Annotated in this window: 41 protein-coding genes; 30 read left to right on the top strand and 11 right to left on the bottom strand. The window is 33.8% G+C overall.

Going from position 1 to position 40538, the window contains the following annotated elements; translation table 11 throughout:
- The first annotated feature begins 198 nt into the window (after positions 1–198).
- From mraZ to NH288_RS06645, 15 genes are all read left to right on the top strand, one after another.
- Entirely contained in the window at positions 199–612 is a 414-nt protein-coding gene (gene mraZ / locus NH288_RS06715; protein ID WP_106460640.1) for a division/cell wall cluster transcriptional repressor MraZ, read from the top strand.
- A 1-nt stretch (position 613) separates the two neighbouring features.
- A complete protein-coding gene (gene rsmH, locus NH288_RS06710; RefSeq protein WP_265214121.1) occupies positions 614–1537 on the top strand; it encodes a 16S rRNA (cytosine(1402)-N(4))-methyltransferase RsmH in 924 nt (307 codons plus the stop codon).
- A gap of 1 nt (position 1538) precedes the next feature.
- Positions 1539–1910: a hypothetical protein gene (locus NH288_RS06705; RefSeq protein ID WP_265214120.1), complete on the top strand. Its 372-nt coding sequence runs from the start codon at positions 1539–1541 to the stop codon at positions 1908–1910.
- Positions 1911–1928: 18 nt separating this feature from the next.
- Positions 1929–2876 (top strand): phospho-N-acetylmuramoyl-pentapeptide-transferase, encoded by a 948-nt coding sequence (gene mraY, locus NH288_RS06700; protein ID WP_106460638.1) that lies wholly within the window; start codon positions 1929–1931, stop codon positions 2874–2876.
- Positions 2873–4189: a UDP-N-acetylmuramoyl-L-alanine--D-glutamate ligase gene (gene murD / locus NH288_RS06695; protein ID WP_265214119.1), complete on the top strand. Its 1317-nt coding sequence runs from the start codon at positions 2873–2875 to the stop codon at positions 4187–4189. Before mraY ends, murD begins: the two co-directional genes overlap by 4 nt.
- Before the next feature lie 2 nt (positions 4190–4191).
- Positions 4192–5277, top strand: a complete 1086-nt coding sequence (gene murG / locus NH288_RS06690) for an undecaprenyldiphospho-muramoylpentapeptide beta-N-acetylglucosaminyltransferase (protein ID WP_265214118.1) — start codon at positions 4192–4194, stop codon at positions 5275–5277.
- Positions 5277–6068 carry a cell division protein FtsQ/DivIB gene (locus NH288_RS06685; RefSeq protein WP_265214117.1) on the top strand — a complete coding sequence of 264 codons (792 nt, stop codon included), beginning with the start codon at positions 5277–5279 and terminating at the stop codon, positions 6066–6068. The genes murG and NH288_RS06685 overlap by 1 nt, the downstream gene beginning before the upstream one ends.
- Positions 6069–6110: 42 nt before the next feature.
- Positions 6111–7214, top strand: a complete 1104-nt coding sequence (ftsZ, locus tag NH288_RS06680; RefSeq protein ID WP_265214116.1) for a cell division protein FtsZ — start codon at positions 6111–6113, stop codon at positions 7212–7214.
- A gap of 1 nt (position 7215) precedes the next feature.
- The gene (gene nrdR / locus NH288_RS06675) at positions 7216–7689 is read left to right on the top strand and encodes a transcriptional regulator NrdR (RefSeq protein ID WP_265214114.1); all 474 of its coding nucleotides are present in this window, start codon (positions 7216–7218) and stop codon (positions 7687–7689) included.
- Positions 7690–7839: 150 nt separating this feature from the next.
- Positions 7840–9159: a replication-associated recombination protein A gene (locus NH288_RS06670; protein WP_265214113.1), complete on the top strand. Its 1320-nt coding sequence runs from the start codon at positions 7840–7842 to the stop codon at positions 9157–9159.
- Positions 9149–10537, top strand: coding sequence for an asparagine--tRNA ligase (asnS, locus tag NH288_RS06665; RefSeq protein ID WP_265214111.1), 1389 nt, complete (start codon positions 9149–9151; stop codon positions 10535–10537). The genes NH288_RS06670 and asnS overlap by 11 nt, the downstream gene beginning before the upstream one ends.
- A gap of 8 nt (positions 10538–10545) precedes the next feature.
- Positions 10546–12948: a leucine--tRNA ligase gene (gene leuS / locus NH288_RS06660; protein ID WP_265214109.1), complete on the top strand. Its 2403-nt coding sequence runs from the start codon at positions 10546–10548 to the stop codon at positions 12946–12948.
- A 191-nt stretch (positions 12949–13139) separates the two neighbouring features.
- Positions 13140–13733, top strand: a complete 594-nt coding sequence (locus NH288_RS06655; RefSeq protein ID WP_106460629.1) for a TVP38/TMEM64 family protein — start codon at positions 13140–13142, stop codon at positions 13731–13733.
- An 8-nt stretch (positions 13734–13741) separates the two neighbouring features.
- Positions 13742–14080 carry an SdpI family protein gene (locus NH288_RS06650; RefSeq protein ID WP_106460628.1) on the top strand — a complete coding sequence of 113 codons (339 nt, stop codon included), beginning with the start codon at positions 13742–13744 and terminating at the stop codon, positions 14078–14080.
- 76 nt (positions 14081–14156) lie between these two features.
- Positions 14157–14468, top strand: coding sequence for a glutaredoxin family protein (locus NH288_RS06645; protein WP_265214104.1), 312 nt, complete (start codon positions 14157–14159; stop codon positions 14466–14468).
- A gap of 79 nt (positions 14469–14547) precedes the next feature.
- On the opposite strand, the gene NH288_RS06640 is transcribed toward NH288_RS06645, so the two are convergent.
- The 5 genes from NH288_RS06640 to NH288_RS06620 form a co-directional block, all read right to left on the bottom strand.
- Entirely contained in the window at positions 14548–16170 is a 1623-nt protein-coding gene (locus NH288_RS06640; RefSeq protein ID WP_265214102.1) for a DEAD/DEAH box helicase, read from the bottom strand.
- A gap of 170 nt (positions 16171–16340) precedes the next feature.
- Complete coding sequence (locus NH288_RS06635) at positions 16341–16754, bottom strand: DUF2871 domain-containing protein (protein ID WP_265214100.1); 414 nt, start codon at positions 16752–16754, stop codon at positions 16341–16343.
- Positions 16747–17412, bottom strand: coding sequence for a hypothetical protein (locus NH288_RS06630; RefSeq protein ID WP_265214098.1), 666 nt, complete (start codon positions 17410–17412; stop codon positions 16747–16749). Before NH288_RS06630 ends, NH288_RS06635 begins: the two co-directional genes overlap by 8 nt.
- A gap of 66 nt (positions 17413–17478) precedes the next feature.
- Positions 17479–18027, bottom strand: a complete 549-nt coding sequence (locus tag NH288_RS06625) for a TetR/AcrR family transcriptional regulator (RefSeq protein ID WP_265214096.1) — start codon at positions 18025–18027, stop codon at positions 17479–17481.
- Between the two features lie 40 nt (positions 18028–18067).
- On the bottom strand, positions 18068–18388 hold the full coding sequence (locus NH288_RS06620; RefSeq protein ID WP_265214094.1) for a DUF4491 family protein: 321 nt from the start codon (positions 18386–18388) through the stop codon (positions 18068–18070).
- A gap of 159 nt (positions 18389–18547) precedes the next feature.
- Here NH288_RS06620 and NH288_RS06615 point away from each other — a divergent pair, with 159 nt between their 5' ends.
- Positions 18548–18952, top strand: coding sequence for a helix-turn-helix domain-containing protein (locus tag NH288_RS06615; protein WP_265214093.1), 405 nt, complete (start codon positions 18548–18550; stop codon positions 18950–18952).
- A 9-nt stretch (positions 18953–18961) separates the two neighbouring features.
- Positions 18962–19309: a hypothetical protein gene (locus NH288_RS06610; RefSeq protein WP_265214092.1), complete on the top strand. Its 348-nt coding sequence runs from the start codon at positions 18962–18964 to the stop codon at positions 19307–19309.
- A gap of 40 nt (positions 19310–19349) precedes the next feature.
- On the opposite strand, the gene NH288_RS06605 is transcribed toward NH288_RS06610, so the two are convergent.
- From NH288_RS06605 to NH288_RS06595, 3 genes are all read right to left on the bottom strand, one after another.
- On the bottom strand, positions 19350–21110 hold the full coding sequence (locus NH288_RS06605; protein WP_265214090.1) for an ABC transporter ATP-binding protein: 1761 nt from the start codon (positions 21108–21110) through the stop codon (positions 19350–19352).
- Positions 21107–22846 (bottom strand): ABC transporter ATP-binding protein, encoded by a 1740-nt coding sequence (locus tag NH288_RS06600; protein ID WP_265214088.1) that lies wholly within the window; start codon positions 22844–22846, stop codon positions 21107–21109. Before NH288_RS06600 ends, NH288_RS06605 begins: the two co-directional genes overlap by 4 nt.
- 167 nt (positions 22847–23013) lie before the next feature.
- Complete coding sequence (locus tag NH288_RS06595; RefSeq protein ID WP_265214086.1) at positions 23014–23625, bottom strand: hypothetical protein; 612 nt, start codon at positions 23623–23625, stop codon at positions 23014–23016.
- 52 nt (positions 23626–23677) lie between these two features.
- Here NH288_RS06595 and NH288_RS06590 point away from each other — a divergent pair, with 52 nt between their 5' ends.
- The gene (locus tag NH288_RS06590) at positions 23678–25870 is read left to right on the top strand and encodes a DNA internalization-related competence protein ComEC/Rec2 (RefSeq protein ID WP_265214085.1); all 2193 of its coding nucleotides are present in this window, start codon (positions 23678–23680) and stop codon (positions 25868–25870) included.
- On the top strand, positions 25867–26925 hold the full coding sequence (gene holA, locus NH288_RS06585) for a DNA polymerase III subunit delta (protein ID WP_265214083.1): 1059 nt from the start codon (positions 25867–25869) through the stop codon (positions 26923–26925). The genes NH288_RS06590 and holA overlap by 4 nt, the downstream gene beginning before the upstream one ends.
- Before the next feature lie 607 nt (positions 26926–27532).
- Here the strand turns inward: holA and rpsT are convergent.
- Positions 27533–27799 (bottom strand): 30S ribosomal protein S20, encoded by a 267-nt coding sequence (gene rpsT / locus NH288_RS06580; RefSeq protein WP_106460615.1) that lies wholly within the window; start codon positions 27797–27799, stop codon positions 27533–27535.
- A 145-nt stretch (positions 27800–27944) separates the two neighbouring features.
- On the opposite strand from rpsT, the gene lepB reads away from it, so the two are divergent.
- Both lepB and lepA read left to right on the top strand, forming a co-directional pair.
- Entirely contained in the window at positions 27945–28505 is a 561-nt protein-coding gene (lepB, locus tag NH288_RS06575) for a signal peptidase I (RefSeq protein WP_265214082.1), read from the top strand.
- 16 nt (positions 28506–28521) lie between these two features.
- Positions 28522–30333, top strand: coding sequence for a translation elongation factor 4 (gene lepA, locus NH288_RS06570; protein WP_265214080.1), 1812 nt, complete (start codon positions 28522–28524; stop codon positions 30331–30333).
- A 21-nt stretch (positions 30334–30354) separates the two neighbouring features.
- On the opposite strand, the gene NH288_RS06565 is transcribed toward lepA, so the two are convergent.
- Together NH288_RS06565 and NH288_RS06560 are read right to left on the bottom strand one after the other, a co-directional pair.
- Positions 30355–31200, bottom strand: coding sequence for a zf-HC2 domain-containing protein (locus NH288_RS06565; protein WP_265214078.1), 846 nt, complete (start codon positions 31198–31200; stop codon positions 30355–30357).
- The gene (locus NH288_RS06560) at positions 31193–31675 is read right to left on the bottom strand and encodes an RNA polymerase sigma factor (RefSeq protein ID WP_265214077.1); all 483 of its coding nucleotides are present in this window, start codon (positions 31673–31675) and stop codon (positions 31193–31195) included. The genes NH288_RS06565 and NH288_RS06560 overlap by 8 nt, the downstream gene beginning before the upstream one ends.
- A 104-nt stretch (positions 31676–31779) precedes the next feature.
- On the opposite strand from NH288_RS06560, the gene NH288_RS06555 reads away from it, so the two are divergent.
- The 9 genes from NH288_RS06555 (at position 31780) to rpsU (ending at position 40354) form a co-directional block, all read left to right on the top strand.
- Positions 31780–32640: a GNAT family N-acetyltransferase gene (locus tag NH288_RS06555; RefSeq protein WP_265214074.1), complete on the top strand. Its 861-nt coding sequence runs from the start codon at positions 31780–31782 to the stop codon at positions 32638–32640.
- On the top strand, positions 32633–33754 hold the full coding sequence (hemW, locus tag NH288_RS06550; RefSeq protein ID WP_265214072.1) for a radical SAM family heme chaperone HemW: 1122 nt from the start codon (positions 32633–32635) through the stop codon (positions 33752–33754). The genes NH288_RS06555 and hemW overlap by 8 nt, the downstream gene beginning before the upstream one ends.
- Before the next feature lie 70 nt (positions 33755–33824).
- On the top strand, positions 33825–34841 hold the full coding sequence (gene hrcA / locus NH288_RS06545; RefSeq protein ID WP_321161879.1) for a heat-inducible transcriptional repressor HrcA: 1017 nt from the start codon (positions 33825–33827) through the stop codon (positions 34839–34841).
- An 18-nt stretch (positions 34842–34859) separates the two neighbouring features.
- The gene (grpE, locus tag NH288_RS06540) at positions 34860–35393 is read left to right on the top strand and encodes a nucleotide exchange factor GrpE (RefSeq protein ID WP_265214068.1); all 534 of its coding nucleotides are present in this window, start codon (positions 34860–34862) and stop codon (positions 35391–35393) included.
- A 12-nt stretch (positions 35394–35405) separates the two neighbouring features.
- Positions 35406–37220 carry a molecular chaperone DnaK gene (gene dnaK / locus NH288_RS06535; protein WP_265214066.1) on the top strand — a complete coding sequence of 605 codons (1815 nt, stop codon included), beginning with the start codon at positions 35406–35408 and terminating at the stop codon, positions 37218–37220.
- Between the two features lie 95 nt (positions 37221–37315).
- Positions 37316–38437 (top strand): molecular chaperone DnaJ, encoded by a 1122-nt coding sequence (gene dnaJ, locus NH288_RS06530; protein WP_265214064.1) that lies wholly within the window; start codon positions 37316–37318, stop codon positions 38435–38437.
- The gene (mtaB, locus tag NH288_RS06525) at positions 38434–39735 is read left to right on the top strand and encodes a tRNA (N(6)-L-threonylcarbamoyladenosine(37)-C(2))-methylthiotransferase MtaB (protein ID WP_265214062.1); all 1302 of its coding nucleotides are present in this window, start codon (positions 38434–38436) and stop codon (positions 39733–39735) included. The genes dnaJ and mtaB overlap by 4 nt, the downstream gene beginning before the upstream one ends.
- 55 nt (positions 39736–39790) lie before the next feature.
- Complete coding sequence (locus tag NH288_RS06520; RefSeq protein ID WP_265214061.1) at positions 39791–40132, top strand: histidine triad nucleotide-binding protein; 342 nt, start codon at positions 39791–39793, stop codon at positions 40130–40132.
- Between the two features lie 39 nt (positions 40133–40171).
- Positions 40172–40354, top strand: coding sequence for a 30S ribosomal protein S21 (gene rpsU, locus NH288_RS06515; RefSeq protein WP_015778089.1), 183 nt, complete (start codon positions 40172–40174; stop codon positions 40352–40354).
- Positions 40355–40538 lie beyond the last annotated feature (184 nt).

The raw sequence follows: 40538 nt of genomic DNA, 5'->3' as shown, positions 1-40538 counted from the left end.
TAGTGTAAGATTAGTTAATGATGATGTATTACTATTTTGTTTCATAAATACATTGTATCAGAAAAAGACGAGGATGTTTAATTTCCTCGTCTTTTTCTATGTTAGGACTTTTGCAACAGCCCCTTTTTTCTTGCTTTTTTCCCTGATATAGGATAAAATGATAGTGAAGTGGAAGATAGTGGTAAAAGGTGGTAAGAAATGTTCCTAGGTGAATATATCCATAAGATGGATTCAAAAAATAGAATAATGATGCCTAGTGAATTTAGACCTTCTCTTGGAGAAGAATTCTATCTTACCAAGGGACCTGAGAACTCCTTAGTAATTTATACAGAAGAAGAATTTCAAAAAAGGTCTCAAAACCTTGACCAGTTAATCTATGAAAATAAGAAAAATCGTGCTATTAAGAGGCTATTTTTCTCTTCCACTGTCAAGATGAACCTTGATAAACAAGGAAGGATCTTGATAAATAAGAATCTTAAGGACTATGCTAAAATCTCAGATGAGGCCATAATAATTGGCAATAACAATACCATAGAAATATGGGATAGAAAAGTTTGGGATGAATATATAAACGAAGTCGAGGTGAATTTATCCGACATTATGGATGAATGATATGAAATTTGAACATATACCAGTTCTTGCAAAAGAAACTATAGAAAATTTAAATATTAAACCAGACGGAATTTATGCTGACCTAACCCTAGGAAAGGGAGGTCATTCTAAGATGATCCTTGAAAGACTATCTGAAAAGGGACTTCTTATAGGCATAGACCAAGATGAAACTGCCATTAAAGCTGCCAAAGAAAATTTAAAAGACTACAAAAATACTGTATTTTTTAATACTAACTTTGAAAATATTAAAGAAGTCTTGACTGAGGCGGGTTTTAATAAAATCGATGGTGCTCTGATGGACATTGGCGTCAGCTCGTATCAAATCGACAATCCAGAGCGTGGTTTTTCTTATATGAAAGATGGACCACTTGATATGAGAATGGATAGACAAAATGAGTTAACAGCAGAAAAGATTGTCAATGAATACTCTCAGGATGAACTTACAAAGATATTTTTTGATTATGGTGAGGAAAGATTCTCTAAATCCATAGCCAGAAATATAGTAAAGTATCGCGCAAATGAAAGAATTAATACCACTTTCAAACTCCGAAATATTGTTATGAAATCTGCGAACTTCAAGAATGAAGTTCATCCTGAAAAGAGGGTATTTCAAGCCTTAAGGATTGCAGTCAATAGAGAGTTAGACGTATTAGAAAATACCATTGATGATATTATAGATTTTATAAATAAAGATGGCAGACTAGCTATAATTACTTTCCATTCTTTAGAAGACAGGATAGTTAAAAATAAATTTAAAGACTTGGCGACAGATTGTATCTGTCCGCCAGAGATTCCAGTTTGCGTATGTGATCATAGGGCTAAGGTAAAATTGATAACCAAAAAGCCAATCACAGCAAGCAAGGAAGAGTTAGAAGCTAATTCTAGGAGTAAACCTGCTAAACTTAGAGTATGTCAAAGGATATGATATGGCTGAGCGTATAGAATATAAGATAATAAAAAATAATAATAAAGGAAGAGTTAGACTGAAGGTAAAAGAAAAACCAAAAAGATCTAAGTCTTACAATATCGATTTGCTAAGAAAGAGAGATAGGATGATGAAATTCTGGATAAGTCTCTTTGTTTTTTCTATGCTAATGGCTATGACTACTTTTTTGATAAATAAAAGAATAAATTTGTCAAATGAGAGATTTGAGTATAATAGACTACAGGCAGATATAGTAAGTTATGAGCTTCAAAGAGATAGGCTTAAAACTAGCCTTGATGAAGCCGTTGACTTAAATAGAATTCAAAGATATGCCATAGAAGATTTAGATATGGTATATCAGGATAATAATTAGCTGCTGATAGGAAGTAATATGAATAAGTATTTATTAATTTTATTGGGAATATTTTTAAGTTTGGGCTTGTCATTTTTTATAATTCCAATTCTTAAAAGCAAAAAAATCGGTCAAAATATTAGGGCAGTTGGTCCAAAAAGCCATCTAGCTAAGGCAGGCACACCAACCATGGGTGGAATAATCTTTATAATTTCTGCCTTCATCTTAAGTCTATTTTTCTTAGATAAAAGCATGGAAACTCTAATACTTTTAGTATCCATGGTGGGTTTTGGAGCAGTAGGCTTTATCGATGATTTCAAAAAACTAGTATTAAAACAATCTGAAGGTCTTAAACCAAAAGAAAAATTAGTCCTCCAATTTGGGCTAGCAATCTTGGTAAGTATTTTAGCCTTCATAAATGACAAGGAATCTATAACAAGATTACTCATACCATTTACTAATTTTTACCTACCAGTATCAATAATAGGAATTCCTATTATGGTATTTATAATAGTAGGTACTACAAATGCTACAAACCTAACAGATGGTCTTGATGGCCTCTTGGTAAGTGTATCAATCCCAGTATTTATTGCTCTAAGCATAATTGGAAAGACAACCAATAATGAAACTTTTGCACTAATTATGCTTGGAAGTCTCCTAGGATTTTTGGTATTCAACTTTAATCCTGCAAGTGTATTTATGGGAGATACTGGATCTATGGCAATAGGCGGAGCAATCGTAGCCCTTGCAATAAATCTTAAAATTCCAATTTATTTAGTAATATTTGGTGGAGTTTATATGATGGAAACCCTATCAGTAATAATTCAGGTTTTATCATATAGACACAGGAATAAAAAAAGAGTCTTTCTTATGACTCCTATTCATCATCATTTTGAATTAAAAGGTTACAAAGAATCAAAGATAGTAGCAGCCTTCGCTGTTGTATCTATCGTATTATCATTAATAAGTTTGGTGGCATTAGTATGAGTAAGGTATTAGTATATGGACTAGGTGTAACAGGAATATCATCTGTAAAATGTTTGGATAAAAAAGGATATGAGGTTTACACCTTCGATAAAAATAAAGAAAAAATAGAAGAACTCAAGGGCTATAACTATAGCCCTATTTCTTGCGCTAATTTAGAAGATTATAAGTTTGAATTTGTACTTAAATCACCTGGAATAAAGCCAAATGATGAATATGTAGAGCTTTTAGAAAAGAGAAACGAAATCATCTCAGATATAGAAGCATCACAAAGGTTATTTCCTGAAAAAGAAAAAATTGCAATCACTGGTACAAATGGTAAAACTTCCACCACATCGATGGTAAACCATATTTTAAATCAGTCAGATCATAAGGCCTATGCGGTAGGAAATATAGGAGAAGGCATCTTGTGGCAAATGTATAATAATGAGGGAGTCTTTGTTGAAGAACTATCATCATTTCAACTTCATGATAGCAAGTTATATCATCCAAAATTTGCCGCAATCCTAAATATCAATGAAGATCATATAGATTGGCATGGTAGTTTTGATGATTATATAAATTCAAAGCTAAAAATATCATCAAATCAAGATCAGTCAGATGTTTTAGTGATAAACAAAGACGATAGGATTTTACAAGACAATAAGTTAAGCTTTAAGGCAAAAGTTTATGAATTTTCAAGCAGACAAAGGGTGGAAAGAGGTCTTTATCTAAAAGAAAATACAATCTACCTCATAGATGAAAATCATGATGATGAAGGCATTTTAGATGTTAGAGATCTATCTGTAATAGGTAGGCATAATTATGAAAATGCCATGGCAGCTATCCTTTTAACTTATCTATATGGGATAAAGCTTGATGATATTATAAAGTCAATTAATACCTTCAAATCAATTGCTCACAGACTTGAGTTTGTAAAAACAATTGACGGAGTAGATTATTACAATGACTCCAAGGGGACAAATGTCGATAGCTCTGTAAAGGCTATTGAGTCTTTTGATAGACCTATTATTATAATTGCAGGCGGCTATGATAAGCACATCGACTACACTGATTATGTCAAAGCTTTCAAGAAAAATGGCAAACTTATGATAATAATGGGCCAGACAAAGCAAAAGCTAGAAAATATCTGCAAGGACCTAGGAGTTTCTTATATAATGGTAGAAAATATGAAAGAAGCCTTAGATGAAGCTTATAAAGAAGCCAAAAGCGGTGATGTAGTTTTACTATCTCCAGCCTCTGCTTCATGGGATATGTACAAGTCCTATGAACAAAGGGGAGATGACTTTAAAGACCTTGTAAAAAAGTTAGGATAAATATGAAAAGAGCAATAATAACTGGTGGTGGGACAGGTGGTCACATCTATCCTGCCATAGCAATAGGTGATAAGATAAAAGAAGAAAATCCAGGAGTAGAAATACTTTATGTTGGAATAAAAGGCGGCCCAGAAGAAAGGATAGCCAAGAAAAACGGATATAAATTTCATTCTATAGAAGCAATGGGCATACCTAGAAAGATTAATAAAAGATTATTTAAATCACTTTTAGCAAATATTAAAGGATTTGGCCAAGCTAAAAAAATTATAAAGGATTTCAAACCAGAATTAGTTGTAGGAACTGGTGGCTATGTATGTGCACCTATTCTTTACCAGGCTGCAAGAGCTCATATTCCATCAATTGTTCATGAATCAAATTCTTATCCAGGTATGGCAAGTAAATTCCTATCTCAAAGGGTTGATAAGGTATTAATTTCCTACGAGGAAGCAAAAAAGCATTTTAAATATCAAAAAAATATTGTAGTAACAGGCAATCCTGTTAGAAATGATTTCAATCTTACTTATACTGAAGAGGATTTAAAAAGTCTTGGAATAGATGAAGATAAGCCTATTGTATTTTCTTTTGGGGGATCAAATGGATCTTATGCATTAAATCAAGCAGTTTTAGAACTAAGCAAAAAGCTTGATGGAAAATATTACCTCCTCCATCAAACTGGAAATAGGTATTATGATGATTTTGTAAAGAAAGCATCACCAAGCAAATACCTAAAAGTTTTTGAATATATAGATAATATTGATCTTTTTTATGGCCTAGCAGATTTAATAATAGCTTCATCAGGAGCGATGAGTCTTGCAGAAATTTCATCAGTTGGCAAGGCTTCGATATTAATACCTAAGGCATACACTACAGAAAATCATCAAGAGTATAATGCAAGAACTTATATGGACCATGGAGCAAGCCTTATGATTTTAGAAAAAGATTTAAAAGCTGACCTATTAAATGAATCTATATTGAGTATAATAAAAGATAAAGATACTATGCAAAAAATGGGGGAAGAAGCTTATAAACTTGCTGATATGTCCGCAACTGACAAAATTTATAGCGAGATTACTAAGTTAATTGATTAATGACTAATAAAAACGATGATAGAATTATAAAAAAGGGATCAAAAATTTTTAGTAAAAAATATATAGCTAGAAGACCAGGTAAGGAAGAAATTGAAAAGCCTAAAAGTAAGATTTTCTTCTTCCTTATTTTATTGGCATTTTTACTTGGTATATTTGTAAATCTTTACACGCATCCCTTTATGAAAATACAGGATATATACATAAAAGGTAATGTTATAACTGATGATACAGAGGTAATAAAGAAGCTTAGGTCACCAGTTGGTAAAAATATACTATTATATGATTATAAAAGAAGCGAAAAGGAACTTAAAAAATTAAACTTTGTAAAGACAGCAAGAGTTAGGAAGGTTTTTCCTAAGATTTTATCAGTAGAAATTGGAGAAGACTTCCCACTTTATAAGATAAAAAATAAGGATGTTTACGTATCAAATAATGGACTTATAACAGCTGATGTGGATAAGATAAATACCGAAAGGCTTATCGAAATAGATATAAATTCTTATAATAAAGAATTGGGTGAAAATTTTACCTCTTCTGAAACTACAATGAATTTTATTAAGGCTATAAGCGCATCTCCTATTATAGGTAGGGTAAGTAAGTTAAATTTGGAAAATAAGCTTGATATTGGTATAATGGTAGAAGATATTGAAGTTAAGTTTGGTGATTTAAATAATGTTGATTACAAGATTAAATTACTAAATAAAGTTTTAGCCGATATAAAAAACAAGGGCAAAAAAGTAGAAAGTATTAACTTAAACAACGGCGATAAGCCAGAAGTTGTGGTAGATTAATCTTTTAGCTAAATCTAAAAATAGAAAACGACGGGGGAATTTATGGCAAACATTAATTATGATATGGAAAACAATTCTTTAGCTAAGATAAAAGTTATTGGTGTTGGTGGTGGTGGAAATAACGCCATCAGCAGGATGAGAGATAACGGCCTATCTGGTGTAGAGTTTATGGCACTTAATACTGACCTTCAAGCTCTACAAGGTTCAAACGCTGATATTAGACTTCAAATAGGTGAAAAGCTTACAAGAGGTCTTGGAGCAGGAGCTAACCCACAAGTAGGTGAAAAGGCAGCAGAAGAATCTAAAAGTGAAATAGAAGAAGCTATAAAAGGCGCAGATATGGTATTTATCACAGCTGGAATGGGCGGTGGTACAGGTACAGGTGCAGCTCCAGTTGTAGCACAAGTAGCAAAAGAAATGGGAATCCTAACAGTAGGTGTAGTTACAAAACCATTCTCATTTGAAGGTAGAAAAAGAGCTAATCAAGCAGAATCAGGTATTGAAAAATTAAAAGAAAATGTAGATACCCTAATAACAATACCAAACGATAAACTACTCCAAATTGTTGAAAAAAGAACATCAATGGTAGAAGCCTTCCAAATGGCAGACCAAGTACTTATGGACGCTGTAAGTGGTATATCTGAACTGATAGCAGTACCAAACGTAATTAACCTAGATTTTGCTGATGTTAAATCAATCATGGCAGATCAAGGAATGGCACACATGGGTATTGGTAGAGCAAGCGGAGAAAATAGAGCAGTTGATGCTGCGAAAGCTGCTGTTAACTCACCACTTCTTGAAACAAGCATAGAAGGAGCTAATGCAGTACTATTAAACGTTACAGCTGCAGAAGTAGGCTTAATGGAAGCAAATGAAGCAGCTGAGCTAATCAGAGACCACATAGATTCTGATGCAAACATAATATTTGGTGTTGGTTCTGACGAAACAATGGGTGAAGAAATCAAGATTACAGTAATAGCTACAGGATTTGATAATGCGGGCAGACCTAGAAGAGCAGATAGATCAAATTCGTCTGACGAATTAAGAGCTCCTCAAAGAAACAACGCAAACAACGTCAATAGAAATAGCCAAAGGAGATCATCAAACTTATTTGATGATTTAGAGCTTCCTGACTTCTTAAAATAATATGAGATGTCCCTATTGTGATTCTAAAAATACAAGGGTATTAGATTCTAGATCAACTGATGATGACAGGGCTATTAGACGAAGAAGATTGTGCGAAGATTGTGACAAGAGATTTTCGACCTACGAAAGGTATGAAGATTCCACAATCATGATTATCAAAAAAGACAACACAAGAGAGGCTTTTGACCCAAGAAAGCTAATCTCAGGCATTGTCAAGTCTTGCCAAAAAAGACCTGTCAGCATGGATCAAATAGAAGAAGTAGCTAAAAATATTGAAACCAAAGTTAATCATACTGGCAAAAAAGAAGTAACTTCAACATATATAGGACAGCTTGTCATGGATGAATTAAAAGACTTAGATCCAGTAGCATATGTGAGATTTGCATCTGTTTATAGAGAATTTAAGGATGTCGATTCATTTTATGAGGAGATTATAAATTTAAAAGATGATAAAGGGCTGTTGCAGAATGAATAAATCATCCCGAATCATTAGAGGAACCTCCACGAAAATTTTGCCTCCACGAGCCGGCAGGCTAGGCCAAAAATTTTCTAAGAGAACCCTCTAATGATGGGATGATAGTTATTCATAATTTTGCAACAGCTCTTTTTCTATTAAGGAGGGCAAATGGATTTATTTGAATTAAATAGACAAAGAGAACTTTCAAAAAATGCACCTCTTGCAGATAGGTTAAGGCCAAATTCTCTTGATAAATACATAGGTCAAGAACATTTGGTAGGACATGGTAAGATTATCAGAAGGATGATCAAGGCTGATAGGATTTATTCTTGTATATTTTATGGACCACCTGGAATAGGCAAGACTACTCTTGCAAAAATCATATCAAACACCACAAACATGGCCTTTGAAGAAGTATCTGCTGTAGCTAGTGGCATAGGTGATTTAAAGGAGAAGGTTCAAATTGCAAAGGATAATTTGTCTTATGAAAATAAAAGGACCATACTATTTGTCGATGAGATCCATAGATTTAACAAAAGCCAGCAAGATTACCTTTTGCCTTTTGTAGAAGATTCGACTATAACCCTGATTGGGGCAACTACAGAAAATCCATATTTTGAAGTAAATAAGGCTCTTATTTCAAGGATGTATGTATTTGAGCTTAAAGAATTAAGCGATGATGACCTTAAAAAACTTATAGATCTTGCCCTAAAGGAAGATGAGATATTAAAAAATAAGGACATTAGGTTAAGCGATAATGCTATTTCCACCCTTGTAAGATATTCTAATGGCGATAGCAGGGCCCTATTAAATGCTTTAGAAATCGCCATATTTTCAGAAGATGAAAAAGATGGTAGAATAGATATAGACTCTGCTACTATCGAAAATTCCATAAACAAGAAAATTGCCGTCTATGATAAAAATGGCGACAGGCATTATGATACGATTTCTGCCTTTATTAAGTCTATGAGAGGCTCTGATATTGATGCAGCTCTTTACTATCTGGCAAAGATGCTAGAATCTGGCGAAGATATCAAATTCATCGCAAGGAGGATGATAATTTTTGCAGCAGAAGATATTTCAAATGCAAATCCTAATGCCCTAGTCCTAGCTAACGCTTGTTTTGAAGCGATTGATAAGATTGGCATGCCAGAAGCAAGGATTATCCTGGCCCAGACTGTGGTTTATCTAGCAGCAAGCCTAAAGAGTAATTCGACCTACCTTGCAATTGACAAGGCAATAGATTTTGTAAGAAACAATAAAGATAGTACAGTACCAAATAAGTTAAAAGATAGTCACTATGCTGGAAGTAAGAATCTCATAAAGGATGAGTATTTATACCCACATGCTTTTGGTGGCTATGTAAAACAAGATTATCTGCCGGATGATTTTGTTGAAGAAAAATTTTATGAGCCTATTTTAAAAGGCTATGAGAAAGAAATGATCGAAAGATTAAATAAAGTTAAGGAAGGCAATAATGAAGATTAGAGAATTATTAGAGAAAGCGGAAAGTTTAGTTGATAGTGAAGTAGTTATAGAAGGTTGGATTAGAAACTCTAGATTTAGTAAAAACGTGGGTTTTATCGATTTAAATGATGGATCAACCTTTAAAAACCTCCAAGTAGTAGTGGGCAAAGAAATTGAAAATTACGATGAACTTGATAAACAACACCTATCTGCAAGTCTTAAGATAGAAGGTAAGCTTGTTTCAACTGGAAAAGATAACAATCCATATGAAATTCAAGCAGCTAAGGTAACTGTTCTTGGTGAATCTTCAGAGAAATTCCCAATTCAAAAGCAAAGACAAACCTTTGAATTTATGAGAACAATCCCTCACTTAAGACCTAGAACAAATACATATAGAGCTGTATTTAGAACAAGATCAATTTTAGCCTTTGGACTTCATAAATTTTTCCAAGAAAGAAACTTTGTATATGTAAACCCACCAATTATCACATCAAGTGATGCTGAAGGTGCGGGTGAGATGTTTAATGTAACAACGATTGACCCTAATGATCCACCAAGAAGAGAAGATGGAAAAGTCGATTACAACAAAGACTTCTTCAGCAAAAAATCTTACATGACAGTATCAGGCCAGCTTGAGGCTGAAGACTATGCCCTAGCTTTCGGAAATGTTTATACCTTTGGACCTACCTTTAGGGCTGAGGTATCAAATACACCTAGACATGCTGCAGAATTCTGGATGCTTGAGCCTGAAATGGCCTTTGCTGATTATAATGTATGCATGGATACTGCTGAAGATATGATAAAATACGCAATTGACTATTTACTTGAAAATGCAAAAGATGAGATGGAATTTTTCAACAAATGGATTGATAAGGGCCTAATCGAAAGACTAGAAAAACTAAGAAATTCAGAATTTGCAAGAATCACTTATACAAAGGCTATAGAATTATTAAAAGAATCTGGAGAAAAATTCGAATTCCCAGTTGAATGGGGCATGGATCTTCAAACAGAACACGAAAGATACCTATCAGAAAAAATTGTAAATGGTCCAGTATTTGTAACTGATTATCCAAAAGACATTAAGGCCTTCTATATGAAGAGAAATGATGATGGTAAGACAGTAGCAGCCTTTGATATGCTTGTTCCTGGAGTAGGGGAGCTAATCGGTGGTTCTCAAAGAGAAGAAAGATACGATGAGCTTGTAAAATCTATGGAAGATAATGGCTTAAATCCAGAAGAATATCAAAACTACCTAGATCTAAGAAGATTTGGTACAGTAGTTCACTCAGGTTTTGGACTAGGTTTTGAAAGAGCAATGATGTATGTAACAGGCATGAAAAATATCAGAGACGTGATAGCTTATCCAAGATATGTAAACGCGTTTGCTAACAACAACTAGGGGGAACAATGGTAGAATATAATCCAAATGCCATAGAAAAAAAGTGGCAAAAAAAATGGGAAGAAGAAAAAACATTTAAATCAGAAATAGATTCATCAAAGAAGAAATTTTATCCTTTAGTAGAATTTCCATATCCATCTGGACAAGGCCTACACGTAGGCCATCCACGTCCTTATACTGCCCTTGATGTAGTGGCTCGTAAGAGAAGACTAGATGGAGAAAATGTAATGTATCCAATGGGTTGGGATGCTTTTGGCCTACCAGCTGAAAATTACGCTATAGAAAATAAAATCCACCCAGCAATTATTACAGAAAAGAACATAAACCACTTTAGGGACCAAATGAGATCAATTGGCTTCTCATTTGATTGGGACAGGGAAATAAATACAACAGATCCTGATTATTATAAATGGAGCCAGTGGATTTTTATCCAAATGTTTAAAAAAGGCCTAGCTTACAAGTCAGAAACATCTGTAAACTGGTGCCCATCATGCCTAGTTGGCCTTGCCAATGAAGAGGTAGTGGATGGAAAGTGTGAAAGATGTGGAGCTGAGGTAGAGCATAAGCTAAAAAATCAATGGATGCTAAAGATAACTGCCTACGCAGACAGACTCATAGATGACCTAGCTGAAGTTGACTATGAATCAAGAATAAAAGCTAGCCAAATAAATTGGATAGGAAGAAGCCACGGGGCAGATGTTAATTTTAGCCTAAAAGATAGGGATGAAAAGCTTACAGTTTATACTACAAGACCAGACACAATCTTTGGTGTAACCTATATGGTAGTTTCACCAGAACATCCAATCTTAGAAAAATTTAAGGATGATATCAAAAACTACGATGATATCCTTGCTTACAAACATAAGGCAAGCTTAAAATCTGACTTTGAAAGAAGTGAGCTAAATAAGGATAAAACTGGGGTAATGATTGATGGCCTATCAGCAATTAATCCACTAAATAACAAGGAAATTCCAATTTGGGTATCAGATTATGTCCTAATGTCCTACGGTACAGGAGCAATAATGGCAGTACCTGCTCACGATGAGCGTGACTTTGAATTTGCAAAGAAATTTGATATGCCAATAATTCCTGTTTATGATTCAAAAGATGAGCTTCCTGTAACAGATATTGAAAAGGGAACAGCTATAAATTCTGATTTCTTAAATGGCCTATCTGCAACAGAAGCCAAGAAAAAAGCCATTGAATATGTAGAAGAAAATAAACTGGGAGAAGCTAAGACAAACTTTAAGCTTCGTGACTGGGTATTTTCTAGACAAAGATATTGGGGTGAACCAATTCCAATGGTATATTGTGATGAGTGCGGTTGGGTGCCAGTAGATGAAAAAGACCTACCAGTAAGACTCCCTGAGATAGAGTCTTATACACCAACAGCCACAGGTGAATCACCACTAGCTAAGATAGATGATTTTGTAAATACTACCTGTCCGCATTGTGGAAAACCAGCAAGACGTGAAACAGATACCATGCCTCAATGGGCAGGATCAAGCTGGTATTATCTTAGATATGCAGATCCACACAACCACGAAGAAATAGCAAGCAAAGAAGCTCTTGATTATTACACACCAGTTGATTGGTACAACGGAGGAATGGAACATACCACCCTTCACCTTCTTTACTCAAGATTCTGGCACAAATTCCTTTATGATATAGGTGTAGTGCCAACAAAAGAACCATACAAAAAGAGAACAAGCCATGGAATGATCTTAGGATATGATGGCCAAAAAATGAGTAAATCAAGAGGAAATGTTGTAAATCCTGATGATATAATAAGAGATTTTGGTGCAGATACCCTAAGAACCTACGAAATGTTCATGGGAGATTTCTCATCAGTAGCCAAGTGGTCAGATGAGGGAGTTAAGGGATGTAGAAAATACTTAGAAAGAGTCTTTAACTTAATCGACCTTGTAGAAGATGGGGATGACTATAGCAAAGAGCTTGAAGTATCAATTAACCAAACTATCAAAAAAGTAAGTGATGATTTTGAAAATCTTAAGTTCAATACAGCCATAGCCGCCCTAATGAGTCTATTAAATGAAATGAGAGCTCTTGGTAAAATCACCAAGGCTGACTTTAAAACCTATATAACCCTACTAAATCCAGTAGCTCCTCACCTTACAGAGGAATTATGGCAAATGGCAGGCTTTGATGGAGAACTTAACCAAACAAGCTGGCCAAAATATGACGAATCTAAGCTAAGCTTTGATACAATCGACCTACCAGTCCAAGTAAATGGCAAGGTAAGAGGAAAGATAACAATAAGTAAAACAGCAAGTAAGGAAGAAGCTCTAGACTTAGCATCTAAAGAAAATAATGTAAATTCTTATATAGAAGGCAAGGAATTTAGAAAAGTAATCTATGTTCCAGGCAAAATTCTAAATCTAGTAGTTTAAAAAATATTTAAAAAGAGAAAATCTTCGGGTTTTCTCTTTTTTGATGATACGCTGAAATTTTATTATTAAGGAATTCTTAAAAATTATAACTTTTTTTAAAGTCATAATTGTGTTATTATATAAGAAGAACTTGACAGTTAAAAAGCATTAATGTATGATATCACTACATACATCATACAGTAGAGGCGAAAATGAAATCTTTTATCAAAAAAAATTTATTCAATATAATATCAATAATCCTATTAATAATAGCCTTAATACTTGCTTTTATAGTTTATAAGAAGGGCTACTTTAACTCTCTAGAAAGCTTCAGAGAACTGATTTTATCTAAGGGAGCCTGGGGTCCAGCTGTATTTATGATTATTCAGATAATACAGATAGTAATCCCGATAATACCAGGAGGCCTTACCTGTGTAGCAGGAGTAGTTATATTTGGGGCCTTTTGGGGCTTTGTTTATAATTATATCTCAATTTGTGCTGGTTCAATACTTGTGTTTTTTATTTCCAGAACCTTTGGTAGATCCATAGTAATAAGGATTTTTGGAGAAGATACATATAATAAACACAAGGATAAGCTAAAAGAGAAGACCTATGACAGATTTTTCGCCCTTGCTATATTTTTACCTGTAGCTCCTGATGATTTTTTGTGTTACCTAACTGGCCTAACTGATATAAGTGTAAAAAAATATATAGCCATAATCTTATTGTGTAAGCCAGCTAGCATCTTGGCCTATTCCATGGGATGGGCTCTTGGTTTAGACTTTGTGATGAAAAGTATAAGATAGGAGATAATATGAATTTTGAATCCTTGCCTATATTTTTAGTACCAGCTTATTTGGTATTTGTAGGTTATATTTCAAATATGATAAAGAACAAAGAAATAGATAAAAAATATGGTTATAGGAGCGATTTATCAATGAAAAATAAGCAGAATTGGTATTTTGCCAATGATTTTATGGCCAAAGGTGCCTTTAGCCTAGCTATAGTTTTTATCATCCTTGGCCTAATCTTAAATAAATTTGTTATAATGTATACCTATAGAAAGATCATCCTAGTAATTATAGAATTTATGGCCTATGTAATTCTTGGAATTATTTTAGAGTCCAGGCTTAAAAGGGTTCACAAGAAGTGATTTTATTAAGTTTTTTCTTATAAGCTTTGGGTAAATATATATTAAGTAAGACGTTAATGTATATAGAAAGGATTTTATGAGAAAAGAAATAGTAAGAGAATGGGATTTTGAACTTTATTTTAAACCTGATTGCCCATATTGCTTAAAAGTTTTAAATTATTTTAGGGACAATGATATAATCAAGTTTCCATCATATAATACAGAAGATGTAAACTGCGGTTATGAAAACCAAGATAAGTTAATCGAAGTAGGTGGAAAAGTCCAGGTTCCTTGCATGGTCATAGATGACAAAGCTATGTATGAATCTGATGATATCATAGCCTATGCCAAGGAAAATTTCCTAGAAAAAGCCAAAGAAAATAAGGCTAAAAGAGAAAAAAATAAATAAGAATTTTAAAAGCCCAAATTTTGACTTAAGCCAATCTATATATTAGATTAGCTTCAAAAAAACTTGGGCTTTTCTTATTTTATTTTTTAGCTTCTTCAACTTTTACTTTTTTACCTGATATTTTTTTGTTATTTAATCCTTTAATAGCCTTATCTATTAAGTCTTTATCTATATCTACAAAGCTGTAAGATTTTTGAATTCTAATTTGGCCAATTTGATCATTTGGAATATGTCCAAGTCGGTTTAAGGCCTTAACAATTTTATTTGCATTGAAATTATCAAGTTTTCCCCTGTTTATAAATAAGGTTGCCATATTTTCATCATTAAATTTTGGATGGGCCTTCTTACTCTTAGTTTGCTTATTAGATTTTTTTGCCTTGTTATTGTCAATACCATCAATTTTTTCGTGATGATTTCTGGTTGATTTTCCAAGCTTTTCGCTTAGAAGGACCTGGGCAATGATGAAGGGATCGTAACCTTTTTCCATAAGAGCTATTAAGATAGCTTGTTCCTTGTCTGACTTAGAATAATTTTCTAGCTTAGAGCTAATTTCCTCAATAATATTTTCTTCTTGACTTTTACCCATCTCAGCTAGGCTTGGGATTTCCATTTCCTCTATATGGGCCTTGGTATATTTTTCTATAGCCTTTAGTCTTTGCCTGTCCTTACCTGCTATAAAGGAGTAGCTAACCCCACTTTTACCAGCCCTGGCAGTCCTTCCTATCCTGTGAACGTAGTATTCATCTAGTTGGGGTAGGTCATAGTTAAATACTATATCTACATTATATACATCTAGGCCACGGGCAGCTACATCAGTTGCAACCAGGATATGGATAGTATTGTTCCTAAACTTTTTCATCACCTGGTCTCTTTGGCCTTGTTTTAGATCCCCATGGAGGCCATCTACAAGATAAGATTTTTTGCTTAGATTTTCTACAAGTCTATCGACTTTTCTTTTTGTATTACAAAATACTATGGCAAGTTGGGGCTTATTTATCTCAAGTAGCCTGGTTAGGGTCTCTTCCTTATCAGCTTCCTTCATAGGGATATAAAATTGGTCAATTCTATCAACAGTTAGTTCTTCAGCTTTTATCTTTATAGAAACTGGATCGTTTTGATATATTTTAGAAAATTCTGTTATTTCCTTGCCCATTGTTGCTGAAAAAAAGCAAGTTTGTCTTTCTTCATTTGTCGCATCAAGTATAAATTTCATATCATCCCTAAAGCCCATATCAAACATCTCGTCTGCTTCATCTAGGACCACTATATCTAGCTTATCTAGTTTAAGAACCCTTCTTTTCATCAGGTCCATTAGCCTACCAGGTGTACCGACTACGATTTCTACACCCTTCTTAAGGGCTTTTATTTGCCTTACAATTTGGGTCCCACCATAGACAGATAAGATTTTGATATCCTTCTTATATTTAGCTAATTTTTCAATTTCTTTTGTTACTTGCATACATAATTCCCTAGTTGGGCATAGGATAAGGGCTTGTGTTATTCCGTTTGTCTCTACTTTTTCAACAATAGGGATAGCAAATGCTGCAGTTTTGCCTGTACCTGTTTGAGCTTGGCCAATCAAATCTCTACCTTCAAGGAGGACAGGGATGGTTTGTTCTTGTATTGGTGATGGACTTTCAAATCCCATGTCTGCTAATGCTTTTAGTGTTTCTTCTGATATTTTTAATTCTTTAAATTCCATTAATTGTTTATTTTTCCTTTTCTCTTTGCTAATTAAAAAAGGCAGTCGCCATAAGACAACTGCCAAATACTATATTCATTATACCCTGACTTAATTATTAATCACTCATTTTAAGAAACATTTAGTTTGCCATACAAAATATCAATTAACTCTATTATAAGAAAATGAACTTATTCTTTTACTAAACTTTTAAGAAAAGAATAAAGAAAATAAAAAGCAAGGGTAAGTATTATATGGCCAAGGCCAGCAAAACCTGAAATACTTGCATCAAGAGCCATTTGATTTAGGTCATAAATTTGATAAAAGCCCCTGACAACTAGACTTAAAAGACTTAAGCTAAGGCCTATATTATAGGTGATATAAAATCTTTTTTCTTTCTTAATATCTGAAGAATCAAAGTTTTTAGCAAATAGGGTCAAGATAAGAAAAATTATAAAGCCAAGCACAAGGCTGTGGCCATGGGCAAGGGCAAGGCTTGTCCTGCCTGTAAAGCCTATAAATTTTGTAAACTCCCTATAAAAGGCTCCTATAAATAAGCCAAAAACTCCATAAGTAAAGGCTGTTTTGATATATTTTCTAGTCATTATTTTCTCCTTTCATTGCAAAATAACCAATAAGAATTGTCCATATATAGGTGCAGGTTTTTGGTATCATTAATATGCCGATAAGAGGCATAGTTTTTTCAAATAAGACCACCGGCAAATAGAATCCAAAGCTTAGAACTATGGTTAACCAGAGATTTTTAAAGGCTAGGTCTCCTTCTTCTCTAGATTTCTTATAGAAAATGATTATTATAAGGAGTCCTAAGATAGCAAAGGGGATATTTCTATATATAGCCCAAGCAAATGGTGAATTTGTACTCAAAAACATATTTTCTGGGCATAGGACCAGGCTAATCCTTAATAAGGCTAAGATCCATATTAGTATAGTTAAGCTTTTCCTATCCTTAATCTTGTAGCGCAAACGCCAAATATAGTATAAAATTAGGTAAAATATGGTCATCGTGATAGAAGTAATTAACTTACCAAGACCAAGAGCAAAGGTCCAGTTTTCTAGGCCTGTAGTATTTAGGGCTAGGGCTCTGGGAACTAGGTGGAAAGCATCTCCTAGGCCTAAAACAAGGGCCATTAGGCCAAATAAGAAATATTGCCTATCTTTTCCCTCTCTAACCATCCTCATACCAAGGAATGTCACAGTTGTTAGGTAAAAAATATCAAAGAGACTTTCAAATATAGCTTGCATATTATCCTTCTTTCTGAACACTGTTCATTTTTGAGTTTTAGAAAACCCGCACCTTTTGCGGGTCTTTTAATAAATAATTTTTTCAATGACCTTTAAAAATAGGTCCTTATCGTAATTTTTGTCGACAATAAAGCATATGCTTGTGGTAAGGATATATTTTATAAGGTCATCCTTTGAAAAAGTATCGTTAAAAGTAGCTTGCTTAATTTTTTTATCCTCATTAAGAGCACAAATCATTTCTTTTTTGAGCTTTTCAAGATAGACATCCATAGAGCTTTTAGCCCTATCCTTGTTTTTTGACTTGAAAGATAGGGAGTGGATATTAAAAAAATTGGGATACTTTTTAATACCTGAGATAAGATGGTCTAAAACATGGTCTAGATATTTTATAAAATCATCAAAAGCCAGGCTCTTATCATCGATTCTAAATATATCTTCCCAAACACTTTCTATGGTCTCTATCAACAAATCATCCTTCGATGGGAAATAGTTGTAGATTGATCCTACAGCAAGATCGCATCTGCTTGCAAGTTTTCTTATACTAAGGGCATTTAGCCCTTCTTCTGCTACAATTTCTCTTGAAAATATAAGGATTTTTTCTTTAGAAATACTCATTAAAACTCCTCATGAACATTGTTCATTTTCATTATAAGGTCTATTTATCTTTTGTCAAATTATTTCTCAAATCATCATAATATTTTTTTCTATTAGGATTTTCTGGAAACCAGCCCTTAAGTACTCTTTCCTCTTGTTCTGCCACTTCCTTTATTGACCAAAAACAGCAGCAAGCAATGACTCCAGCAAAGATGCTAGGTATTAGGCTCTTAATTAAAATTGAAACAAGAGTAAAGATAAGTCCTGCTAGAAAAAAATATTTATTAACCTTTTTACCAAAATAATATTCTCCCTTTATCACTAGGGGATGAAAAATCCCTATAAGAAAAAATGTCACTAGACCAACTAAAATTCCTTCCATAAATCCTCCTTCTATAATTATCTAATATATAGGCTTATCAGTCAAATAATATTGAAATTGACCTATGTAAAAGAGTTTTTACATAAAAATAAGCCAATGTAAAGTATAATTGATAGACGAAAACAAAAAAATAAACTAAGATATCTTTAGGAGGTAGGGATGAAGATTGGAGAAAAATTAAAACAAGCAAGATTAAATAAAAAAATGACCCAAGAGGAAGTAGCAGACAAACTTTACGTTTCTAGACAATCCATATCAAATTGGGAGAATAACAAAACTTATCCTGATATAGGAAATGTTCTTGCCTTATCCGATTTATATGAGATTAGCTTGGATGAACTTTTGAAAGGAAGCGATAATTTTATGAAACATTTGGAAGAATCAACAGATATAGTAAGATCAAACAAAAAACTCATTTTTTATATAATTATGGGCCTGGTCGCAATGGTTGTTATGGCAATCTTTACAGAATTTTTACCGGAAAAAGTAGTTTTAATTGCTATATTTACTCTGGCAGTAATAGTAACAGGCTTAGTTTATAGTGAGATTATTAAGAGATTTTAGGAGAAGGAAATGGATATAAAATTAATAATAATGGTTATAAGTGGGGCAGTCTTTGTGGTTGGAGCTTTTTTTCTCCAATATAATATATATCAGATGACTCAAATTGATGCTAAGGCAAGGGGCCTAAAACACCCTAAGCTTTTGGGAGTTTTAAATATTTCGGGTAATAATGGCAATGCCTTCTTGCTAGCTTATTTGATTGGCAGAAAAAAATACCCTATACAAAATATTTCTAGGAAAGATTTGGCAGACCTTGAATTATATAAGAAAAAATCCTTCCTTGCCTTATCAATGAATCTTATAGCATCCTTGGTTTTTGTTATAGCCTTTATATACTATAAGGGTATGACATTTTAAAGATCTAAAAAGCTTAAGCGATTTTACGCCTAAGCTTTTTTTATATATATAACTCTGCTTGAGTTGTAAACATTTCCTTATAAAGCCCATCTTCTTTCATGAGTTGATCATGAGTGCCATTTTCTGTGATCTTTCCTTTATCACACACTATAATCCTGTCTGCATATTTGGTAGATGATAGCCTGTGGGAGATGAAAAGGGATGTTTGACCCTTGGAAATTTTTAGCATATTTTCAAAAATTTCCTGTTCGCTCCTTGGATCTAGAGCACTGGTTGGCTCATCCATTATGAAAAATTTCCCTTGGTGGAAGATTGAACGGGCGAGGGCAAGCTTTTGACCGATTCCTCCAGATGGCTCTACTGACTTGTCTGAGAATAAATAGGTGAGGAAGGTATCTTCTTTTTCTACTTGTTTAGATATCCAATCAGATAAATTTAGAAGGTCAAAGGCCTTATCCATATTTTCATACTCAAGATCTGTAATATCTTCCTTCAATTTACTTGTGATATTTTCGCTAATCCTAAATGGAAATAGCCTAAAGTCTTGGAAGGTAGGGGATTGGATCTCATAGTATTTTTTGGTCGATATCTTACTTATATCAATATCATTTAGGTAGATAGTGCCTCCCGTTGGTTCGTAAAACTTACACAATAGTTTTACTATAGTAGATTTACCAGCTCCATTTTTGCCCACAAGGGCAAGAGTTTCGCCATTTTTTATTTCAAAAGAACAGTCTTTTAGGACATAATCTTCACTTGCTGGGTACTTAAAGGATACATTTTCAAATCTAATCCTAATCTCATTTGTATCAAAATCGGTGATTTCTCCCTTATCAAGAAGCCCTTCTTCCATTTCAAGGAAGTTAAAAAATACTTCTAATTGAGCATTTACAGAAATAACCTTGGCGTAGTTTTGCTGTATGAGGTTAGTTGCATTTATTACTTGGATTAGGGAGTTGAAATACATGGTGAAGTTTGCAAGGCTAATAGTCTTATCGATTAATTTATAGGTTAGGTAAATTAAAGTTAAGATAATTGAGCCATTGGCACTAACATTCATGATACCAGTGTAGATGCCATTTTTGTTGAAGTATTCTGTTGAAGAATCAATCATCTCTTGCTGGTAGAAGTCTGCTTTTTCTAGGACTAAATCTTGGCTTTCATAGATTTCTATATCCTTAAAATACCTAAGATCTGCCGCAAAATTTGCAAAAAATCTATATGTCCTTAAATCTGAAATATTATTTTCCTGGTACTTTAGTTCATTTTCTTTAATCAAGGTCACTATTTTTTTGTTAATTAAAACTAGCAAAATTAACAAGATGATGATGGCTGGATTTAATCTTACAAGGATTGTCAAAGATAAAATCCCTGTAATAACAGCTGATATTACCAAAACTATGATGTCATAAAGGGTGTACATTTCCCAAACGGCATAGTGGGCTTGTTCCATCATATCTTGTATATCCTTTGAGTCAGACTTTTCTATAGGTAGCCTTAAGGATTTTTTGGCAATCTTAAAGGTGAGCTTATCTGACATATCTTCAAAAGTTAAGGTCAGATAATTATTTAAATCTCTATAGGCAATTTCCTTGATAAAACCTAAGACTAAAACCAAAAGGCCAAGGCCTAGACAATAGGAAATTCTTTTTGCTCCCATAAGCTCATCTATAATTAGTTTTGGAGCAAAAATATTTATTAATGGTAAGAATCCTAATATCAGGTTTGTGATAATAACCCTAAGGGTAAATCCTGGGTGGTAGGTGTCGATTAATTTAAATAGTTTTCTTATATTTTTCATAAGACCTCCTTGTAATTGTCTGCTTGGAGATTGTAGAGGTCTTTATAATCCTCACACCTTTCCATCAGCTCATCATGGGTCCCATTTGCAAGAATCTTGCCGTCCTTTAGATAGATTATCCTGTCACAAAACTTGGTTGATGCCAACCTGTGGGAGATGAAAATCGAAGACTTATCTTTTGTCAGATCATCATAGAGCATATAAAGCTCTCTTTCGTTTAGGGCATCAAGCTGGGCTGTTGGCTCATCTAGGATTAAAAGCTTGGCCCTAGACTTAGCTATGGCTCTGGATAAAAATAGCCTTTGCTTTTGGCCACCAGATAAGTCAACCCCGTCATTGTCCAAAATCCTCAATAGGGTTTGATTATCCTTTTTATCATATTTATTTATGATTTCATCTAGGTGGGTCATCTTGTAAATATCATCTATCTTTTTATCCTCAGTTGACATTAGGATATTTTCCTTAAATGAAAATGGCAAGAGATTTGAATCTTGAAAGACAGCTGATATTAGCTTTTTATAGTCAATATGAGATTTATTAATATCTTCACCATTAATTAAGATCCTACCTTCTGTCGGTTGGTATAAGCCAGCGAGAAGTAGGGCAAGTGTTGACTTACCTGCACCATTTTCCCCTACAAGGGCGATTGTTTCTGAGTCTTTTATCCTCAGGTTAATATTTTCTAAAACATAATTATCTGTTCCCGGATATTTAAAAGAAACATTATCAAGGACTATTTCCATTTGGTCTGGATAAAGTTCTTGTTTTTCATCCTTATAGACATCTGTAATCTTAAAAAATGGCTTAAACATGGAAAAGTTTCTCCTGATATCAGTAAAAAACCACATGGTTTGGTGGTTAAAGGCAATAAAGGCAAAGATTGCTGTAAAATAGACATAGAAATTTGCCACTGATATTCTTCCAGCTATAAGTCCTGTCATTAGCCAATAGACTATAAGACCGTCCCTAATAAGGTTTACTAAATTAGCCAAGGTAAAAATCTTAATGGTTTTTGTATTGACTCCTTCTAGGCGGTTTATCCTATCCTTGTTGGTTTTGCCATAATAGGATTTAAAAATCCTTACTGTATCAAAAATCAAAATATCTTGCTTTGATAGGGGAGATTTCATTTCATTATTAAGCTTGGCAAACTTATCCCAATTTGGACTCATTTCATCCCGGTATTTGTTATAGGATTTTGGGACTTGGTTTAAAAGTGCCCATGAAATTATTGTTAGAATAATTGTTGAAGATAGAACCCAAAGGTCCATAGAAGCAAATATCCACAAAAATCCACCAATCGAAATAATAAGAGCAAAGACATTTGGCAAATCCATCATTATGCCGCCAGCTCCAAGCCAAGGTGATTCTACAGCTTTCATGGCCTCGTTAATTTTCTCTGATTCAGCTTTTTCCTTTTTCTTGGCGTAGGGTAGGTAGAGTGCATACTCTGTGATCATATTCATTAGCTTATAACGGACATGGTTCATCCTCATCCTGTAATTGCCCATAACAAAGGCATCAAAAAAGCTAATTAATGAAGAAATAAAAAATAAGCCTATAAAAAATACTGGAAAAACTTTAGGATTGTCCTGGAAGTTTTTTAGAATATAGGCAGGTGAAATAATCCATAAGAAGGGTTTGATCCCTACAAATAGACCGTAAAGTGCGATTAGTAAAAACATGATTGGCTCTAAATTAGCCATCTTTTTAATCAAAAATTTAAATTCTTTCATAGTGCCGAAAATTCGGCATCCTCCTTGTTTTTTCTTATGTAAGTCAAGGAGCTATCCTTACTTACTAGTTACTTGCTTTCTTTCCTTTTCTTAGTTTTGTCATTTTTCTATTCTCCTTTCTACAAATTTATAATAGTTTACCTTGCTAGAGTAAGTTTGTCAATATCTTATCTACCAGCGGCAAAGCTTATGATAGTATTTTTCCCATCCTTATGTACATCCAGGACCTTAAATTTTATAATCTTATAGGTGTTGTTAAAGCAAATATTAGAATTAATTACAGTTCCAAGACCTGCTATTTCTGTAATTCCAGCTGTAGTTGTGATATGTAGGCTTGAGTCGATAGCGTAGTTAATCATTTCATCAAAAAGCGCAGGGTCAATATCATCTCTGTAATTAATAAGGCTTATGTAGGCTTCATCTTCATTTAGAAATAAATTTGTCTTGATTTTGCCATAAAATCCTTCAAGGAATATTTGAAAGAGGATGTAGGCGGTGTTGTAGGATAGGTTTCTATATCTTAGATCCTTATCTACTTCAAGGATTACTTGATCATTATTTATTTTTCCATCCACAGAAATTAAAAGCTTGCCTCTATTTTCCTTTACCTCAATAACTTCCTTATCATCTAGGAATTTATAATCATTTATTAGTTCATTATCATCAGCCATAAAGATACTTTTATCGACTATAACTTGGCTTATGTTATTTTTAAATCTCTTATCAAGGACCTTTGCCTTGATATTTAATATTTCAGGATAATTTTCATATATTTTCATAGGTCACCTCTAAATCTATTATAACATATGATATAATTAAATAGAGGTTTTTATGAAAAAAAATTTAGGATTAATCCTCCTAGGTCTAATTTTGGGCATAGTGGGCTTTATAAATTTTGAAAATCTAAATATATTTAACCTAGGCCTTGTTTGCCTAAGTCTTGCCTTTGTTGCTTTTAAGAAAAATAGGGATTTTTCTATAGTAATTCTTGCAATATTCCTAGGATTTTCCTTAAGTTTTATTAGGCTTTCTTCATTTAATTTGCACGAAAGTGATATAGAAAATGTTCAGGTTAAGATTTTAGAAAAAAGAAAGTCAAATGACTCCTATAGGTACACAGTCCAGATAAAAAATGAATCCTATGACCAAAAGGCCTTTATCTTTGATGAGGGAGATTTTGATATAGGGGATATATTAGACCTTGAGGGAGAGCTTAAGCTTATAAATAGGAATACTAACCCAAATTTATTTAATTTTAGGTCCTATGCTATTTCAAAAAATGTAAGTCTTGAATTTAAGCCGAAAAATCTCCATCAAGAAAGTCTTAGAAGTGAGTCCAATAACATTTTTCTTAAGATAAGAAAGGGATTTTTTTCTTACATAAATAGGATTTTTTCTAATAACTTATCCAAGAAATCATCAGATTTTGTAATTTCACTTTTGCTTACAGATAATTTGATCGACAGGGAAAGTCTTGGCAAGATGGGCCTTGCCCATATTTTGGCAGTTTCGGGTCTTCACATGGATATGCTGATGACATTTTTATCCTTTATAGGCCTTAAGCTAAAAATTCCCTATAAGTACACCAGGCTAATAGGTCTTATCCTAGTTGGTCTTTATGCCTATATAATTGGTTTTCCATATTCTGTCCAAAGAGTTCTTATAATAAATTTGATAGGATTTGTGGGATTTTTGTATAGAAAACCGATAGATAGGGTCAAATCTTTAATAATTGCATCCTTAATAATTTTGCTGATAAATCCTTTTGCTCTTTTGTCATCAGGCTTTATCCTATCTTTTGTGGCATGTCTTGCAATTTATAGGATTTATCCACGCTTTAAAAAGCTCTTTAAAGAAGGTTTTATAAGAGATTCCTTTGCCTTTACAAGTGCAATCCAGCTTTCTACCTTACCCTTTGTTGCCTATTATTTTAGGTATTATAATCTCTTATCAATACCAGCAAACTTTTTAATTGTACCAATATTTGAAATAGCAATTTACTTGATGTTTTTTATAATCTTTACCTATCCGATTTTGGGAAGACTTCTAAAATTAGCCTTTATCGGCCTGGATTTACTGGTAAGGTCCATGCTTAATATGACAAGTTTCTTAGGTTCTATTTCATTTTTAAGCCTAGATTTTGTAGCAGAAAATATTTTGGTATCCATATTTTTATTTATAATAATTTATATTTTTGCTAATGTAAAGGTAAAGAAAAATTTCGGGAAATTCCTAGGTCTTTCCCTTGCCATTACTTCTATGTCGCTAGTCTTAAATCTCATAAATAAAGATATAACTTATCAGATGATTGATATAGGTCAGGGTGATGCCTTTTTAATAGATGATAGGGGAAAATATTATATGATTGATGTTGGTGGACCAAAGTATAAGGATTATGATTCTGGTGAGAGAATCCTCGTTCCCTATCTTAAGAGCATTGGAGTTAAGGAAATTGAGGGAGTTTTTATAAGCCATGAAGATAAGGACCATGCTGGCAACCTCAATTATTTGCTAGAAAATATCAGGGTTAAAAATATAATAGTTGATAAGTCCTTATCAAAAGAATTTAAGCATAAATACCAGGCAAAAATTATAAATATAGGTGATGAAGTAAAATTATCTGATGGTTTTATCAGGTGTATTTATGATGGGGAAAATAATGAAAATGAAAATGATAAGTCAATGGGCCTATTGATAAATATAAAGGGAAAGACAATTCTAAGCCTAGGCGACTTGTCAGCTGAATTTGAAAATAAATTAGACCAAAGGGCTGATATATTAAAGCTATCCCACCATGGGTCAAGGTCATCTTCAAATAAAGAATTTATCGATAGGGTAGATCCAGATATTGCCCTAATATCAGCAGGAAGAAATAACACCTACGGCCACCCAAATAGGGAAGTTTTACACAATATTAGGGGAATAAAAACCTACAATACCCAAAGCGATGGCCTAGTTAAAATTAGAGTTAAAAATAAAGAAATTAGAGTAGAAAAATATTTGAAAGGAGGGTTTTTTAGATGAAATATGTAGATTTTTTTAAAAGTCTAAGCTCAGGTCAAACCAGCGGAGTTTATTTATTTGATTCTGAGGAAGAATACCTCAATACCACCCTGATAGAAGAGGCAGAGAGAAAAATAAATATAAAAGATTTTAACCTAATCAGGATAAAGGGTGAAACAGACTACGAAATTCTCAAAAACTCCTACGAAACCTATCCTGTCATGGAAGATAAAAAGATAATAATCTGGCAGAATATAGACCTAAGTAAAGATAAGGTCGCATCTTACAAAGAAGTCTTAGATGAGCTTAGCAAAGATTTGGCAGATTTCCCAACCTATGCTACACTTATGATTTTTTCTGATAATAAGCCTTTTAAGGGCAAATTTTACAAGGAAGTTAAAAAGCAGGGAAATATCGTAGAAATTGAAAGGCTAAATAATAGGGAGCTGAGGTCCTTTATTGGTAAGAGATTTTTAAGCAAAAATAAGAAAATTTCAAACCAATTTATTGGAGAAATAGTAGACAGGTTTTCCTATCTTTCCTACAATAGCGAAGTAGACTTATATGAAATAGTAAACTCAGTAGATAAAATTATATCAAATTCAAATAATGAAGTCATCACAAGAGAGGATATAGAAGACCAACTAGATCAAGTCCTTAACCTATCCATATTTAACCTAACAGATGCCCTTTCCAAAAAAGACACAAAAACAGCCATGAAGACCTTCTTGTCCATGGTAAAATCAGGAGAAGACCTTTTTATGGTCTACCATATGATAATAAGGCAAATAAGGATTTTAACAACCATAAAAAGCCTAAGTCAAGCATCCTACAACGACTCCTTTATGATGAAAACAGCAAAGATAGGAAGCTTTGAACTAAAAAAAGCCAAGGACTTTATAAGAAACTTCAGCCTTGATGAATTAATTGATATAAATGAAAGAATATTCGATATGGAAAAAAGAAGCAAGTCAGAAAATTTTGATATGAGAGATGAGCTCTTGAAGTTGATTGCCTTTGTGGGGGGTAGGTATTTAATTGAATATGATTGGATTAAAAAAGAACGTTGCTATTAAGACGTTCTTTTTAGTTTATTATAAGATTTTTATCGATTTCTATTTCTGATTCTCATTCGATAAATTGTGAAATTGTAAAAAAATTGCTTGCAAAGGTGTGATTTATCCTATGCGACTACAAAAAAAGAACGCTCCTGTTCGTCGCGTCCTTTTTTCTTCGCTGCATAAGGTTTTTCATCAATTTTCCTGCGCACTTTGTGCTTGCAAAATTGTGAAAACCGCAAAAATATTGCTTACAGTGTTTGCTTTATCCTATGCGACTCGAGAAATTAAACGCTCCTACTCGTCTCGTTGAATTTCTCTCCCTGCATAATGTTTTCATCAATTTATCTTCACAACTTCGTTGTTTGATAAATTGTGAAAATCGTAAAAATTTTGCTCACAGGTCATGTCTTTATCCTATGCGACTACAAAAAAAGAACGCTCCTGTTCGTCGCGTCCTTTTTTCTTCGCTGCATAAGGTTTTTCATCAATTTTCCTGCGCACTTCGTGCTTGCAAAATTGTGAAAACCGCAAAAATATTGCTAGCAATATTTTTGCTACCATTAAAATGAGTGATTATCAGTAGTCATATGTCGGGATCCATTACTGATTATCACTCATTTTCTTATGCGTTTGCTGCGTTTAATTTTTTAGCTAATCTTGATGTTACAGATGCAACTCTGTTTTTGTGGATTACATTTTTGCTTTCTGCTTGTTTTAGCTTTTTGTCAACTAATTTTAGTAATTCTCTAGCTTGGTCTAGTTCATTTGCTTCTATAGCTGCTTCAAACTTTTTGATGTAAGTTTTGATTGCTGATTTTCTTGACTTATTTCTAAGAGTATTTCTTTTAGCGACTTCAATTCTTTTTTGACTTGATTTAATATTTGCCATCTATTTTCACCTCTTCTCTTTTTTTACTTGACTTATGTATTCTACCATAAACTTTCAAAAAGCTCAAGTTTTTATTATATTTTTAAGAATTTTTTGAGAATTGCCCCTATATAGTATATAATAATTCAAGGAATGAGAGGTTATTATGGAAGAGAAAAATAAAAAGTGGGATTACATCCTAAGTGTGATTTGGGATTGGGTTAAAACTATTGCCGTTGCCTTGATCATAACTTTTTTTGTTAAGTTTTTTATAGTTGATGCCACTAGAGTTTCTGGGGATTCGATGTTAAATACCCTACATAGTGATGATATGCTTTTGCTTAATAAGGTTGGAAAATATTTTGGAGATTATAAGAGGGGACAGATTGTTATTATTAAGGCCCCAGATTATCCAAATAGATTGTATGTTAAAAGAGTTATAGGTACTCCTGGGGATACTGTCAAGCTTGAGGATGGTAAGGTACTTATTAATGGAGATGTACTTGAGGAGAAATATATAGCTAGCGACCATACTCTAGAAGGTCTTGCTGGTAATGAATTTATCTTAGGTAGCAATGAATACTTAGTTTTTGGGGACAATAGGGATAATTCTAATGACTCCAGAAATTTTGGTAAGATATATAAAGAAGATATTGTAGGTCATGCATTTTTGAGGTTCTATCCTTTTGCTGATGCAGGACTTATTGATAATAATCCATATAAATAAGATTAGTAGGAGATATATGACAAAGAGAAAAGAAAATATTAGAAATTTTTCAATAATTGCCCATATTGACCACGGAAAGTCTACCCTTGCAGATAGGCTCATTGAAAAAAGTGAAAATATAAGCCAAAGGGATATCAAAGAGCAGATGCTTGATGATATGGAGCTTGAAAAGGAACGTGGTATTACAATTAAGCTTAAGTCTATTAAGATTCATTACAAGGCTAATGATGGCAATACTTATGACCTTAACCTTATTGATACTCCAGGCCATGTGGACTTTAATTATGAGGTGTCTAGGTCTCTTAAGGCTTGTGAAGGAGCTATTCTTGTTGTTGATGCTAGTCAGGGGGTTGAGGCTCAGACTTTGGCCAATACTTACCTAGCTTTAGAGCAAGATTTGGAAATTCTTCCGGTTTTAAATAAGATTGACCTTCCAAGTGCTAGACCTGATGAGATTAAACTTGAGATAGAAAATCAGATTGGCCTTGATACTGATGGAATTCCAATGATTTCTGCCAAGACTGGCTTAAATATTGAAGATGTTTTAGAAGATATTGTTAAAAACGTACCTGCACCAGAAGATCATGATGATAAGCCACTTAAGGCCCTTATTTTTGATTCTTATTACGATTCTTATGTGGGAGTTGTATGTTATGTAAGAATCTTTGAAGGAGTTGTCAGACCTGGCGATGAGATTGTCATGATGAACACTGGCAAGAAATATGAGGTCAACCAAGTTGGTTACACAACAAGGGGTAGGATTGCCACAAAGGAATTAAGAAGTGGAGACGTTGGCTTTATAGAGGCATCTATAAAGGAAGTAAAGGATGCTAGGGTTGGTGACACTATCACAAGTGTCTCAAATCCTACAGACAAGCCACTTTCTGGATATAAGGAAGTCCTACCAATGGTTTATTCTGGTATCTATCCAGCTGAAGGCGAATCTTTTGATAAGCTAAGAGATTCTTTGGAAAAGCTTCAGGTTAATGATGCTGCCCTTGTATTTGAGCAGGAAAATTCTCAAGCTCTTGGTGTAGGTCTTAGGGCAGGTTTCCTTGGACTTTTACACATGGATATCATTACCCAAAGGCTTGAAAGAGAATATGACCTAGATATAATCGCTACTGCTCCATCAGTTATTTATAAGATTAAATTAAAATCTCAGGATGAAGAGAAAGAATTACAAAATCCTAATGATTTCCCAGATCCTGCAGAAATCCAATATATAAAGGAACCAGAAACAATTTCTGAAATCATCACTCCAAAGGAATATATTGGTCAGGTAATGGATTTGGCCCAATCTAGACGTGGTGAGCTTATAAATATGACCTATATAGATGAAAATAGGGTTTCTATTAAGTATAAGATTCCATTAAATGAGGTCATTTACAATTTCTTTGACAATCTTAAGTCAAGAACCAAGGGTTATGCTTCCCTTGATTATGAAGTAACTGGCTATAAGGTTTCAGACCTAGTTAAGCTTAATATCCTAATTAATGAACAAAATGTCGATGCCTTATCTCTAATCGTTCACAGAGACAATGCCTATGCAAGAGGTAGGGGAATTGTTGAAAAGCTAAAGGATGAGATTCCAAGACAACAATTTGCAGTGCCAATCCAAGCGGCAATTGGTGCAAAAATCATTGCTAGGGAGACAGTAAGGGCCCTAAGAAAAGATGTTATCGCCAAATGCTATGGTGGTGATATTTCTAGAAAGAAAAAGCTTCTTGAAAAACAAAAAGAAGGTAAGAAAAAGATGCGTCAACTTGGTAATGTTGAAGTCCCACAAGAGGCCTTCCTATCAGTGCTCAAGCTTGATGATGAATAAAATAAAAAAGGGTGTGATTTCTCACATCCTTTTTTGGTCTCTTGCTATGCTTAGAAAGATCAAAAATAAGTAGATTCCTAAGCCTAAGAAGGCAATATATTTAAAATCTGACACTGGGTAGAAGGTTTCTGTATTTAATCCTTTAACTGCAATAATTGCTAGGAAAAGTGATAGGGGACATCCCAGTAAAAATGTCTTTGCTAGTAGACTTAGAGATTTTTTTCTAAATTTTTCTAGGGCAAATACTATCAGTCCAAGGCCTATGAATCCAAGAATAGAAGCTCTTGCATAAAAGCCAAATAGCAGTCTAGGAAGCATAGTTTGGCGTACTTCTCCAGATCCGATTACCATTTCTGGCATAGAATCGTGGTTTTGGTAGAGGACCATTTTCAAATCGTCCTTATGAAAAGTAAGGGATTTTCTTGGCCTATCTTTATTAAAAATCTGGTCATATTTTGTGGTATAGGCATCAAGGTAGATGGAATCTTCTGTGTCAGTGTAATCAATCCCGCTAACCTTGTCAGAAAATTCTACTGTGTAGATGTCATCGCTCTTGTAAACTTTGTACAAGTCCTTTTCATACTCAATATGCCTTGGAATGCTTAGATAGGATATGATAAAAATGAGTATTGATCCGATAAACGAGACCACTGCTAGGGTAAAAAATCTAGTCTCTTTTTTTATTCTTTTTTCGACAAAATCTAGGGGCTTTGTATTTTTATTTTCAAATTCGATTTCATCTGTCAATATCTTCTTGCACTTAGGGCAAGACTTTATATGGTCTTCTACAAATTTAACTGATTCTTCGCTTAAAAGATTTTCCTTATATAAGGGAAGTAAATCTTTTATAATTTGGCAATTATTCATTATTTTCCTCCATTAATATTTTTAATTTCTCCTTGGCCCTGTGGTAGATGACACAGGCCCAGTTTTGATTTTTCTTATAAATCTCTCCGATTTCCTTAAAAGATAGGTCGTTAAGTCTTAGTTTCACAACATCTTTGTAAGGATTTTCAAGACTTTCTATTGCCATATCCAAATTAGATAGATTTTCTTTGCACAATAAATCTTTCTCAAAAGATTCCAATTCCTGGTCAAAGTCTTCGATTTTATCAGTGAGCAAAAGCCTTTTGTTCTTTTTATAATAGTTGTAATAGGTATTCTTGCCTATCTGAAAGAGATAAGACTTTACTTTAGAATCTTCGATAGTTTCAATATTTTTCATAGCCCTTATAAAGGATTCTGAGCAAATATCCTGGGCCACTTCTTTATTCTTGCATAGATATAGCAAAAATCTATACAAGTCATCAAAATATATCCTATAAATTTTTTCTATATCCATAACTCCTCCTTCATATATTAGACAAGATACTTAGTCATATCTTACAAAATTTTAAAATAAATTCCATTATTGTATAGTATATTTATCATGGATAAGGAGTATTTATGGATATTAAAGTTGATTTTACTGATTTAGTTATAAAAACTGATAGGTTTGTACTTAGAGCCTTTAGAGATTCTGATTTAGAAGATTTTTTTGAATACGCAAAAATACCTGGACTTGGTGAAATGGCTGGTTGGCCTCATCATGAAAATCTAGATTACACTAGGGGAGTTTTAGAAAGATTTAAAAAAAATAAAAACGTCCTTGCTATAGAAATGGATGGCAAGGTAATCGGATCTATAGTACTTCGCCCAGTGGATGAGGATTTTTATAAAGAATTTGAAGGTAAAAAGGCCAAGGAGATAGGTTTTGTATTAAGTCCTGCTTACCATAGGCAAAAAATTATGACAGAAGCTGTTAGGGCTATGATGAAATATGCCTTTGAAGATTTGGGTCTTGATTATATTTCTGCTGGATATTTTAGAAATAATTTTAAGTCTAGGGATTTTCAAAAGAAGCTTGGATTTACTTATTATGGTAGCCATATTGTGAAAGTTCCTATGGGAATTTTAGCTCCAGTTCACCAAACAATTTTCACTAATGATGATTATAAAAACCATAAAACTGGTCAGGTAGAAGAAAAAAAGCAAGTTAAAGCAAGCGAAGAATTGGTCTTAAAGTCAGATGACGAGATTATAAAGAGGCTATATTTTGAAAAGGAAAATGAATTTAGACCACAAAATCCAGGCCATGCCTATTATATAGTTGTAATAGATGGCAGGGTGAGGGTTATAGCTGATGGCAAGGAATACACATATTTTCCAGCAGATGCCCTTAGGATAAAAAAGGGATCTGATTTTAAGATAATAAGCAGATCTGCCGCTAAGCTAGTGCTTATAGAATTGATAGGTAAAAATGAATAATATAGGAGCCTATATCCACATTCCCTTTTGTGAGAAAAAGTGTTATTATTGCGACTTTGCAGCCTTCCCAAATTTAGAAAATTGGATTAGACCCTATGTTTCAAATCTTGTAAAAGAAATAAATTTTTATAGGCAAAGGATGGATGTAATTATAGATACTATCTATATTGGCGGAGGCACACCTTCTTATATAGATCCGAGCCTAATTGAAGAAATAGTAGGGGAAATCTATAAATTTAAGACAGACATAAAAGAATTTACCATCGAGGCAAATCCAAATTCGCTTAATAAGGAAAAGCTTAAGACCTATAAAAAGCTTGGCATAAATAGGATTTCTCTAGGGGTCCAATCATTTGATGATGGGGTCCTTAAAAATATTGGTAGAAATCATACAAGAGAGAGAGCCCTTAGGGATATAGATTTGATTAGGGAAGCAGGATTTAAAAATTTATCTTTTGATTTGATGTTAAACCTCCCAGGTCAAGATTTGGATTCTGTAAAAAAGGACTTGGATTTTGTAAAGAAAATTAATCCAGACCATATTTCTTGGTATTCTTTGATATTAGATAAGGGTTCAAGGTTTTATGCTCTTGACAAAGAAGGCAAGCTTGATTTGATGGATAGTGACTTAGAGGTAGATATTTTTGATATGATAATAGATGAGCTTTCAAGACTTAATCTAAAAAGGTATGAAGTATCAAATTTTGCCAAGCAAGGTTTTGAATCACTTCATAACAAAAAATATTGGAATGGCGAGGGTTACTTTGGCTTTGGCCTTGGTGCTAGCGGCTATCTTTTAAATACCAGATATACCAATACAAGAAATCTAGCAATTTATGATAAGTTTATAAGAGAAAATAAGCTTCCTATTATAAATAAAGAATTCATTGATAGGGATGAGAAGGAAAAAGAATATATAATTTTTAAGTTAAGAGAGGCTCAAGGAATAAATCTTAAGACCTTTAAGGAAAAATTTAAGGCTGACTTCTTAGAAAAATATAAAGAGTCAGTTGATAAATTTTATAGGGATGGATTTTTTGAAATCTCTGATAGGATAAGCTTTACTAAGAAGGGATTTTCCCTTTCTAATGAGTTTTTTCTTGAAATAATATAATATTTCTTGACAAAGGAATCCTAGCTAGTATACTATAATTAGCAGTCGATACTAAAGAGTGCTAAAAGGAGTGAAAGACTTGAAAGATAGAAGAATGCAGATACTTTTCTCTATCATAAACTCCTATATCCTAGAGGGAGAACCAGTAGGCTCTAAGAGTTTGGCTGATGATTATTCCTTTGATGTATCACCGGCTACTATTAGAAATGATATGTCATCTCTAGAAAAGAAAGGCCTTCTAAAAAAGGCCCACACCTCAAGTGGTAGGCTACCTTCAGATAAGGGCTACAGGTTTTTTGTAGACCATTTACTTGAAAATGGCCTGCTTGATCAGAAAAACGATCCTAAAAACTTGAGGCAAATCTTGGATAAGAGATACCATAATGCTACAGATATTGTAGATTCAGCTACAAAGATTTTAGCGACAATCACAAATCTAACAGCAGTGTCTATCACTTACAAAAATCAAATAAAATCAATAGCCAACATAGAGCTATTAAGGGTAAATGATTATGCACTCATACTTATAGTAGTCTATGACAATGGCCTAGTTGTTAATGATTTGATTTATCTAAAATATGAGATAGATGATCAAAGCTTATCGCAAGTTAATCATATATTAAGGAGCGAGCTAGTTGGTTCAAGTATTTATGATATAGGCAAGAAAATCATAAGTATAGAAGAGAAGTTAAATCTAAATTATAAGTATTTGCTCGATATAATCCAAACAAAGATGGAAAATGAATCTAGCAAGGATTCTGATAAGGAAATCAAGATAGAGGGTTTGGGTAATATATTCAATTTTAAAGAATTTGATGATATAGTTAAAGCTAAGGAATTTATCAATCTCTTTGAAAATCCAGATATTATTACAGATTTTCTAACTGATAAAAATGACCAAAGCCTAGTCATCACTATCGGAGAAGAAAATAAAATCGACCAGTTAAAGGAAAATACAATCATAACTTCTTATTTTAAGGTAGACGAAAATACCATCGGTAAGATTGGTATAGTAGGTCTAACTAGAATTAGATATAAAGAAGTTATTGAAAGTATTAAGCTAGTTTCAGATTTACTAAATGAATAAAAAGGTAAGGTGAATGATTTGGCAGATGATAAAATAAAAGATGAAGAAAAATTAGAAGAAGAAAATATAAAAGAAAATCCAGAAGATGAAGAAGTAATCGATGCTGAAATAGTTGAAGATACGGAGGAAACTTCATCAGATGATAATGAATATTTAGAAAAATACCAGAGACTTATGGCAGATTTTGCAAATTATAAGCAAAGAGAAGAAAAGTCTAAAGCGGACTTTAAGAAATTTGCCTCTAGCTCTTTGATAGAAAAGCTTCTACCTGTCCTAGATAACTTTGATAGGGCCCTTAAAGATAAGGATATGGAAGATCCTTTTGTAAAGGGAGTCATAATGATAAGAGATGAATTTCTAAAGACCCTCAAAAGCGAAGGTTTAGAAGAAATTGAATCAGACGGATGCGTTTTTGATCATAATTTGCATCACGCAGTAATGACGGAAGCAAGCGATACAGTTAAAGAAGATTATATAATAGAAACATTCCAAAAAGGATATACATTACACGGCAAAGTCCTTAGACCAGCAATGGTTAAGGTAAGCAAATAGGAGGAAAAACATATGGCAAAAATTATAGGAATTGACTTAGGTACAACCAACTCTGCAGTAGCAGTAATGGAAGGTGGACAAGCAACAATTATACCAAACAGTGAAGGTAATAGAACTACTCCATCAGTAGTAGCTTTCTCAAAAGATGGCGAAAGATTAGTTGGTGAAACAGCAAAAAGACAAGCAATTACTAACCCAGATAGAACAATAGCATCAGTAAAAAGAGAAATGGGACATGATTGGAAGTCTCCAGAAATAGATGGCAAGAGATACACACCAGAAGAAATTTCAGCAATGATTCTTCAAAAATTAAAAGCAGACGCAGAGGCTTATCTAAATGATACAGTAACAAATGCAGTAATCACAGTACCTGCCTACTTTACAGATGCTCAAAGACAAGCTACAAAAGATGCTGGACAAATTGCAGGTCTAAAAGTAGACAGAATCATCAACGAACCAACAGCTGCTGCTCTTGCATATGGTATGGATAAGGAAACAGACCAATCTAAGATTATGGTTTACGACCTTGGTGGTGGTACATTCGATGTTTCAATACTTGAAGTAGGTGATGGAGTATTTGAAGTACTTTCAACAAGAGGAAACAACAAACTTGGTGGAGATGACTTTGACCATGCAGTAGTAGAATATCTTGCAGCTGAATTCAAGAAAGAATCAGGTGTTGATTTAACAAAAGACCTAACAGCAATGCAAAGACTAAAAGATGCAGCTGAAAAGGCTAAAAAAGAGCTATCATCAACACTTACTACAAATGTTAACCTACCATTTATAACAGCAGTAGATGGCCAACCTGTCCACTTAGACATTAACCTAACAAGGGCTAAATTCAACGAATTAACCCATGATCTTGTAGAAAAAACAAGAAAACCAGTAGAAGATGCTTTAAAGGATGCAGGCCTATCAGCTTCTGATATAGACAAGGTCCTACTAGTAGGTGGTTCTACAAGGGTACCAGCAGTTCAAGAGCTAGTTAAAAATATAATCGGTAAAGAACCACAAAAAGACATCAACCCAGATGAATCAGTTGCATTAGGTGCAGCTATCCAAGGTGGTGTCCTAACAGGTGAAGTAAAAGACCTATTACTACTAGATGTAACACCATTATCATTAGGTATTGAAACACTTGGTGGTGTAGCTACAAAATTAATCGAAAGAAATACAACAATACCTACAAAGAAGAGCCAAATATTCACAACTGCAGCAGATGGACAAACAGAAGTAGACATCCACGTAGTACAAGGTGAACGTGAAATGGCAGCAGACAACATAACTCTTGGTAGGTTCCAACTTACAGGAATTCCTGCAGCTAGACGTGGTGTTCCACAAATCGAAGTAACCTTTGATATAGATGCCAACGGTATAGTAAATGTAACAGCTAAAGATCAAGGCTCAGGTAAGGAACAAAAGATAACAATCACATCATCTTCAAACCTAACAGAAGAAGAAATCGATAAAAAGGTAAAAGAAGCAGAACAATTTGCTGAAGAAGATAAGAAGAAAAAAGAAACAATAGATGCTAAAAATAACGCTGAAAACCTAGTTTACCAAGCTAGAAAGACAGTAGAAGATGCAAAACTAGAAGGCAGCGAAAAAGAAGCTATAGAAGCTAAGGCTAAAGAACTAGAAGATGCAATAGCAGCTGATGACTTAGATAAAATCAAAGCACTTACAGAAGAATTAACAAACGAAATCTACAAAGTAAGTGAAAAAATGTATAAACAAAGCCAAGCTGGAGCAGAAGGTGCTGGCCAAAGCGATGAAGATGTAGTAGATGCTGACTATGAAGTAATCGATGAAGATGAAGAATAATCTTTTGAAAGATTTACTATAGCTAGTATAATAAAAACAATTGATAAAAGGGGCTATTTCCTAGAGAAATAGCTTTTTTTATGATTGGAGGTAAAATGAGAGATCCGTATGAAGTGCTTGGTGTAAGCAAGGATGCCAGCACTGCTGATATAAAAAGAGAATATAGAAAACTAGCCAAAAAATACCATCCGGACCTAAATCCTGGAGATGAAGAGGCCGAAAGCAAATTTAAGGAAGCAACCCTTTCTTATGAAATCTTATCAGATCCTGAAAAGAAACAACAATATGATATGTATGGGGCTGCTGCCTTTGAAAATGGTGGAGCTGGAGCTGGTGGATTTTCATCAGGCTTTGGTGGTTTTGGTGATATATTTGGAGATTTATTTGGAGATATATTTAACCAAGGCTATGCGGCAAGCAGGGCAAAAAGACCTGTAAAGGGAGCTGATATCCAGCAAGTAATAAACCTATCCTTCCAAGAAGCAGCCTTTGGAGTTAGTAAAGAAATTCAGATAAGAAGAGAAGTGGAATGCCACGTATGCCACGGTTCTAAGGCAGAAGAGGGTTCTGAAAAGCACACTTGTCCAGATTGTCATGGACAAGGAGTGGTAAACCAAGTTTCAAGGACAGCCTTTGGTACCATGTCAAGGACAGTAACCTGCGATAAGTGTCACGGTACAGGTGAGATAATTGATAAGCCATGCAAAAATTGCAAGGGATCTGGTAAAGAATTTAAATCAGAAAAAATCAAAATCGACATTCCATCAGGCATAGAAGATCAAAATGTTATAAGACTAAGCGGCAAGGGTCATATGGGCGAAAATGGAGGCACTTATGGGGACTTATATGTAATAGTAAGGGTAAGTGACCATGAAATATTTAAGAGAGATGGCCTAGATATTTACTACGAAATGCCAATTAGCTTTACAACAGCAGCCCTAGGTGGCAAGATAGATGTAGCAACACTTAAGAAGAGTGTCGAGTTTGAAATCCCTGAAGGAACCCAAACAGGCCAAAGATTTACCCTAAGAAACGAAGGAATCAAAGATTCACGTACAGGCAGACAAGGCAATCTCTACTTTTATGTCAAGATTGTAACACCTAAGAAGCTAAATAAAGAGCAAAAAGAAGCCCTAAAAGCTTTTGCTGAAGCAAGTGGAAACAAGGTAAAAGAAGAAAAATCATTTTTTGATAAAGTTAAGGATTTTTTTGAATGACAAAAACATTTAACATAATAACCTTAGGATGTAAGGTAAACCAGTATGAATCTGAAGCTATCGAAGAAATCTTTGAGGCAAGAGGATTTGAAAGAAAAGAAGAAAATGCAGATATCTATGTCATAAATACCTGTACAGTTACAAATATGTCTGACAGGAAAAGCCGACAGATGATATCAAGAGCAAGGACTGACAACCCAGATGCAATAATTGCTGTAATGGGTTGTTATTCACAAGTAAAACCAGAAGAAGTAGCCAAAATAGAAGGCGTAGATATAATCCTAGGCTCTAGAAATAAGGAAGAAGTTGTAGAACTTTGCGAGGACTTTTTACAAAACAAAGAAGCAACAGATAAGTTAATATCAGTATCTGAAGAAAAAACTTATGAGGATTTAGCTATTTCTAATCAAACAGGCATGACTAGAGCCTATATGAAAATCCAAGATGGTTGTAATATGTATTGCTCTTACTGCTTAATTCCTTATGCAAGGGGCAATGTAGTAAGCCGTCCTATGGATTCAATAATAAAAGAAGCCGAACGCCTTGGATCAAATGGCTTTAAGGAAATAGTCCTAACAGGAATTCATGTGGCAAGCTACGGCAAAGATTTTAAAGACGGAACATCCCTAATAGATGTAATAGAAAATGTAGCCAAGGTTGATGGGATTAAAAGAATCAGACTTTCATCCATGGAGCCAAGACACATAACAAAAGATTTCCTAGAAAGGATGAAGGCTACGGGAAAGGCTTGCGATCACTTCCACCTATCCCTACAATCTGGATCAGATGATATCCTAAAGGCTATGAATAGAAAATATGACACAAAAACTTTTAAAGAGAAGGTAGAACTAATCAGAGAAGTTTTCCCAAATGCCGGTCTTACAACAGATATCATAGTAGGATTTCCAACAGAAACAGAACAAAATCATAAGGACACCATGGCATTTGTAGATAGAATTAAATTTGCCAAAACCCACCTATTTAAATATTCTCAAAGAGATGGGACAAAGGCAGCCAAAATGGGCGGCCAGGTAAATGGAAATATCAAAAAGGATAGGTTAAAAGATTTAGAAAAAATTGAAGATACAAATAGAAAAGAATTTTTAGACAAACAAATTGGAAAGACTCTTTCAGTCCTATTTGAATCAAAAGCAGATATAAAAGGCTTCAAATCAGGCTATTCAACAAATTATCTAAGGGTAAATGTCAAGGACCCATCCATAGAAGATAATGAAATTTTTGATGTAAAAATAACTGGCATTGAAAATAATGAACTTATTGGCCAAATTATTAAATAAAAAACTTTACTCTTAAATTTAATTATGGTATTATATATACTAATGGGGGTGAAGTATGGATTGTGTATTTTGTAAGATTATAGATGGAGAGATTCCATCAAAGATAATCTATGAAGATGAAGATGTAATTGCATTTGATGACGTAGATCCACAAGCACCTATCCATTTTCTTGTTATACCAAAAAAGCACATTAAATCTTTAGATGAGCTTAGCGAGTCAGACTCTTCCTTGCTAGGAAAAATATTTTTAACTATCAAAAAGATAGCTCGTGAAAAAGGCATAGCTGAAAATGGCTACAGAGTAGTCCATAACATCGGTGATGATGGGGGACAAAGTGTAGCTCACATGCATTTTCATGTCCTAGGCGGAAGAAGCCTACAATGGCCACCAGGCTGATTTGAAATCTTAAGTGCGGATACGAGAGGGGGGATAGAGATGACAGAAATCAGAGTTGGAGAAAACGAATCAATCGACAGTGCGATTAAAAGATTCAAAAGACAATGCGCAAGATCCGGTGTACTTTCTGAATATAGAAGAAGAGAACACTACGAAAAACCAAGCGTTATAAGAAAAAAGAAAAATGACGCTGCTAAAAGAAAAAATAGAAAAAACAGATAATAATTTAACCACCCCTTATTTGGGTGGTTTTTATCTTAAAAATACCAGTTTTACTTGTGACCTGAACCCCAAAATCCGGAATACGGATGGAGGGGTTTTTGTATGCCAAAATACACAAAAGAATTTAAAATCAAACTAGTAACGGAATATTTATCAGGGGAATCTGGAGGCAGTCCGATGGTTG

Origin of the sequence: Anaerococcus sp. NML200537 (assembly GCF_026131715.1) — a bacterium.
GTDB classification, from domain to species: domain Bacteria; phylum Bacillota; class Clostridia; order Tissierellales; family Peptoniphilaceae; genus Anaerococcus; species Anaerococcus kampingae.
Note: the sequence above shows the minus strand (reverse complement) of the source record. Positions and strands in the feature narration are given on the sequence as shown.

Coding starts and splice junctions, on each gene's coding strand:
- mraZ (WP_106460640.1), top strand. CDS start 199: ATGTTCCTAGGTGAATATATCCATAAGATGGATTCAAAAAATAGAATA.
- rsmH (WP_265214121.1), top strand. CDS start 614: ATGAAATTTGAACATATACCAGTTCTTGCAAAAGAAACTATAGAAAAT.
- NH288_RS06705 (WP_265214120.1), top strand. CDS start 1,539: ATGGCTGAGCGTATAGAATATAAGATAATAAAAAATAATAATAAAGGA.
- mraY (WP_106460638.1), top strand. CDS start 1,929: ATGAATAAGTATTTATTAATTTTATTGGGAATATTTTTAAGTTTGGGC.
- murD (WP_265214119.1), top strand. CDS start 2,873: ATGAGTAAGGTATTAGTATATGGACTAGGTGTAACAGGAATATCATCT.
- murG (WP_265214118.1), top strand. CDS start 4,192: ATGAAAAGAGCAATAATAACTGGTGGTGGGACAGGTGGTCACATCTAT.
- NH288_RS06685 (WP_265214117.1), top strand. CDS start 5,277: ATGACTAATAAAAACGATGATAGAATTATAAAAAAGGGATCAAAAATT.
- ftsZ (WP_265214116.1), top strand. CDS start 6,111: ATGGCAAACATTAATTATGATATGGAAAACAATTCTTTAGCTAAGATA.
- nrdR (WP_265214114.1), top strand. CDS start 7,216: ATGAGATGTCCCTATTGTGATTCTAAAAATACAAGGGTATTAGATTCT.
- NH288_RS06670 (WP_265214113.1), top strand. CDS start 7,840: ATGGATTTATTTGAATTAAATAGACAAAGAGAACTTTCAAAAAATGCA.
- asnS (WP_265214111.1), top strand. CDS start 9,149: ATGAAGATTAGAGAATTATTAGAGAAAGCGGAAAGTTTAGTTGATAGT.
- leuS (WP_265214109.1), top strand. CDS start 10,546: ATGGTAGAATATAATCCAAATGCCATAGAAAAAAAGTGGCAAAAAAAA.
- NH288_RS06655 (WP_106460629.1), top strand. CDS start 13,140: ATGAAATCTTTTATCAAAAAAAATTTATTCAATATAATATCAATAATC.
- NH288_RS06650 (WP_106460628.1), top strand. CDS start 13,742: ATGAATTTTGAATCCTTGCCTATATTTTTAGTACCAGCTTATTTGGTA.
- NH288_RS06645 (WP_265214104.1), top strand. CDS start 14,157: ATGAGAAAAGAAATAGTAAGAGAATGGGATTTTGAACTTTATTTTAAA.
- NH288_RS06640 (WP_265214102.1), bottom strand. CDS start 16,170: ATGGAATTTAAAGAATTAAAAATATCAGAAGAAACACTAAAAGCATTA.
- NH288_RS06635 (WP_265214100.1), bottom strand. CDS start 16,754: ATGACTAGAAAATATATCAAAACAGCCTTTACTTATGGAGTTTTTGGC.
- NH288_RS06630 (WP_265214098.1), bottom strand. CDS start 17,412: ATGCAAGCTATATTTGAAAGTCTCTTTGATATTTTTTACCTAACAACT.
- NH288_RS06625 (WP_265214096.1), bottom strand. CDS start 18,027: ATGAGTATTTCTAAAGAAAAAATCCTTATATTTTCAAGAGAAATTGTA.
- NH288_RS06620 (WP_265214094.1), bottom strand. CDS start 18,388: ATGGAAGGAATTTTAGTTGGTCTAGTGACATTTTTTCTTATAGGGATT.
- NH288_RS06615 (WP_265214093.1), top strand. CDS start 18,548: ATGAAGATTGGAGAAAAATTAAAACAAGCAAGATTAAATAAAAAAATG.
- NH288_RS06610 (WP_265214092.1), top strand. CDS start 18,962: ATGGATATAAAATTAATAATAATGGTTATAAGTGGGGCAGTCTTTGTG.
- NH288_RS06605 (WP_265214090.1), bottom strand. CDS start 21,110: ATGAAAAATATAAGAAAACTATTTAAATTAATCGACACCTACCACCCA.
- NH288_RS06600 (WP_265214088.1), bottom strand. CDS start 22,846: ATGAAAGAATTTAAATTTTTGATTAAAAAGATGGCTAATTTAGAGCCA.
- NH288_RS06595 (WP_265214086.1), bottom strand. CDS start 23,625: ATGAAAATATATGAAAATTATCCTGAAATATTAAATATCAAGGCAAAG.
- NH288_RS06590 (WP_265214085.1), top strand. CDS start 23,678: ATGAAAAAAAATTTAGGATTAATCCTCCTAGGTCTAATTTTGGGCATA.
- holA (WP_265214083.1), top strand. CDS start 25,867: ATGAAATATGTAGATTTTTTTAAAAGTCTAAGCTCAGGTCAAACCAGC.
- rpsT (WP_106460615.1), bottom strand. CDS start 27,799: ATGGCAAATATTAAATCAAGTCAAAAAAGAATTGAAGTCGCTAAAAGA.
- lepB (WP_265214082.1), top strand. CDS start 27,945: ATGGAAGAGAAAAATAAAAAGTGGGATTACATCCTAAGTGTGATTTGG.
- lepA (WP_265214080.1), top strand. CDS start 28,522: ATGACAAAGAGAAAAGAAAATATTAGAAATTTTTCAATAATTGCCCAT.
- NH288_RS06565 (WP_265214078.1), bottom strand. CDS start 31,200: ATGAATAATTGCCAAATTATAAAAGATTTACTTCCCTTATATAAGGAA.
- NH288_RS06560 (WP_265214077.1), bottom strand. CDS start 31,675: ATGGATATAGAAAAAATTTATAGGATATATTTTGATGACTTGTATAGA.
- NH288_RS06555 (WP_265214074.1), top strand. CDS start 31,780: ATGGATATTAAAGTTGATTTTACTGATTTAGTTATAAAAACTGATAGG.
- hemW (WP_265214072.1), top strand. CDS start 32,633: ATGAATAATATAGGAGCCTATATCCACATTCCCTTTTGTGAGAAAAAG.
- dnaK (WP_265214066.1), top strand. CDS start 35,406: ATGGCAAAAATTATAGGAATTGACTTAGGTACAACCAACTCTGCAGTA.
- dnaJ (WP_265214064.1), top strand. CDS start 37,316: ATGAGAGATCCGTATGAAGTGCTTGGTGTAAGCAAGGATGCCAGCACT.
- mtaB (WP_265214062.1), top strand. CDS start 38,434: ATGACAAAAACATTTAACATAATAACCTTAGGATGTAAGGTAAACCAG.
- NH288_RS06520 (WP_265214061.1), top strand. CDS start 39,791: ATGGATTGTGTATTTTGTAAGATTATAGATGGAGAGATTCCATCAAAG.
- rpsU (WP_015778089.1), top strand. CDS start 40,172: ATGACAGAAATCAGAGTTGGAGAAAACGAATCAATCGACAGTGCGATT.